This window comes from Frankia sp. AiPa1 (assembly GCF_023243075.1).
Classification (GTDB): Bacteria; Actinomycetota; Actinomycetes; order Frankiales; family Frankiaceae; genus Frankia.
On sequence record NZ_JALKFZ020000004.1, the window covers coordinates 1 to 57671 of the forward strand.

Sequence of the window (57671 nt, forward strand, 5' to 3'; positions counted from 1 at the left end):
GGGGGGGCCGGGGGGGGGGGGCCCCCCCGGGGGCCCCATCGCTTTCCTGGGACCTGAGGCCCGACCTAGCCGACGTAGGCGAGCAGAAAGCCGTCCCAACCCTTGCCACCGACGGTCTGTACGGCGGTGGCGGTCAGGCGGGGCTCCTTGCGGACGAGGTCGAGCAGCTCGCGGGCGCCGTCGGCAGCGGGGTCCGAACCGCCCTCGGCGGCTGCCCGCGCGCCGCCGCCGCGCACCAGGTTGTCGACGACGATGACGCTGCCCGGACGGGTCAGCCGCAGCGCGGCGGTGAGATAGCGGGCGTTGTTCTGCTTGTCCGCGTCCAGGAAGACCAGGTCGAACGGTTCGCCGCCGGCGGCGATGAGGGTGTCCAGCGAATCGGCGGCGGGGCCGAGGAGGATCTCGACGGCGTCGCCGACGCCGGCCCGGTCGACGTTCTCCCGGGCGACCTGAGCGTGCTTCGGTTCGATCTCCAGAGTGACGACGCGGCCGCCGGTGCCGACGCCACGCGCGAGCCAGATCGCCGAGTAGCCGCCGAGCGTACCGATCTCGAGTACGCGGCGCCCGCCGACCATCCGGACGAACAGGGAGAGCAGGCCGCCCTGGCTCGCGGTCACCTCGATCGCGGGGAGACCGGCCGCGTGGCTCGCGGCGCGGGCTGCTCGCAGAGCATCGTCCTCGGTGCCGAGGGCACCTACGAGAAAGTCGTCCACAGCGGTCCAGCGGTCCGCGGCTTCGGTCACGGGATCCCGCCTTTCAGGGTTCGGCCCAGGTTCGGCCCGCGCAGACCCATCGCGGAACGTCTCAGCTGCCCGCGTGCGCTCTGCGCTGCGTGGATGGAGGTGAGGACGGTGGTGCTGGACCGAGGCCGTCGGCACGCGTCCGGACCGCGTCCTCGGGACTCACCGTGAACCAGGCGACCAGCAGCAGCCCGAGCCCGGTGACAACCGGCGCCAGTAGGCCGCCGGACAGCACAGTATAGAAGATCAGGATTGACCCGGAGAGCACGAACGACTGCGAACCGCGCACGAACATGGCCACGATGAAGCTGGCGAACACCACCGTGCCGACGACGCCGTATTCCAGCACGAGTTTCGGTATCAGAGCGTAGTTCAGCGGCAGGCCGGTGCGGCTGAAGAAAGCGGACGCGTCCCGGTCCGCGAATCCGGGACCGGTGCCGAAGGCGACGGTCAGCGGATCCTTGCCGAGCGCCTCCCAGGTCCGCTGGTAGGGCTGCACGAAGCGCAGGCTTCCGCTGGATGTCGACGAGGATGTCTCGGTGGCCCGGGCCGCGAAGATACTCGACGCCGGGGTGAGGCTGATGATCAGAACGATGAGGCCGACGCCGAGCAGCGCACTGAACGCGAACCGGGCGCCCTTGTGCACCGCGAGCAGCACCCCGGCGCAGGCCAGCAGCAGTAGCCCGGTACCGGACACGGTGCTCAGGATCGCCAGGATGAACATCGGCAGCCGCCACCAGTGCCCACCGCGCAGCACGCACACGACGATTCCGAAGCCGAGGAACTGCGAGCAGAACGACGCCTCGAGGCAGACGAAGGCGTTCGACTTGTACAGCGACGACCCGTACTGGACCGGGTACGACGTGTTGAAGCCGTGCATCAGCAGATTCGACGGCACGATGTTGCCCACCACGTCGGTGTACGGCACACCGACGAGCTGTATGGCGAACTGGAACAGAGCCAGCCCGGCCAACACCGTGATCATGATGAGGAAGCGGTCGAGCATCCTCGGGAGCAGGGCGCGGGCGTCCGCCGGTCGCAGCCCGTAGACGAACGGGACGTACGTCGCCAGCAGCAGCAACAGCGAGGTGAAGGACGTGTCGTCCTTCTGCCGCAGGAAGCACGCCAGCGCGGAAAGCGAGCAGCCCGCCATCGCCACGAGGTAGCCGGTCATCCGCCCGTTGTTCCGCGACAGACCGCCCCGGTACACCATGATGGCCAGGCAGACGTAGGTGATCGGCAGGATGATCTGCACCTGTGAGGCGCCGACCGGCAGCGCGATCCGCTGGAAGAAGATCTCGAAGAACATCAGCACGGTCAGCACGGTCAGCGTCGCCTCGTTGGCCGCGCGACCGCTGCCCGCATCCTGGGTCGGGATCACCCACGACCGCGGAATTCTGGTCGTGAGGGTGGTGGTGACCACGAGTCTCCCGTCTCCCGCTTCCGGCCTTTCTGACCGACAGGCGTCCGGGCAGCAAGTCTAACCGGCATCCGTTCGGCGTTCGACGGACGGTCGCGTGCAGGTATTCATGGCCAAATGGTCGTTGAGCTATGACCGTCCGTCGTCATCCGGCGAGCATCATCGAATGTGTTTTCCACAACGCCGGGAACCGGCGGGCGGCCCCCTTCCGTTCGCCGGTGCGGGCTCGCGCGGCTTCGAGCCCGGCCCCGTCATAGGTCGGGCCCGGGGCCCGTGAACTCTGGCGCGTTCACGGGCCCCGGGTCTCCCCTCGGGCTCGGCCCCTCGCCTCGGTGCCTCAGTAGCTCTTCTTCGCCGGTCGCAGGTGCAGCTCGGTGATCTCGGCGGTGGGGGGCAGGCCGAGCAGGTAGGCGACCAGGTCGGCGACATCTCCGGCCTGCACGAGCAGGTCCGGTGCGTACGCTCGGCCCTCCCGGGCGTAGATGGTCTCCTGCCGTGGGGTCGCGGTACGCCCGAGATGGATCGTGGCCACCCGGATGCCAGCCTCGTTGATCTCCTGGCGCAGGCTGTCGGCGAACGCCCGCATGGCGTGCTGCGTCGCGGCGAACTGGCTGGTTCCGGCGCCGGCCCGGAGACCCTGAGTCGAGTTGACGATGATCACATCGGCACCGCTGTCCGCCCCCGCGACCCGAAGCGCCGGCAGTAGCCGCTGCGTGAGCGCGTAGGGCGCGCGTACGTTCGCGGCGTACTGCGCGTCCAGGTCGGCCAGGGAGGCCGCCTCCACCCGGGCGCTGCTGTACGCACCGGCGCAGTGCACCAGATGATCGACCCGGCCATGGTGCTCGACGAGCCGGGCGACCGTGTCCGCGACGGCACCGTCGTCGGTGAGGTCCAGCTGGACCGCCAGCAGGGTGCCTGGGCCGGCCGCCTGCTTGCCGAGGCTCTCGAGCCGCTCCTGGTCCCGACCGAAGGCGTGGACGGTGGCGCCGTCCGCGGCCAGTCGCAGGGCGGTGGCCCGCCCGATGCCGCTGGTCGCGCCGGTCACCACCGCGATGCGTCCGGCGAACGGTACGCTCGTCACGACTGGCCCGGCCGCGCGAAGACCAGCACCGCGTCCGCACGGGGGGGCGCGGTGTCGTAGGTCAGGCAGGTCTGCTCGTCGATTCGGGTGAGATCGGTGCCGCGCAGGTAGTCCCGCATGGTGGTTCCGGTGCACTCGGAGTCGACGTTGGGCGCCCCGACGTGGTTCGTCACGTCGTCGAGGTGCACCGTGCGGAAGTCCATGCTGTACCGGGTCCGTCCGGTGTTGTTCGGTACCGACGAGTGCAGCTGCGCGGCCGAGAAGATGAGCATTCCGCCGGAGGGGGCCACCACCCGGGTCTGCGGGAAGATCTCCACCTCCTCCTCGGGCTTCGGCTGCTTCCGGGTGTCCGATTTAATATGCTGCGCCGCGTTGGCCCGGTTCTTCGCGTTCCATTCGTAGTAGTCGTAGTCGCGCGATCCGTTCGCCACCGGCTGGGAGAAGTACCGCGGGTGGAAGGCGAGACCGTTCTCCGGCACGATGTCGAAGATCGGCATCCACCAGTTGAGTTGGCAGAACGGCGCGGAGTACCAGGTGTCGCGGTGCGGGTGGAAGGCGTAGGCGATCCCGGACGTCAGGTAGTCGTCCGAGGTCGACGTGCGCAGCCGCGGCACGTCGAAGTACGTCTTCGTAAGATCGCAGCCGTGCTCGGCGAGGATCGCCGGCAACAGCTCCTTGCAGGTCGGATGGTGGATGAAACGTGGCTTGAGCTCGGAGAGCAACGCGGCGTAGTCCTCGACCGGCATGTGGTACTGCGCGGTCTCCGGGTCGAGCGAGCCGAACGCCTCACAGATCAGCGCCCGGCTGAACTCGACGAACTCCCGGGTCGCCGGCTTCGGCGCGTAGACGAACAGGTCGCCCTGGTAGAGCTTCGCCCGCCGCTCGTCATCGGACAGCGTGGACTCGACCAGTACCGAACTCATCGGGTTCCCCCTCGGAACGCATCTGACGAACGTGGGTGAGCAGGAGCCGGGCCATGTCGAGTTCGTCCGGCGTGGTGACATGGATGTTGGTGGCCTCCCCGGGGACGACGACGATGCGCCCGCCCGCCGCGGTGACCATCGCCGAGTCCTCGACGGCCTCGGCGGCGTCGGTGTGCACGTCCCGCAGCGCCGCGGCGCGGAAGGCATGCGGGGTCTGCACCAGCCGGTGGGTCTCGCGGACCAGCGATGCCCCGGCGACGAGGCGCGGCGGCCCGCCGTCAGGCTCCGGCCCGCCACCAGGCTCGGGGCGGACCTCCTTGATGACCTCGGTCAGGGGCAGCCCGGGTACGGCCGCGTCGGCACCCGCGCGGACCTCTGCCACCACCCGCCGGTACAACGCGGCGCTCGCCAGCGGATGGGCGGCATCCGTGACCACGATGATCTCGGCATCCGGTGGTACCGCCGCAAGCCCTGCCCGCACGGACTCGGCGCGCGTGGTCCCGCCGGACACCACCCGGACGCCGGGCGGAGCCGTCCAGCTACCACCGTCCCCCGGGAGGACGGCGACGATACCGTCGCTGGCCGATCGGGCTGCGGCGACGGGGTGGGCGATCAGCGGCGCGCCGCCAAGGTCGAAGAACTGCTTGCGCCCGCCGAAACGGGTCCCGCCGCCGGCGGCGAGCACGATCGTCCAGACCGGCCCGGCGGGATCAGGATCAGACACCGCCGACCTCGATCTTGCCGAATGCCTCCCCGGGAACCTCGGCGAGGAGCTCGACGCCGGCAAGGGCCTGCGCGGCCTCGGCGATCGTGTCGAACGGCAGACCCGACCGCTCGGCGATGTCGAGCAGACTGCGCGTGCCGTCGGCGAGGTTGAGCACCCAGAGCAGCGCCATCTCGACAGCCTGCCGGTTCATCGTCGCGCCGATCGCCCGGTACAGGCCGCGGCGGCCCAGCTGCGGCTCTCCGTACGGCGCCGTGTTGCGCCACGTCCGGTCCTGTTCGCAGATCGCGATGATCCGCCGGAGCAGGGTATAGGAGTCGGCGAGCGATCCGGGTGTGACGAAATCAAGGTCGTCGGCGCTGGTGTGGTACTGCGGGTACTCGCCGTGCTGGCCTCGGCCGAACCGGCCGACCGGCAGATCGAAGCCCGGCGAGCAGAACTGCCGCTCGTCGTAGCCGTAGGGGGAGAAGTCGACGATCCGGTATGGCCGATCGCTCTGCGCCAGCGCCACCGCGGCGGCCCGGTCGACGGCCGCATCGCCTCGTCGGCTGCGCTTGTAGGTCGGGTCGCTACCGTCGCCAAGGCCGGTCAGCACCAGGCCGTGACGGATGCGACCGACAGACTCCCGGTTGCGGGCGAGCCAGGTGATCGAACCGATCGTGCCCGGGATGAACAACAGGCGGAAGGTGTGCCGCCGCGGAACCGCGGCCAGGTCCCGGGCGAGCAGGGTCGCCGCGGCGATGCCGGAGCAGTTGTCGTTGGCCATCGCCGGGTGACAGGTGTGCGTGGTGATCAGGAACTCGTCATCCGTCTCACCCGGCAGCACGATCTCACCGTAGGTGAGTGATCCCTCGGTGAATGTGGTGTCGATCTCGACCTCGTACTTACCGTCGGGCAGAGTGGACAGCTGCCGGTCGGTCAGGCAGAAGCCCCAGTTCTCGTTGTAGTACGACGTTCGGTAGGGCACCCAGTCCGGCCGGTCGGGCATGGAGAACAGATGCGGGCGCAGCTCGGCGAGACTCACCCGGGCCCGCATCGGCGTGCTGTATCCGAGCAGATGCAGCGGATTGGTGGCCGCGTCGACGACGGTCTTGCCATCCGGCCCGACCAGCCGAGCCGAGGCGACGTTCCACTCGCGGGGAACCGTCCAGTCCAGAACAGGTGTCCCGCTGGGCACTTCGTGCACGGTGAGCTCACTGCCGGGGGCGCCGTCTGTCTCGCCGAGCGCACGCGCGACGGTGCGCAGCGTCGCGCGCACCCCGTCGCCGGTGATGCTGCGCATCGGTGGGAGCAGGTCGGCGACCAGGTCGTGGAGCCATTTCCCGAGGGCGGGATCGGTCATGGTCGGTGAGTCCACACTCGGTCAGTCAGCCCAGACACGCCACGGTGCGGCGCCGGAGTCCCAGAGCTGGTTCAGCTCGGTCCAGTCCCGGAAAGTGTCCATGCCCATCCAGAACGCGTCGTGGGTGTGCAGGGTGAGCTCGCCGTCGCGGGCGAGGGCCTGCAGCGGGTGACGCTCCAGCAGCAGGGATGGGTCGTCGTCGAGGTACTTGTTGAGGAACTCGCGCTCGAACACGAAGTACCCGCCGCTCACCCAGCCGGTCTGCGGCGGCTTCTCGGCGAACAGGGTGACCTTGTTTCCGTCGGTCTCCAGCTCGCCGTAGCGGCTCGAGGGCCGCACGCCGGTGACGGTCCCGATGCGCCCACTGGCCAGGTGGTCGGCGAGCACCGCTGCGACGTCCACGGCACCGACGCCGTCACCATAGGTGAGCATGAATCGTGGGCCCGTGAGGTACTGCGCAACGCGGCGCAGGCGGGCGCCGGTCCCGGTGAGCAGACCGGTCTCGGCGAACGTGACTTCCCACTTCTCGTCGCCCACGGTGTTGTGGAAGCGAGGGGTGTGGTCGTCCGACAGCGTAAGAGTGAAGTCGGCGACCTGCTCGCGATAGGCCAGGAAGTAGTTCTTGATCAGGTCGCTCTTGTAGCCGAGGCAGAGCACGAACTTCCGAAATCCGTAGTGCTCGTAGGTCTTCATGATGTGCCACAGCGCCGGCTTGCCGCCGATGTCGACCAGCGGCTTGGGTAGCTTCTCGCTTGCCTCACGCAGACGCGTCCCCATACCGCCGCAGAGAATCACGACGGGGATGTCGGCGGGGTCGACGGACTCGGTGCGCTGTGCACTGTCGATGCTCAAGACTGTTGGGTCTCCCGTGCTCGTGCCCCGGTCGGGCCACCCCGGGGCGGATGGGCGCAGGCAGCGAGATGCCCGCGGACAGGGGCGCCCCAGGCAGCCCGCGGAGTCAGGTTGGGGGCAGGTCGGCGGCGGACCACCTGCTTTCGGGCCCCCCGACACTTTCGCCGCAACGGTACCGTACGGGCCTCCACCTCCCGGCCGCGTCCTCCCGCCCCGCGCCGGATCTTCGTCAAGGTGGCAACTGACCCTCGCGGTCCGGCGTCATTCCTGGCGGGACCGCGAGGCGCAGGCACCGGCGGTCGCCGGACGCGTGCCGAGGTAGCGGGAGAGGCGGACGCAGATGCCGATGCGGATATCTGTCGCTGTCCGTGACGAGCCGAGGCCGTCGATATCGCTCTTCGTGTGTTGTTGTTACGGTTCGTCCGTCGCAGCTGGACAGATGAAGTCTCGTGGGCCGGCTACGCCAGGAATTCTCGTAGCGCCAAGGAGCACGATCTGGGGTGGTTCGCGTGCACGAGCGCTTCCGCGCGGATGAGCCCCCCGTGCCGGACGGCCCCCGCTGGCCGGGAGATCGCGACGACGCAGGTCCCAGGCGCGATGGCGGCTACGCCGGTCCCGCGGGACACACCGGGCACCCCCGGCGGGGCACACCTCCGGCCGCGCTGGTGCCGCCCTCGGCGCACGAGGGGCCGCCCGCCCGCAGCCTGTCGGCCGATCGACGACCGTCCTCGGACTGGACGGACGAGGGCATTGCGCAGTTCGACGTCCGGCGGATCACTCCCCGTCAGGGCGAGCAAGCCAGCCGGGACGAGCGGACCGGGCTGGATGAACGGGACCGGCGGCTCGAGCGAGCCCGCCGCGACGACTGGGCTCGTCCCGACAAGGCGGCTCAGCGGGACGGCTGGGAAGTGTGGGACCAGCAGGATCGGCGGGACGAACGAGGCGCAGAGGACACCGGTGTCCTGCGCCGACCCGGGTCGCCCGCCGTTCGCCCAGGCACGGCTCGTGGGGAGATCGGGCAGGACGACGCCGACCTGACTCGCGCGATTCCCCGGGGCCCGAGTACGCCGCCTCATCCGCGCGGAGACGATCCTCGCCGCGCAGCGGCGGGACCCGACCGGCCAGCCCGGTCGGCCGCACCCGCCTGGAATGAACGTGTCCGGTTCCGCTCGGACCGGCCGGCCGGCGCACCTGCCCGTATGCCCACACCACCTCATCCCGACGCGGCTGGCCGTCCGACAGGCAGCCGTCCCACGGGTGGCCGCCATGGCGCCGCCGCGCGAGAGGGCGTCACCCACAGGCCGGTGGGTGCTCGGCCGCCCGGCGAGCGCTCCAGCGCGCGGATGGGCTCCCCGCGCGCCAGAGCAACGGCCTGGATCACCGCGCACTGGGGCGGGGTCAGCCGGGTCCCACACCTGCCGGTCATCGCCGTCGCGGTCGCCATGCTGCTCGTCCTGACCGCGTTCACCGCTCTGCTGCTGGCGCCCTCCGGGCAGGGGGACAGCGGCACCCTGGCCCCGGGGACAGCATCGGCCGCGCCGCCCGGTACCGCGGAGCAGCCGGCTACCACCACGTCCATCCCGGCCTCGACCGTGCCTCGCGCGGCAAGGGCGGCGACCACCGGGCCGTTCCCGACCGGCGTGGCTGCGCACTCACTCGCCCAGGCGAACGCCTGGGCGGACTTCCGTGGGCGACCCAACGACGTGGTCGTTATGTATACCGACCGCAGCAGCTGGAGCGCGATCACCAGTCCCTGGATCGGGCGCGGCACGTCGACCTTCGCCGGGTTCGCGGGAACCTGGGTGATCACTCAGCCGTTGTTCCCCGACTCCGGACCGCAGAGGGGGAACCTCACCGACTGCGCGGCAGGCAGCTACGACTCCTACTGGCGGCAGTTCGGCCGCTGGCTGGTCGCCCAAGGCCGCGGCGACTCGTTCGTCCGGCTCGGCTGGGAGTTCAACGGCCTGTGGTTCGCCTGGGCGGCGACCGACCCGCAGGCCTGGGTGCAGTGCTTCCAGCACGCGTCCGTGGCGGTCAGGTCGACGAGCCCATCGGTCCGCATCGACTGGAACCTCAACGCTCATGGATCGACCACCTCGGTCGAAGCATTCGATCTCTATCCGGGTGACCGGTATGTGGACGTCATCGGGGTCGACAGTTACGACCAGTACCCGTCGAGCCCCACTGCGGCTGCCTTCGACGACCAGTGCAACGGTGACGCCGGCCTGTGTCAGGTAATCACGTTCGCCCGTACCCACAACAAGCTCTTCTCCGTGCCCGAGTGGGGCGTGGTCAGCCGGCAGGGCACCAAGGCGGGGCGGGTGGGCGCCGCAGGTGGGGACAACCCGGTCTACATGCAGAAGATGTACGAGACATTCGTCCAGAACGCGGACATCCTCGCCTATGAGGCGTACTTCTCCGACTCGGCGATGGACAACGTCCGCTCATCCCTCGTGAACCCGGATCTCAATCCGGCGTCCGCCGCCGTCTACCAGCGGCTCTGGGGCTGAGAGCAGACGCTGGTCCGGGCGCGGTACCGCGGTACCGCGGGGTAAGCGCACAGCCGGGCGGGGGGTTCAGTAGGCGCTGCTGCGTCCGGCGTCGTCGTGCAGGCCGCCGACGAACGCCTCGGCGACGCTGACCTGCTCGCGTAGGGAGGACAGTTTCTCCTCGGCAAGCACCACCCAGGTCGTCAGGCGCTCCCGCAGCTGGGCCCGTGCCTCCGTGGCGAGCCCCGGCGCGGCCAGCTCGTCCCGGAGCACCAGCAGCGCGCGCATCTCCTCGAGACTGAAGCCCAGCGGCTTCATCTTCCGGATCAGTAACAGACGTTCGATTGCGTCGCTGTCATAGAGTCGGAACCCACCCACGGTCCGTCCCACCAGCGTGAGTAGACCTGCTTCCTCGTAGTAGCGCACGGTGCGCAGTGAGAGGCCCACCCGCTCGGCGACATCCCCGATCTGATGGACGTCGCCGCGGCTCGCGTCAGATCCCGAAACGTTGCGGCGCGTGGTGGACAACTCGCCCCCAGCCTCGGTGTGGGTGCCGGGCGGCCGGCTGGTCGCCAGGGGAGTCGACTCTACGTCGATCTGTCCCCGGACGTGCCCCTGGGCATCAGGCCAGGGACGGCGGGCCGCAGGCGCGTCGACCGCCGGTGGGCATCCTGTCGTACCCTGCATATGACGTCCCGGCCGACTTTTCGTGTCGCCTGTGGGTGTACGTCACTTTGCTTGTTCTCGAGACGCACGTTCCGAGCTGCACCGTTCTTACGAGGCACCGTTCTTACGAGGCACCGCTCCTGAGAGGCACAGGGACAGACCCATGACCCTTGCGCCGATGCTTGACGCACTGCTCGCCCGGCCGGGTGGCGATCCGGCCCTGAGCCGGGGGATCACCGCGGCAGGCGAGCCGGTTCTCGATCTTGCTGGTCCAGCCGCGCTGCGGCCTTTCGCCGCGGCGGCTCTGGCCGCAGACGCATCCACCGCCGCCGACGGCTCCGTTCGACTCGGTGGGGCCGGGCGACCCGTCCTCGCGGTCGTCGCCACTGGGCGCGAGGCGGAGGATCTCGCCGCCGCGCTGGGTGATCTACTCGGCTCGGACCTGGTCGCGGTGTTCCCGAGCTGGGAGACGCTGCCACACGAGCGGCTGTCCCCGCGGGCTGACACGGTCGGTCAGCGCCTGGCCGTGCTGCGTCGACTGGCGCACCCGGACGGGGGTGCCGGACCGGCGCCGCGGATAGTGGTCGCGCCTGTACGTGCCGTGCTCCAGCCCCAGGCGGCCAGGCTCGGCGACCTCGCGCCCGTTCAGCTTGCCGTCGGCGACACTGCCGACCTCGAGGATGTGGTCACCCGTCTGGTTGGTATCGCCTACCACCGTGTGGAACTGGTCGTGCGGCGTGGCGAGATCGCCGTTCGGGGCGGTATCCTCGACGTGTTCCCGCCGACCGAGGAACATCCACTGCGGGTGGAGTTCTTCGGCGACGAGGTGGAGGACATCCGCCGCTTCGCCGTCGCCGACCAGCGAGCCCTCGTCGATGAACCTGCGCGGGGGGCGCCGCCGTTCGGCCTGTTCGCGCCACCGTGCCGTGAACTGCTGCTTACCGACGAAGTTCGCGCTCGCGCGGCAGCCCTTGCCGGCGAGCATCCCGAGCTGATCGAGATGCTCGACAAGATCGCTGCGGGCATTCCGGTCGATGGCATGGAGGCGCTCGCCCCGGTCCTCGTCGAGCACATGTCACTGCTGCTCGATGAGCTGCCCGCCGGTACCCATGTTCTGGTCTGTGATCCGGAGCGGGTCCGCGCCCGCGCGGGTGAGCTGGTCCGTACCAGCCAGGAGTTCCTCGAGGCGTCCTGGAGCGTTGCCGCGCTCGGTGGCGGTGCGCCGATCGACCTCGGCGCGGCCGCCTACCGAACCCTCGCGCAGGTGCGCGAGCGCGCGGGCGAACTCGGTCTTCCCTGGTGGTCGGTCAGCCCGTTCGCAGCGGCGTCGCCCGGCGACGGTGGCAGCGTTGATGACGCCTTGGACGGGGAACACACGGTCGTCGCGAGTCTTCGGCCGGCTCCGCTGTACCACGGGGACACGGCCTCCGTGATCGCTGATGTCAAGGGCTGGCTCGCCGAGTCATGGCGTGTCCTGATCGTCACTGAGGGGCATGGTCCGGCGCAGCGTCTGGTCGAGATGCTGCGTGAGGCCGATCTGGGTGCCCGGTACGCAGAAGCGGCCGAGCTCGTGGCGGGCGTTGCCGTCGTCACCCGCGGGCAGCTCGGAACCGGTTTCACGAGCGACATCCTGCGCCTCGCGGTCCTGACCGAGAGCGACATCGCCGGAGCGCGTGGAGTCACCACCCGGGACATGCGCCGGATGCCGAGCCGGCGCCGCAAGGGCATCGATCCGCTCGCACTCGCACCTGGTGATTCGGTCGTACACGACGCGCACGGCGTCGGACGCTACGTCGAGATGGTCACCCGCACGGTCGCCGGGGCGAAGCGCGAGTACCTGCTGCTTGAGTACGCTCGTGGCGACCGGCTGTACGTCCCCACCGACCAGCTCGAGCAGATCACGCGCTACGTGGGCGGCGACGCCCCGAGCCTGGACCGCATCGGCGGCGCCGACTGGGGCAAGCGCAAGAGCCGGGCCCGCAAGGCCGTCAAGGAGATCGCCGGCGAGCTGATTCGCCTCTACAGCGCGCGGATGGCCGCACGCGGGCACGCCTTCGCCCCGGACAGCCCGTGGCAGCGCGAACTCGAGGACGCCTTCCCCTTCCGCGAGACCCCCGATCAGCTCGCCGCGATCGACGAGGTCAAGGCGGACATGGAGAAACCGGTCCCGATGGACCGGGTGATCTGCGGTGACGTCGGCTACGGCAAGACGGAGATCGCCGTACGTGCCGCGTTCAAGGCGGTGCAGGACGGAAAACAGGTGGCCGTTCTGGTGCCGACCACGCTGCTGGTCCAACAGCACTTTCAGACTTTCAGCGAGCGCTATGCCGCCTTCCCCGTCAACGTGCGCGCGATGAGCCGGTTCAACTCGGCGGGCGATCAGCGCATCACCCTGGACGGGCTTGCTGGGGGCACTGTCGACGTTGTCATCGGCACCCACCGCCTGCTGGCCGGCGAGACGAAGTTCAAGGATCTCGGCCTGGTGATCGTCGACGAGGAGCAGCGCTTCGGCGTCGAGCACAAGGAGCAGCTGAAGAGGATGCGCACGGCGGTGGACGTGCTCACGATGAGCGCCACCCCCATTCCACGCACCCTGGAGATGTCGATCACCGGCATCCGCGAGCTCTCCACCATCGACACCCCGCCGGAGGATCGCCACCCGGTACTCACCTCGGTGGCCGCCTACGACGCCCGGCAGGTCGCCGCCGCGATCCGCCGGGAGCTGCTCCGCGAGGGGCAGGTGTTCTTCATCCACAACCGGGTGGAGTCGATCGACCGGGCCGCGGCGAGGCTGCGCGAACTCGTCCCCGAGGCTCGCATCGCCACCGCTCACGGCCAGATGCACGAGGATGCTCTCGAACAGGTCATGGTCTCCTTCTGGGAGAAGAAGTTCGACGTGCTGGTCTGTACGACGATCGTCGAGTCGGGCCTGGACATCTCCAACGCGAACACCCTCATCGTGGAGCGGGCGGACGTGTTCGGCCTGTCCCAGCTCCACCAGCTGCGCGGCCGGGTCGGCCGTGGCCGGGACCGCGCCTACGCCTACTTCCTGTTCCCGCCGGACAAGCCGCTGACCGAGACGGCCCATGACCGTCTCGCCACGATCGCTCAGCACAACGACCTCGGCGCCGGCATGGCGGTGGCCATGAAGGACCTGGAGATCCGCGGTGCGGGCAACCTGCTCGGTGGCGAGCAGTCCGGTCACATCGCCTCCGTCGGCTTCGACATGTACGTGCGGATGGTCGGCGAGGCGGTCGCCGAGTACCGCAAGGACAAGACCGAGGAGCCACCGGAGGTCAAGGTCGAGCTCCCGGTGGACGCGAGCCTCCCGCACGATTACGTGCCCAGCGAACGGCTGAGACTGGATGCCTACCGCCGCCTGGCCGGCGCCGTCACTGATGGCGACATCGAGGAGGTGCGTGGGGAGCTCGTCGACCGCTTCGGCCCGGTGCCGGAGCCGGTGGAGAACCTGCTCGCCGTCGCCGGCCTGCGGGTTCTCGCCCGGCGGTTCGGCGTTACCGAGATCACCGTGGCTGGCCGGCTGATCCGCTTCGCGCCGCTGGAGCTGCGCGAGAGCCAGACCCTACGTCTGACCAGGCTGTACAAGGGCGCGACGGTCAAGCCGGCGGTACGCACCGTGCTGGTTCCGACCCCCACGGAAACCGGACGAATCGGCTCGCGTCCACTGCGGGACCGGACGTTGCTGGCCTGGGCCGGCAACCTGCTCGAGGCCGTCGCCGGGGACTCCATCGCCGCAGCGGCGGGGTAGCGGTGTGCTTGACCACACCTGAGCGGATAGCGTCTGGGTTCGTGAAGCTTCCCCGCCTCCTTGCCGGCGTCGGGTTGTCCGTCACCGTCGTGCTCGCCGCATCGGCCTGCACGACGCACGCCGGAGCCGCCGCCCAGGTCGGATCGCATGCGATCGAGACCTCCCAGTTGCGTGGCATCGTCGAGCGCGGCCTCGCTGCCGCCGAGACCGTGCCCGGAACGCAGTCCGGCCAGTCGGCCGCGAGCACACTCGATCCGCCCGAGCTGCAGCGGCGGACGCTGACCTCGCTTGTCCAGCTTCGGCTGATGTCGGACGAGGCCAAGCGCCGCGGCATCACCTTGAGTGACGGAGATATTGCGGCCTACTATCAGGCGTACGCGGTCCTGCAGTTCGGCAGCGTGAGAGCCTTTGAGCAGCGCGCCGCAGCGGCCGGCTTCGCGCAGCAGGACGTCGCGGTCATCGTGCGCTCCGGCGCCTTGCAGTCCGCACTCAGCGACCAGATCTCTCCGAGGGTTCTCGCCACCGACGCGCAGACTCGGGCCCAGTACGACAGCATCGTCAGCCAGGTTGGTCGGGTCCCGCTCACCTATGCACAGGCGAAGCCATACCTGGCCCGGTTCATCGTCGCCGACGAGCGCTCCGCCGCCCTCAAGCCCGTGCTTGACCAAGCCGAGAAGAAGAATCCGATCTCCATCAATCCGCGCTTCGGCCGTTGGGACAGCGATCAGTTCGGCATCGTCGCTGAAGACGGCACGATCGCCACCAGTGTCGCGCCAACCCCGACCGTGGACACAACCCTCCAGTCCTGAGAGAGGGAACGCCCCATGCCGTTGCGGATCACGCTGATCCTCACCAGCCCACGAGTCGCTCCGGGCGTGCTCACCGCGCCGGCCTGGGATCTGGCTCGACGTGTGCCGGTGCTCACAGCGTCCCCCAGGCACCCGCAGCTCGAGTATTTGCGCGAGGCCGGCGCCGCCGTCACGGTCCTGCGCGAGCCGCCGGCTCCCGGCCCTGCCGGTGCCGGCGAGCTCGTCTCCTGGCTGCGTCGCCACGCGGTATCGGACCCCTGTACCGAGGAGGTCGCGTGGCTTGCTGATCCGGCGGCGCCGACCGACCTCGACCGCGAGCTTGCGCGGCTCGCCGGTACCTCGGACGTGGCCGCCGACGGGGATGCCGGCGCGGCGGTTGATCTGGTTGTCGACACGCTCGCTGGTACCGCGGAACTGCCGGGCTCCGCGTTGCTGGACGCGGTCGCAGTGATGGACCGGCTACGTTCGCCTGGCGGCTGCCCGTGGGATGCCGAGCAGACCCACGAGTCTCTCGCTCCTTATTTGATCGAGGAGACCTACGAGGCTTACCAGGCGATCGAGGACGGCGACCTCACCGAGCTTCGCGAGGAGCTCGGTGACGTCCTGATGCAGGTTCTCTTCCACGCCCGTGTCGCCGCTGAGCGCACCGATGAGCCCTGGGACATCGACAGCGTGGCGACCGGACTTGCCGCGAAGTTGATCCGCCGCCATCCGCATGTGTTCGGCGACGTGGTCGTCGACAGCCCGGTTGACGTGGTCACCAACTGGGACGCGATCAAGGCCGAGGAGAAGCGACGGCTCTCGGTGACAGAGGGGGTGGCACTCTCCCAACCGGCGCTCGCCTTGGCCGCCAAGCTGCTCAAGCGAGCAGACAGCATCGGTGTCCCGCTGGACCTCTCCCTCCCCGTTCCGGACGCAACAGTCGTTCCGGATGCAACAGTCGTTCCGCCTGATCAGAGCCTCCTTTCAGATCTCACGGCCTCCTCTGTCCCCCCGGGAGACACTGCACCGGAACCTGCCAGTCCTGGCATCGGCGCTGAGGAACGCCTCGCGGCGATCGCAGCCAGTGCTGTGGCGGCCCTGCGCCGGCCGGATGAGGACGCCGACGACGTCGTCGGAGATCTCCTCTTCGCCGCCGTGGCCTGGGCACGTACCGCGCGGGTAGATCCAGAACAGGCACTGCGCGCGCGTGCACGCAGGTACCGCGACCAGCTCACGACCGCCGAGAGCGCCGCCCGCGCCGACGGGGCACCGCCCGGCGCTCTGCCTGCCGATCGGTGGCGGCAGTTGTGGCGCGTTTCAGCCCGGGCGTGGGCTGCGGAGATGGGGCACGTCGGCCGAGCGAGGGCCCAACCGTAGCATCCGAACCCATGTTCGACAAAATCGAATATACGTGCGCGGTACACCCTGACCGCGCATGTTGACGGGCGTCGCCGGCGGCACACGAGTCGGCGTCTCGCTGACGGATCCGTTGGGCGGCCTGTTCGCGGCAACCCCCGAGGTGTCCTCGGACAGCATCCATACGTGTGACGGGGGGCCGCTGAGCATCGACGACTCGTTGTTCGTCCTCCTTCAAAGCCGGGCCGGCGATTAGCCTCTGTCCATGCCTGCCATCCCACGTAAGGCGCTGGCCGACGTCCGCCAGATCGCGGCACGGCGGACGGCGCCGGCCGTCCTCGAACTTGATCTCACCGCAGATCCGCTTGAGGGCGTTCCGGCCGACCCGGTGACCCTCGCGCTCACACGTCGTCGGAACACTCTGCGAGACATCGTCGAGGCCCTGCGCTTTGCCGCCGAAGATCCCCGAGTATCCGTCGCGGTCGCACACATCTCAGCATGTGGGATGCCGCTGGCCCGCATTCAGGAGATCCGGGCGGCGATCGCCGCGTTCCGGGCGGCCGGCGGGACCGCCATTGCCTATGCCGACACGTTCGGCGAGTTCGGCGGCGGAACCGGGCCGTACTACCTGGCGTGCGCGTTCGACGAGATCTGGCTGGCGCCTTGTGGCGACTGCGGTCTGACCGGGCTTGGCATGGAAACACCCTTTCTGCGCGGCGCGCTGGACCGGCTGGGCGTGACGGTGGAGATGGGGCAGCGCTACGAGTACAAGAACGCGGTGAACACCCTGGTCGAGCGGGACTTCACCCCGGCCCATCTGGAAGCGGTCAGCCGGATCATCGAATCGTCGTCCGAGCAGGTCGTGGCGGGAATCGCGGCGGGGCGTCGAATCTCGGCCGACCGGGTTCGGCGGCTGATCGACCTGGGCCCGCTGACGGGCACGGTCGCGCTGGACACCGGTCTGGTTGATCGGTTGGGCTACCGCGACGAGGTGTACGACGCGGCCCGCGCTCGGGTGAACGTCGGCTCCGGCGCTGGTCGCGGCGAGGGCGCCGAGCCGGTGCTGATGTACGCGGCGACCTATCGGCGTCTTGCCGAGCGGAAGGAGAAGTCGCCGGTGCGGCGCGTCACCGCGCTCGCGTCACGTGGGCCTGGGGCGTTCTTTCTGAAGGAGGAGCGCGAGGAACAGGCGGAGTCTCCGGAGCGGTTCCAGGAGAGCGGGATGGGCTTCGCCGGCGAAGGGGCGGGTCCGGAGGAACGAGGCACGCTGTTGGCGCCTTCCGTCACTCCGCCGCATGGAGATCCGCGTCGGTCCGTCGTCGCGCTTATCCACGGTACTGGGCCGGTCGTGCTTGGATCCGGCGCACCGGGCCCATTGTCAGGGTCGGTGCTTGCCGCCGAGGCGACGACCGCGGCACTGCGGGCCGCAGCCCGAGACGAGGACGTCGTCGCGGCCGTGTTCCGGGTCAGCAGCCCTGGCGGCTCCTACGTTGCGTCGGACTTGATCCGACGGGAAGCCGAACGCTTTCGGGCCAGCGGCCGGCCGCTGATCGTGTCGATGGGGGACGTGGCTGCCTCGGGCGGATACTTCGTCGCCCTGGCCGGTGATGCCATCGTGGCGAATCCGGGCACGTTGACCGGGTCAATCGGTGTGTTCGCCGGCAAGCAGGTAGTGCGCGAACTGCTGGACAAGGTCGGGGTGGGGTTCGGGGCGGTCGCCGAGGGCGAGCATGCACTGATGATGTCCCCGCGTCGCCCCTTCACCGCGGGGGAGCGCGAGAAGCTCGAGGAGTTTCTCGACCGGGTGTACGCCGACTTCATCGACAAGGTCGCCGCCGCCCGGGGACTGAGCCGGGACCGCGTCCACGAGTTGGCCCGCGGCCGAGTGTGGACGGGCGCGGACGCCCACCGGCATGGGCTCATTGACGAGCTCGGTGGCCTTTCCGAGGCGCTCCGCCTGGCCTGGTCCCGCGCGGGTATGCCGGATGGGCAGACACCGCGCGTGCGGCTTGCGCCAAGGCCGTCGGTACTCGACCGGATCCGGGCGCCCAAGTCCAGCGAGGACCGGGGCGCCGCAGCAGTTGGTCTGTCCGCCGGCACGACCGTGGGATCGGCACTCGGATCGTTCGGGTGGGGGTCTTTCGCCCCGCTGGCGGCACGACTTGGCCTGCCGGTGTCCGGTCCACTGACGATGCCGCCGATGGGACGGATCGGCTGAGGAGCGCAGGTTCCGCGCGGGGCACCGCCGAGCGGCGCGCCGGGTCCGGATCGCCGCCGCGCGGGCTGGAGCACGACGGTAGTCTCGGTCCGTGACGATCCGTCCCCCGTCGCATTCGGAGGTCTAGCCGTGCCGTCCATCGAGGCTGTCGGAGCCCGCGAGATTCTTGACTCGCGCGGCAACCCCACCGTGGAGGTCGAGGTCGTCCTGGAGGACGGGACGCTGGCTCGTGCCGCCGTGCCCAGCGGTGCGAGCACCGGCGCCTTCGAAGCGGTCGAGCTGCGTGATGGGGAGGACCGCTACGGCGGCAAAGGCGTGCGCAAGGCGGTGGCCGCCGTCATCGAACGCCTCCAGCCGGAGATCATCGGGCTGGAGGCGACTGAGCAGAGACTGCTTGACCAGCGACTCATCGACCTCGACGGCACCCCGGGCAAGTCGACGTTCGGTGCGAACGCGCTGCTCGGGGTGAGCCTCGCCGTGGCCAAGGCGGCTGCGGCAGCCAGTGACCTGCCGCTGTTCCGCTACCTCGGCGGGCCGAGCGCCCACCTGCTGCCGGTGCCGATGTTGAACATCCTCAATGGCGGTGCGCACGCGGATACCAACGTCGACATTCAGGAGTTCATGATCGCGCCGATCGGTGCGACCACCTTCTCCGAGGCGCTTCGCTGGGGTGCCGAGGTGTACCACGCGCTCAAGAGCGTGCTCAAGGCCCGCGGCCTGGGAACCGGGGTCGGTGACGAAGGTGGCTTCGCGCCGAGCCTGCCCACGAACCGGGAGGCGCTCGACCTGATTGCCGAGGCGGTCGACAAGGTCGGCCTGCGGCTCGGCTCGGATGTGGCGCTCGCGCTCGACGTTGCGTCCACCGAGTTCTTCGCCGACGGCTCGTACACGTTCGAAGGCGCCACCCGCACGGCCGAGCAGCTCAGTGACTACTACGCGGAGCTGGTCGAGGCCTACCCGATCGTGTCCATCGAGGACCCTCTGGCCGAGGACGACTGGTCCGGCTGGATTGCCCTCACCGAGCGGCTCGGCGGCAAGGTACAGCTCGTCGGGGACGACCTGTTCGTCACCAACCCTGAGCGACTGGCCCGTGGCATCGCGTCGAAGGCCGGTAACGCTCTCCTGGTCAAGGTCAACCAGATCGGGACGCTTACCGAGACACTCGACGCGGTCACCCTGGCACATCGCAGCGGATACCGTGCGATGCTGTCGCACCGGTCCGGCGAGACCGAGGACACCACGATCGCCGACCTCGCCGTGGCGGTCGACGCCGGCCAGATCAAGACGGGGGCCCCGGCCCGTACCGAGCGGGTCGCGAAGTACAACCAGCTTCTGCGGATCGAGGAGGAACTGGACGACGCGGCTCGCTACGCCGGCGCCGGCGCCTTCCCTCGGCACGGCCAGCCTGCCTGACGCCGGTGCCGGCACCGCGCGTTGCGCTGACCACGAGGGCGACCCTGCTTGCTGTCGTGATCTGCGTGCTCGTCCTGACCCTCGCCTACCCGCTGCGGCTTTACCTGCGCCAGCAGAGCAAGCTGTCCCAGCTCGCCCGCGCCAATGCGCAGGCACAGACCCAGGTCGACCAGCTGCGTTCGACGGTCAGCCGTTACAACGACCAGAACTGGGCCGATGACGAGGCGCGGCGCCGGCTGCACTACATCAAGCCAGGTGAGCAGGTGTATCTGAGGCCCGCACCAGCGACCTCGCAGCCGACCGACCAGTCCCGGCACAGTGTCGCCCCAGGTGATTCTGCCTGGTATGGCCGGCTGTGGTCGCAGATTGCCGCTCCGTAGCGCCGGGCCGGTCTGGTGGGCCCCGGGGAGCGAACCGATCGAGGATGGGGGTTGTGGCGTGGAGCAGACGGCGGTGTCGGCTCAGGATGCGGAGACTGTCCACCGGCAGTTGGGTCGGCAGCCCCGTGGGCTGGTAGCTGTCGCCCACCGATGTACCTGCGGCCGGCCCGATGTGGTCGAGACCGCTCCGCGACTGCCCGACGGCACCCCGTTCCCCACGCTGTATTACCTCACCTGCCCCCGGGCTACAAGCGCCGTCTCACGGCTGGAGAGCTCCGGGATGATGCGCGAGATGACCGATCGGCTGGCGGTCGACGCGGAGCTCGCCGCTGCGTACACCGCGGCGCACGAGGACTACCTTGACCGTCGCGATGCGCACGAGTTGCTTCCCGGTGCGCCCAGCGCTGGGGGGATGCCCACTCGGGTCAAGTGCCTGCATGTACTCGTCGCGCACAGCCTGGCGGTGGGTCCGGGGGTCAACCCGTTCGGTGACGAGGCGCTTGCCGCGCTTGGGGACTGGGGAGGCCGCGGCCCCTGCGTGGCAGAGGCTCGAGTATCCGAGGAAGGATCGGCATGACGCGTGTCGCCGCGATCGACTGCGGTACGAACTCGATCCGTCTGCTTGTGGCGGAGATCGACGGTACCGGCCTGCACGAGCTGACCCGCCGGATGGAGATCGTGCGGCTTGGGGCAGGTGTCGACCGGACCGGTGAGCTCGCCCCGCAGGCGCTTGAACGCACGCTGGTCGCGTTGCGCGACTATGCCGGCGAGATCGAACGGCTGGGCGCGACCCGGGTGCGAATGGTAGCCACCAGTGCGACCCGGGATGCCCGCAACCGCGGTGTCCTGGTGGCCGGCGTGCGGGAGATCCTCGGAGTCGACCCTGAGGTGATCAGCGGAGACGAGGAGGCGTCGCTGTCCTTCGCCGGCGCCATCGGCGATCTCGTCGGGAAGGCGTCCGTCGCCACCCCGATCCTGCTTGCCGACATCGGGGGAGGGTCTACCGAACTCGTCCTGGGGGGCAGAGCCGGGGTGCTGGCGGCACGTTCGGTGAACGTGGGCTGCGTTCGACTCGCGGAACGGCATCTTCACAACGACCCGCCCACGGCGGCCCAGACAGCCGCGATCGTCGCCGACGCGCGGTCCGCGTTCGATCTGGCCGCGCAGACAGTGCCGATTACCGAGGCCGCAACCCTTGTCGGCGTCGCCGGCACGGTCACCACCGTCGCCGCACTGGCCGCGGACCTGCCGGGCTATGACGCCGAACGCATCCATCTGTCGGTGACGAGCGCCGACCAGGTCGCCGAGGTCACCGAGCGACTACTTGCCATGACCCGCGGTGAGCGGGCCGCCTTGGCAGTCATGCACCCGGGCCGGGTCGATGTCATCGCAGCCGGCGCGCTCGTACTGCGCACACTGGTCGAGCGGACCGGTGCCGCCGCGGTGGTGGCCAGCGAGCGTGACATCCTCGACGGCATCGCACTGGCGCTTGCCGGCGCCTCGTCCACGCCGCTCCCACCAACAGGTTCAGCCAGCCCAGCCAGCCCGGTCGCCACCGGGTGACCTGCGGTCCCGCAGGGCCGGCGGCGGCCGGCGGCGGCTGGCCGGGTGATCCGGCCGGCCCAGACACGCCGGTCGCCGGGTCCGCGCACCAGGTGGCCGCGCTTGCGGCCGGAGCGAGCAGCGCCGGCGAGCTCGACGCGCTGGTGACGGTATGTCGAGCATGCCCGCGTCTGGTCAGCTGGCGGGAGGAGGTCGCTCAGGTGCGCCGGGCGGCCTACGCGGACCAGCCGTACTGGGGTCGTCCCGTCTCGTCATTCGGCCCGCAGGACGCACGGATCCTGATCATTGGCCTTGCGCCCGCGGCTCACGGCGGCAACCGTACCGGGCGAATTTTTACTGGCGACCGCAGCGGTGACTGGTTGTTCGCTTCGCTGTACCGGGTGGGACTGGCCGTGTCGCCGACGTCGACGACCGTGGCGGATGGCCAGCGCCTGCACGCGACCCGGATCGTGGCGGCGGTGCGCTGTGCTCCGCCGTCAAACCGTCCGACCGTCGGCGAACGGGACTCCTGCCGTCCCTGGCTCGTCCGCGACCTGGAGCTTGTGCGATCGAGTCTGCGGGTCGTGGTCGTGCTCGGAGGTTTCGCCTGGACCGCGCTGTGGCCGGCACTGTCCCAGGCGGGATACGACCTCCCGCCACGACGGCCACGATTTGGTCACGATGTACGGGTGACGCTGCCGGGGGATGCGGTGCGGGTCGTTGGCTGTTATCACCCGAGCCAGCAGAACACGTTCACCGGGCGCGTAACCGAGGTGATGCTCGACACGATTTTTGCCACCGCTGCCCGGCTGGCTGAACTCGGCTGAGCCTGATCGCAATCCCGGACAGAATGTGGCCGCCGCCACGGCGGAGGGGCCGATGCTCCGCCGTATTCACGTGTCCTGCGTCACGTAAATTCCTGGGCCGGTTGGCGTGGGTCGCGGTGCGGTCCAGTCGTCGTGGGTACGGTTTTCCCCATGAGCTCCGGGCCCGCGCCGCACATCCTCATCATCGGCGGAGGATACGTAGGCATGTATACCGCCTTGCGGCTGCGGCGGAAGCTGCGGGCCGCGGAGGCGAGCATCACCGTGGTCGAGTTCAACTCCTACATGACCTACCAGCCGTTCCTCCCGGAGGCGGCTGCCGGCAACCTCGAGCCACGGCATGTGGTAGTTCCGCTACGGAAGGTGCTCAAGGGCTGCCGAGTCATTAGCGGATCTGTTCTCTCCGTCACACATGAGAGGCGGACCGCAGTGGTTCGGCCCCCGCTGGGTGATCCGTTCGAGCTGGCGTACGACATTCTGGTGATGTGTCCGGGCTCGGTGGCACGGACACTACCCATCCCGGGCCTTGCCGAGCAGGGCGTCGGCTTCAAAAGCGTTGCCGAGGCGATCTACCTGCGAAACCAGGTCATTGGCCGGCTTGACGCGGCGGTCTCGGCCACCGACCTGGTGGTTCGCCGCCGGGCCCTCACTTTTCTGTTCATCGGCGGCGGTTATGCGGGAATCGAGGCCCTCGCCGAACTGGAAGATATGGCACGCGATGCCTGCTCATTTTATCCTGACCTGAACCCCAGCGAGATGCGCTGGGTTCTGGTCGAAGCATCCGACAGGATTCTTCCCGAGGTTTCCACCGCAATGGGCCTTTATACGGTGAAGCAGCTCGAGCGCCGAGGAATAGAGGTAAAGCTTGGCACCCGGGTGGAAAGTATGGTCGACGGCCGGGTCGTGCTGGACAATGATGAGCGTTTCGACGCCGGCACCGTGGTCTGGACCGCCGGCGTAAAGCCGCACCCCCTGCTGGCCCGGACCGACCTGCCGCTGGACGAGCGCGGCCGGGTGCGAACGACCGCCTTCCTACAGGTCGACGGGGTGTCTGACGCCTGGGCTGCGGGCGACTGTGCCGCGGTGCCCGACCTGACCAGGGGGGAAGGGGAGACGACCGGCCCGTCAGCGCAGCACGCCGTCCGGCAGGCCGCCCGCCTCGGCGAGAATCTGGTCGCCGAGCTGCGGCGGCAGCCCATCCACCCCTACCAGCACAGGTATGCGGGCAGCGTGGCCTCGCTGGGCCTGCACAAGGGCGTTGCCGAGGTGTACGGAGTGCGGCTGCGCGGCTGGCCAGCGTGGCTGATGCATCGGACCTACCATCTCAGCCGGGTCCCGACCGTCAACCGCAAGGTGCGGGTGATGGCCGACTGGACCCTCGCGCTGTTCTTCCGCCGGGAGATCGTCTCGCTGGGCTCTTTCGCTGACCCTCGCGCGGAGTTCCGTAGCGTGGCTACTCCAACACTGTCGTCGGACCAGGCCGCGCATGCTGACTCGACTCAGGCCCCAGCCTCAGGGTCGTCCCCGGCCCGGCCCGCGGGTCCTCCGGTGGCCGGTCCGAGCGGAGTGCCAACCGCGTAGCCGGCGGACGCCGGCGATCAGCCGCAGTTGTCTGTGGAGCGCCATCCCGGCGGTCAGGAATGCCGCTGCCCGCCGGGGTTGGTGGCTGGTGGCCCCGGCAAGTTACGTCCGCCTTAGTGGGCTATTACGACGCTCGATGAGCGTTCCCGCTAACCATCCGGCGTGATCGGCCTATTCGACGGCGGCAGGCTGCCGTGCCGTGATCCGTGAGCATGGCGAATCAGCGGCATCCTCGTCACGATGAGTCACGCTTTCGTCATGGCTGCCGACTCCTGGGCACTTTTTCCGCGTTGTGTCATTCCCAGAACCTACGTAGCGTGGTAGAAATGGCAGCGATGTAGACGAGCCGGTGTATCCCAACTGGTAGAGGAGGCTGTCCTAAAAACAGCTCGAGTGTCGGTTCGACTCCGACCACCGGCACAATTGCCCAGCGCGACGTGCCACCCGCGACGCCGAGCGCCGTGGGTGGACGGCGTTTGCAGCCGGGAACCCGTCTGGCCGTGGGATCGTTGGGTGAGTGACCATCCCGTTCACATCGCTGGAGGATCCGGCTCGATGGCCGATCTACGTTCGTCGAATCCCGCGCTGCGTCCCGGGTCCTTCGCCTCCCCACCCACCCCGACCCCGGAGCAACTGGCCAGCCAATTCCGGCAGCCGACCACGCTTACCATCGACGATGTCGTGGTCCACACCCTCGGCCTGTTCGCGGTGCTGGGTGTCGGCGCCGTCGGCGGATGGCTGATCGGGCGGGACGCCCCCGGTGTGGCGCTGGGCGCCGGGCTCGTCGCACTGGTCATCAGCCTGGTCGTCTCGATGCGCGGGCTGATCCGCCCGCCGCTGGTGATTGCGTTCGCGCTGATCGAAGGGGTTGCGGTCGGCGCGATCTCCCGCTATTACGAGGACGCGTTCGCCCATATCGTCCCGCAGGCGCTGCTAGGCACTGGGCTGATCTTTGTCGCGATGCTGGTTGCCTACCGCAGCCGTCGGCTGCGCGCGACGCCGAGGATGGCCCGCATCGTCACGGGAGTGCTGTTCGGTGTCGTGCTGCTCGGCCTGGCGGACCTGGTCATCCGCGCCGTCAGCGACAGTCACCTGCCGGTGATCAATGATCCATCGCCGCTGGGCGTTCTGTTCAGTGTGCTGGTGCTGGGCGTGGCCAGCCTCCAGTTCATCCTTGACTTCGACGGCATCGAGCGGGCGATCCGCGCGGGCGCTCCTCGGTCCGAGGCCTGGCGTGCTGCGTTCGGCCTGCTCATCGGCTTCGTGTGGGTCTACCTGGAGACGCTGCGTCTGCTCGCCAAACTCCGCCAGTAGGGGGCTGGAAGTCGCCCGCACGACCGATCGGCGGGAAGCGGTGGCCTCTTGAGGGGCTCCCCGCCTCGGCTGCTAGGCGCGGATCGCCCTACGCCGTAGATCGGCCTCGTGGACGAGGGCGGAGGCATAGCTGTGTGGCAGGTTGTGCTCGAGGCGTAGCCAGTTCACCCGCTCGGAAAAGCGGAGCAGGCCCGGACCCTCCGCCAGCCGGCTCAGCCAGATGTTCACTTCGTGGCCAGTCACCTTCGGAATCCGCTCGATCAGATATTGATGGGTCTGAGGGGACCGGGTCTGCGGGGAACGGTGTAGTGACATGCGCGCCTCCAGTCGTGAAACCCGACGTCAACAGCTCATGTCGTAAGCGTGCCCCATACCACGGCGCTCGGCAAGGCCCAGAGTCGCCTCGGTCCGGTATCATGCCCGGATGTCCGTCTCGGTGGGCAGTCTCGCCCGCGAGGTGGTGCTGCTGGTGCAGGTGCTGCGGGGCTGGGCCGGCTCATCCTGGGAGGTTCCCGCCGCCAGCGGGTTGACTCGGGCGCAACGCACCATCCGTCTGGTAGGCGAGCTGGCCGTGCTCGGTGAACGTGCGGGTGTCGGCGCGCCACCTGGCATCAGCCCTCCACGCCTGGCGCCACACGCCCTTCCCGATCAGGTTGCCGTGCTGGCCGAGGAGCTGCTTGCCGTGCTCGACGTCGCGGACCCCACGCATCCCCCGGGTCACCAGATCCTGCTTGACACGCACGCCGCCGTCACCGATGCTCGGGCTGATCTCGACGGTGCTGGTTTCGGCTTCCGGCTGCGCTGAGCGCGGTGGTTGCGGCCGATCCGTGCCGGTCAGCGCCGATCAGCGAGGCCGGTCCGCGATGGAGCGAATCGCGTCGAGGACATGCGCGGCGGCGATCCGCGCACCGTCCAGGGTGAGGTGTACCCCGTCGCGGGAGCGGGCGAGGACCGTGCGGCCGTCGTCGGCGGAAAGGTAGTCGCTGTAGCCGCCTTCTCGCGACAGCCAGTGGCGAAGATCAAGATATGTGGCGCCGGGGACGGAGGCCGCGGCCGCCGCCGCTGCGGCGTCAAGCTGGACGAAGTACCCGTCCAGCCGGTGCGAGCGGGCGGGCGGCAGTCCCAGCCACAGAAGGTGTCGTCGTCCGGCACCGGTCCAGATCCGCATCACCACCTCCACCCGACGTTGGTATTCGGCCACCCATCCCGGTGATCCGGCGGGTACGGCCGTGCCGTCCGGCAGCGCGATGCCCTGCCCGTCATTGCCGCCCATCGTGACGATGACCAGCTCCAGATTCCTCTCGGCGCCCTGGGTGCGGGCCTGGGCCGCCCAGTCGAAGTAGTCGGGGCGGACGAGACCGGTGCCGTATCTCGTCTGCGTGCGCGTCCACAGCGCACCGCCCGCGACGCTCGTGATCGCCGGACCAAGCGCCTCGGTCAGCGAATCGCCAGTGATCAGCGTCCGCAGCGGATTCCCCGCCGTCGAGACCCGCAATGGCGGCACCGGCCGCGGCTGGCGGGGATCGGATCCAGGCGGGAGTTGGCGCGCGGCGCGGGCCAACTCCGAGGTCGTGGCCGAGGTCGTGGCGGAGTGGCCGAACGCCAGACCCAGCCACCTGTCCGGCCGGTCCAGCCGCAGCGGACGGGCGACCCGGGTCAGTGGCCGCGCCGCTCCCAGCACCAGGGTTCGGGTGATTCCAGGACGCATCCCCTCCCCGGTGTGCACCATGGCCGGGGCGCGCAGCACTGCCAGTAGTCCTAGCACGATCAGGACCACCAGTGTCGCCCGTCCCGCCGGTACCACGGGACCGTCCTCGCGGCTCTCAGTCTCCTGGGGCTCAGTCTCCTGGCTCTCAGTCTCCTGGGGCTCGGTCATCCGTCGGCCACCTCTCCCTTGTCGTGGCTGTCGTCGTGAAGCGTCCTGACCGTGTGACTCGTGCCTCGTGCCGGTCAGAACCGGAAGTAGATGAACGGGGACACTGTCTGCTCGCCGACGGCATGGTAGATGATCATGATGGTGGCGGTCAGCATGACGATCTGCGGAGCGACGGTGAGCTGGGCGAAGCCGGATCGCAGCGCGAGCCACCAGCGACGAGGGACGGCCGCAGTCGCGAGCCCGGCGATGATTGCGGTCAGAACCGTCGGAGTGACCAGAGGCGCGGGACCGGGCGCCGTCGCCAGCCGCGCGAACACCTCACCGGCGGTGGCAAGGTCCGGCGCGCGGAAGAACACCCAGGTTGCGCAGACGAAGTGGAACGCCCCCAGTCGAGCGGCCCAGTCCCGCGACCACAAGGTCCGCGACGGGCGGCGGGCCCGCCGACGCCGGTGAGCGCGGCGATCCCGGTAGCCGCGCAGGTGGCGTTCGAGGGCGAGCATGCCGCCGTGCAGAGTGCCCCACAGGATGAAGGTCCAGGACGCGCCGTGCCAGAGACCGCCGAGCATCATCGTGATCATGAGATTGAGGTATGTGCGCCGGCGTCCGGCGCGGCTGCCGCCGAGGGGCAGGTAGACGTGGTCGCGCAGCCAGCGGGACAGGGTCATGTGCCAGCGTCGCCAGAACTCCTGGAGGCTGCGGGCGGCGTAGGGACGGTCGAAGTTGTTGGGGAACCGGAAACCGAGCAGCAGCGCCAGACCAATCGCGATGTCGGAGTAGGCCGAGAAGTCGCAGTAGATCTGGACCGCGTAGCCGTACACCGCCGCGAGTACCTCTGTACCGGAGTGCTGCCCGGGAGCGGCGAAGACCGGGTCGACCAGGCGGGTCGCGAGGACGTCGGCGAGGACCACCTTCTTGGCCAGACCGCCGAGGATCAACAGTGAGGCGCGGTACAGCGGGACCCGCCGAGGGTCGCGCGGCGCGGTGAGCTGCGGGAGGAACTCGCTGGCCCGCACGATCGGACCTGCCACCAGATGGGGGAAGAACGCCTCGTAGACGGCGAAGTCGAGCAGTGGCGCGGGGACGATCGTGCCGCGGTGGACCTCGACGACATAGCTGATCGCCTGGAACGTGAAGAACGAGATACCGATCGGCAGGGCGACCTGCAGCAGGGGCAGCGGAGCGGGCAGTCCCACGTCACGCAGCGCCTGGTCGACGGACAGGGCGAAGAATCCGTAGTACTTGAACCAGCCGAGCAGGCCGAGGTCGCACGCGATCGCGGCGACGAGGATCCGCTTGTCCTGACGACGCTGGAGCCCCCGGGCGGCGGCCTGGTTGAGCAGGGTCGATGCGACGAGCAGCAGAACGAAACGCGCGTCCGCGTAGCCGTAGAAGACATAGGAGGCAGCGAGGATCATCGGCTTCCACGCGTGTGGCCAGGGCATGAGTAGCCAGGACAGAGTCAGGACGAAGGCGAAGAACGCCGCGAACTCGATCGTTGGAAAGATCACCTGTGCTCCGCCAGCCTTACCGAATCGTCATAATGGAGAGTCAAGCAAGCACACAAAGTAATGAACTGCCGGGTCGATTGCCGGACGCCCCGCAGAGGGCGTGGGCGTCTTGGCGGAGAAGGGGTGCGTCTGCGCCACGGGATGGCTACCGTCCGGACCATGGGCATCGTCACGGTCAACGGCCTGGAACTGGCCTACGAGATTCACGGTGACGACGGCGGGTGGCCGTTGTTGATGATCGGCGGGCTCGGGCAACAGCTGGCCGGCTGGCATCCCGACCTGATCGCAGGGCTTGCCCGCCGGGGCTACCGGGTGATCGTCTTTGACAACCGGGACGTGGGCATGTCGACTCACCTCGACGCGCTGGGCCAGCCGGATCTGGGCGCGATCCTGGCCGGCCGGTTCGACCTTTCCCCGTACGGCCTGGTCGAGCTTGCCGACGACGCGCTTGGCCTGCTTGACGTCCTTGGAGTCGACTCGGCGCATCTGCTCGGCCAGTCGATGGGCGGGATGATCGCCCAGGTCGCGGCACTACGCCATCCCGAGCGGGTCCGCAGCCTCACCTCGCTGATGTCGCATCCCGGCGATCACCGGGTGCAACCGATGCCGGAGGCGCTTGGCCTGTTCCTGCGCCCGGCACCGAGCAGCCTCGACGAGGCGCTGCACGCCGCCCAGGAGGCGCAGCAGGTGCTCGGCTCACCGGAGTTTCCGCCGGACGACGCCTGGCTGGCGCAGCGCACCCGGCTCTACTGGGAACGGCGTACCGATCCGAGCGGGACGTTGCGCCAGCTGGCGGCCCTGCTCAGCGCGCCGGACCGGACCGCGGAGCTGGCCTCCCTGCGCACTCCCACGCTCGTCATCCACGGCGGTGCTGATCCACTGGTTCCCGTGCTAGGCGGTCGCCTGACCGCGGCTGCCATCCCCAGCGCCGAACTGCTCGAGATCGACGGGATGGGACACGAGCTACCTCGTCCGGTGTGGGAGCGGATCTTTGACAAGCTCGAGGACGTCGTCGACCGCGGCGAGGCCGGTCGGACCCCGCTGGCAGCCGCGAGCTGACCGGCTGACCGGGGTCCGACGAGTCACGCGCCCGGCTTGATCACCATCAGGGCGGCGACGACCAGCCAGCATGCGGTGCTCACGGCCGCGCCAAAGGCGACGGCACTGATCCGACGTCGCGCCTGGCGGCCCGCCTCGACGTCGGCGATGGCGCGCGACATACCCGGCGCGACGATGCCGAGGCAGCTCGCGCAACCCACAAACCACAAGGCCAGTGAGCCCAGTAGCCAGCCGTCATCGAGTGAACGGACACTGCCGAACGATCCCTGGTGCACGAGACCCACGCCGGTGATCACGATCAGCGCGGATGCCGCCGCCAGCACCCGCACCAGCTGGGTGGCGAGCAGCAGGACCGGCGGCGGACCGGGCGTTGCCCGCAGCAGCACGGGTGCCGTCACGCAGACCAGACTCAGCGGTCCCAGCACGAACACGGCGAGCACGACGTGCAGGGTCAGCAGTAGTCCGAAAGCACCCGGATGCGGCATGTCGCGACGCTATCGATTGACATCGGATGCCGACACACCGGCTCGGGTCCGGCCGGGGTCCTGCGTCACAGCCGGGCGGACTGGTCGTACAGGCGCCGGACCACCGCGCCAAAGTGGGTACCGTACAGGCGGCCGGAGGAGCCGGCGTAGGCGTAGCTGACGACTCCGTCGATCCAGCCGTGGCCGGGGCCGAGCCGGCCGAAGCCGGTGAGGAACGGGCCCCCGCTGGCGCCCGCCGTCATCCGGCAGCGCACTCCCATCGATGGGCCGCCGTATGGGTCGTCGGCGTCGGGACCCGCGCAATAGATCATCTGGTTGCCGTCGAAGGGGCTCAGCCGCGGGTAGCCAAAGATGTACTGCGGGACCGTGGACGGCAGATCGAACGCGATGTTCTGAGCGCCGACGACATCCTGCAGCCGCCGGCCGTTCCGCGGATTGAACGTGACGAAGCCGGCGTCGACATCGAAGTCGCCCTTCTGCGACCAGCCGGAAGTGACGGTCATTCGCCGGGCCGTCCAGATGCCGTAGGGCATGGTGCCGTCCGCGTAGCCGGGCACGAAGGCCACGTTCCCCGCGAACTGGGAGCCCGCACCGCCGTGCAGACAGTGTCCGGCGGTGACGACCAAATTACGCCCGGCGCTGTTGACCACGCTTGCGGAGCAGGCGAAGTCGGAGCCGTCGATCGTGGTGAACAGCCGTCCGGTGGTGGCCGTCACCAGGCCGCCGCCGATGTAGGGGGTGCCGTCGCTGGCGGGCGGGGGCGCGCCTACCGGCCCAGGGCCTGGCTCGGCCGCAAACGGTGACCGAGCCGGTGCGGCATCGGTACTCAGTCCGGAGCTGGAGCGGGAGCCAAAGGCGCGGTTGCGATGTTCAGCGGTCCAGTAGCGTCTGACCTGCGCCTGCTCCGTGTCGGTGATTGCTCCTGTCGCTGTCGGCGCGACCGGAACCCCCGCCGGGTCGGCGGTACCGTCGCCGCTGCGGGGGGCGTTGGTCGGGGTGCTGTCCGCCCTGGAGTCGGCCTGATCCAGTGTGGTCGAGGGGTCGGCGAGCACGGGCGCGGTGGGAAGGGTGGCCGGTGCGAGGGAGACTCCCGCGGTCAGCAGCACCGCGGCGAGCAGCCGGGCGCGAGCTGGTGGATGAGGCCCGGACGCGCGGTGCCGCGGGACTCCGTGACGCCTCGCTACGGCCTGGGCTCTCCGTGACAACACGATCGCGCACGGTAGCAGAATGCGTATGGGTGATGGGCGTGCCGCAGCGCGTGGGTGGGGGCCTGAGCCGGTTCACCCGGTGGGGGTGAAGGACGGTGCTGGGAGCTGCTCGCCGCGAGTTCCGGCGGGACCGCGGGATCAGCGGACGGCGTGCCGGCCACGGGAGCGCAGATAGTCGCGGATGACGTAGTTTCCGAGCGCGTTCGGGTCGGGGGACAGCATCCGTCCGCCGTTTCGCCGGGCCATCTCCTCGACGAACTGCACGAGCCGTGGCTCGTCGTCCAGCATGAACACGTTGATGGTGACCCCGCGTCGAGTCAGCTTGTCAACCTCGGCGAGGGTGAGCTCCAGAGTTTCGGGCATGGGCGGCCAGGAGAACCTAGGGGTGCCGTCCCGTAGCAGATGCGCAGTCGGCTCACCGTCGGTGACGACCATGACGACCGGTTCGGCCTGCGGGTAGCGGCTGAGCAGCCGGCCGGCGATGAGTAGCGCGTGCTGCAGGTTGGTGCCCTGGACCATCTCCGAGTCGAGTCCGGCGAGCTCGACTGGGCGCAGCTCGCGGGCGTAGTCGGAGAAGCCGATGATGTGGATCTTGTCTTGCGGGAAGGACGTGCTGACCAGGGCATGCAGCGCGAGCGCGGTGGACTTCGCGATGCCCCAGGTACCGCGCAGCGCCATCGAGTAGGACAGGTCGACGAGCAGGCAGACCGCCGCCGTGGTGCGCCGCTCGGTCTCGGCCACCTCGAAGTCGGCGACCTCGAGCCGTACGCTGCGCCCAGGGCCGGGCGGCCCGCCTCGCAGGACGGCGTTGCGCACCGTGCGGACGACGTCGATCGGCTGGGTGTCGCCGAACTGCCAGGGACGAGAGGTACCGAGCAGATCACCGGCGGAGCCGGCGTCGGTCAAGCTGTGATCGCCGCGGCCGCGGGCGGAGACCTGGCGGAAGATGCGGGCCAGCGCCGTCTGGCCGATGCGGCGCACCGCCCGCGGGGTCAGTTCGAGGCTGCCTCCCCGCCGGGTGATGAACCCCTGGCGTTCGAGCTCCCGCTCCACCTGCTGGAGGCTGCGCAGGTCGTCAACGGCGGAGCGGCCGAGAGCGCGGGCGACGGCCTCGGGGTCGATGTCCTCCAGGGATGCGCCCGCGTAGTCCTGGCCGAGGGCGGCGCCGAGCTCGTCGAGCTCAGCGAGTTCCTCCAGGGCGCTGGTGGCGTCGCCGAGGCCCAGCGGTTCGTCGCCGGTGAGGCCCTCGCTCATGCGCCGACCACGCCTGCGGGCCCGTCCGCCCCAGTTGAGGTCGGGGCGTGCGGCCCGCAGCGCCTGGCTGAGCCGCGACATCTCGGCGGCGAGGCCGAGATCCTCCATCGCGGTGGCCATCAGGTCGGCGAGCTCGGCGCGCTGCTGCGGGGTGAGCCCGGCCAGTAGCCTGGCCGCGGCGGCCGCCCGGCGGGCGAGGGCGTCGACGAGTTCCTCGAGCGACTCCGGCCCCTCGGGGAAGAAGTCGCCGAATTCGCGCATGAACTGCTCGAACGCCTCGGTGGTGTCCTCGCCGCGGGTGTCGGCCTCGAGCATCGTGTTCAGCGCGCCGATCATCTCGCGGATGCGGGCGAAGTCCTCCGGACGCGCCCCCTCCAACGCCTCCTTCATGCCCTTGAACTGGGCGTCGAGGACCTCCCGACGCAGCAGCTCGGAGATCTGCTCGTAGGTCTCACGGGCCTGCGGGGAACGCCAGTCGTAGTCGGCGAGCGCACGTACGGCCCGGGCGGGATCGGAGGGCAGCGTGTCGAGTTCGGTCTCGCGCAGCCGGGCGGCATCGGACGGATCGGGGAACAGCGCGGCGCGCTCCTGACCGATCGCGGTGTCCAGCAGCCGGCGGACCTCCTGCAGGGTGCCGTCCATCCGCCCGCGAGAACGCGCCTCGCGGCGGCGCCGCTCGATGGCCCGGCGCAGGTCATCCAGGCCGCGCCGGCCGGGCATACCCCTACGCAGCAGGGCTTCGAGGGCCTCGCGGGGGGTACGCCCCTCGAGGATCTGGCGGGACATCTCGTCGAGGGCGGCGGCGGAAGTGAAGGGGGAGGCGAGTGGGTCTGGCCCCCCGTCGAAAGGGCTATAGCGGAACGTGCCGGAGCTCACCGCGGTCCTCCCAGGGAGCGGACGGTTCAGGGTTGCCGTCGGATCACGGACCGCCGTAGACCGTGCGGCCGGGTAGCTCCTCCTTGGCGAGGCGGCGATTGAGGTACAGGCCCTCCATGGCCAGCTCCAGCCCGGCCGCGGCGAGTCCGGGGGATTCGGCGCCGTCCACCCCGAGCCGGCTCAGGATCGCGGCGAGCCCGGGTACCGGACCCATGCGGCGCAGCAGCTCGGCCGCCGGGACGAGTTCACCCGTCTCGACCGGACCGTCGTTCTCGAACCGGTTCTGCAGGCCGGTGAGGTCCGCGCCGGCGAGACGAGACCGGAACGTCTCGGCGACCGCGCGGCGCAGCAGCAGCGCGAGCACCTCGTCCTCGCGCCCCTCCTCCAGCTGGTCGAACTCGACCTTGCCGCGCACCGCGGGGACGATCGACGAGAGATCGACCACCCGGGCGGTGGCCGTCTCCTCGCCGGTCAGTGCCGCCCGCCGCACAGCGGCGGCGGCCACCGTCTCGGCGGCGGCCACGGCGAGCCGGGCCGACACGCCCGACCGTTGGTCGACCTGCGGCGCGTCGCGCACCAGCCGGGTGAACCGGGCGACCACCTCCAGCAGGTGATCGGCGAGTTCCGGTGCCCCCAGCGGCGAGCCGGCCCAGCTGATCGCCGCCTCCTGACGGATCAGGGCAAGCTCGTCGGCCAGCACCAACGGGTAGTGCGTCCGGACCTCGGCGCCGAACCGGTCCTTCAACGGGGTGATGATCCGGCCTCGGTTGGTGTAGTCCTCGGGGTTGGCCGACGCCACCAGCAGCAGGTCCAGCGGGAGACGCAGCAGGTAACCGCGGACCTGGATGTCGCGCTCCTCGAGCACGTTGAGCAGGGACACCTGGATGCGTTCGGCGAGGTCGGGGAGCTCGTTGACGCTGAAGATGCCGCGGTTGGTCCGCGGGACCAGCCCGTAGTGCACTGTCTCGGGGTCACCCAGCGTGCGACCCTCGGCGACCTTGACCGGGTCGACATCACCGATCAGATCACCGACGCTGGTGTCGGGAGTGGCCAGCTTCTCGCCGAACCGCTCGCCGCGGTGCCGCCAGACGACCGCCAGATCGTCCCCGTGGGCGGCGGCCAACTGCCGACATCGGCCGCAGACCGGTGCGTAGGGATGGTCGTTGATCTCACATCCCGCCACGGCCGGCGACCACTCGTCGAGCAGGCTGACCAGCGTTCGGATCAGGCGGGTCTTGCCCTGCCCGCGCTCCCCGAGGAAGACGATGTCGTGGCCAGCCAGGATTGCCCGCTCCACCTGTGGCAGCACGGTCTCGTCGAACCCGACGATGCCGGGGAAACGGGGCTCCTCCCGGCGCATCAGGGTGACGAGGTTGTCCCGCAACTCGGCCCGCACGGAGCGGTACACATGCCCGCTACGGCGCAGTTCACCCAGGGTAGCGACCGACGGCGCCTGGCCCGCGGGCTCGGCAACCGGGGATGTCGTCGTCGGTGGGACGGAATGACGGGGCGGTACCGGCAGATCCTCCACCGCTCGACGGTACGTCGGCCTCGCCCTGCGTGCAGCGGACTCAGCGCCCGTCCGCTGCGGGCGTAGCCGTCGGCCGGCACGCGGCGAGCCCCACCCGGCTCGCCGCACGACCTGCCCGCAGGCGCCGCCGGCCGAGACGTCTCGCAGGTCAGCCCGCGTACGGAGCGATGGAGATGATCTCGACCTTGGCCGAGCGGCCGTTGGGCAGCGTGTAGCTCACAGTCTCGCCGGCCTTGTGTCCGGTGACGGCGCCACCAAGGGGGGAGGCGGGGGAGAAGACGTCGATCGTGGTGCTGTGGTCCTCGCGTGAGCCGATGAGGAACTTCTCGGTCTCCTGGTCGCCGGCGAAGCGGACCTCGACCACCATGCCCGGACCAGCCTCACCCTTGCTGGTCGCCGGTGCATCGCCGACCTGCGCGTCCCGCAGCAGATCCATGAGCTGGCGGATGCGGGCTTCCTGCTTGCCCTGCTCCTCCTTCGCAGCGTGGTAACCGCCGTTCTCGCGCAGGTCACCCTCCTCGCGCGCGGCCTCGATCTTCGTGGCGATCTCCGTGCGCCAGGGGCCGGTGAGGTAGTCGAGCTCGGAGCGGAGCCGGTCGTATGCCTCCTGGGTGAGCCAAGTCTGCTGCGTCACGCGGGTCACGCTCCTCGGTGAACATCAAAAGGGTCATGGTACCAAAATGAATCAAGGAATCCGGGGTGAAGCATGGGGCCTTCCCCGTGGCCTCATGCCCAGCGGATGCGCCCAGACCAGCGGATTCACCTCTTCCGGGTACCCCCGGAAGAGGTCGCTTGCCGTGAGCGCGGCCGTAGGTGTGTGGAGTCACTGCGCGCGCCGCACCCGCCCCGCCCGCAACCCCGTGCCCCGCCCGCACCCCTATGCCCTGCCAGCGGCATGGCCGACCCGACGCCGATGTCGGTGTGCCGGCCGGCGACACGCTGCACCCGTTGCCGTGCGCGGACGGTTGCCGTGCGCGGACGGTGTATTGTGCCACGGCGTTGGGTGACTTTTCCAGATCAAACGTCCGACCAGCCGCACGGGTTCCAGGCCCGGCGACTGCGCCCGGCTCACCTATTCTGCCCGCCGACAGCCCCGTCTCCCGGTAAGCGGGCCCGCCGACCCGATCAGCGAGTCACCCGGGCGGGGGCCTGAGCCAGGCCTGGGGCCGGCCCGCGGCGTCTGCCCCCTCGGGGCGTCAGGCGCGCGTGTCGCGTACATCGCGCTCCGCCTGGGCGCCTCGAATCGGCGAGGACCCGGGACTCGTCAAGCACAATGGTCACATGTCTGCGGTCGACGAGCGGCATGGCCTGCGTCTCATGGCCATCCACGCGCATCCCGATGACGAGTCCAGCAAGGGTGCGGCGACGATGGCGCGCTACGTGAGTGAGGGCGTGGACGTACTCGTCGTCACCTGTACCGGCGGAGAGGAGGGCAGCATTCTCAACCCGGCGATGGACACACCCGGCGTCGCCGAGAACGTCGCCGAGATCCGTCGCCAGGAGATGGAGAACGCCCGGCGCATCCTCGGCGTCCGCCAGGAGTGGCTTGGCTTCCACGATTCCGGCCTGCCCGAGGGCGACCCGCCCCCGCCCCCGCCGCCCGGCCGTTTCGCCACCATCGGGCTGCGGGAGGCGTCACGCCCGCTGGTGCGGCTGATCCGCTCCTTCCGGCCGCAGGTCATCACGACCTACGACGAGTCGGGAGGCTACCCGCATCCCGATCACATCATGACGCATCGGATCAGCGTGGAGGCCTTCGAGGCAGCCGGTGATCCCACGCGGTACCCCGAGGTCGGCCTCGGGCTGGGCCTCGAGGCCTGGCAGCCGCTGAAGCTCTACTACCACCTGACCTTCCACAAGGAACGGATCCTCGCGCTGCACACCGCGATGCTGGCCCGGGGCCTGGAATCGCCGTACGGTGAGCGTCTGTCGGACTGGATCGATCGCGCTGAGGATGCCGGGCGGCTGACCACCAGGGTGCCGTGCGCGGACTGGTTCGAGACGCGCGACCGTGCTCTCATCGCCCACGCCACCCAGATCGACCCGACCGGATGGTGGTTCCGGGTCCCGATGGACGTCCAGCGCGAGGCCTGGCCGACCGAGGACTATCAGTTGGCCCGGTCGCTGATCGAGGTCGGGACGCTCCCCGAGGACGATCTGTTCAACGGGATCTGAACGGACCGTCGGCGTGAACGGGGGGCGTGCCGGCGTCGGCGTAGGGTCGGATGATGAGGCGTCTCGAACGACCGCAGCGTCGTGAACGCTGTGTCCGTGCGGGCGTCCGGGTGAATGTCGTGGTGTGAGGACGTGAGGCGTGAACCAGATCTTCGCCGGTCCCGTGCTGGCCGCGCAGGACCGCAACGCCGGCGGGCTCGGGCTGCTTGTCGTCGTGGCCCTGCTCGCCGTGTCGGTGGGGCTGTTCGTTCTGCTGTCGCGGAGTCTTCGGCGGATGCGCGCGAACGTCGCCAGTGGGACGTTCCTCGGTGTCGACTCGGAGCGAGCGGGTGACGACGCGGTCGATCCGCGCCAGGCCCTGCGGCGGCGCACGTCCATCCTGCGTGGACGAGCGCCGGTGATCGAGGGTGAGATCGTCGCCGATTCCACCAGCAGACCCGGAGGGGCCGGTCCGGCCGGCCTGCCCACGCAGCCGAGCCCGCCAACAGGGCACTGAACGGTCCCGCGGTACCGCGCGGTGTGAAGTACCGCAGATCATGTCGATCGTGAGGAGTCGGCCGGTGCCGAACAAGCTGGCGGACCAGACGTCTCCGTACCTGCTCCAGCATGCGGACAATCCGGTCGACTGGTGGCCGTGGAGCCCGGAGGCCTTCACCGACGCCGAGCGGCGCGGTGTTCCCGTTCTACTGTCGGTTGGATACGCTTCGTGTCATTGGTGTCACGTGATGGCACATGAGTCTTTCGAGGACGCGGACACCGCGGCGTACATGAACGAGCACTTCGTCAACATCAAGGTCGACCGGGAGGAGCGGCCTGACGTCGACGCGGTCTACATGGACGTCACCGTCGCGCTGACCGGGCACGGCGGCTGGCCGATGACGGTGTTCCTCACGCCGCGGGCCGAGCCGTTCTTCGCCGGCACGTACTTCCCGCCGAATCCCCGGCCGGGGATGGGTTCGTTCCTCCAGGTGATGACCGCCGTCACCGAGGCCTGGCAGTCCCGACGCGAGGAGATCGAACAGTCGGGTGCCGACATCGCTCGTCGACTCGCGCAGGCCGCTGCCGGCGGCCCGGCGTCGGGTACCGCCGGGTCGGCCTCTGCCGGCGACCTGACCCCCGAGCTGCTCGACACAGCGGTGGCGGGCCTGTCCGCCCGCTTCGACGCCCGCCACGGCGGGTTCGGGGGAGCACCGAAGTTTCCGCCGTCCATGGTTGCGGAGATGTTGCTGCGCCACGCCGCGCGCACCGACGACGCACGCAGCCTGGAGATGGTCGCCGTGACCTGTGAGCGGATGGCCCGTGGTGGCATCTACGACCAGCTCGCCGGCGGCTTCGCCCGCTACAGCGTCGACGCGACCTGGACCGTGCCGCACTTCGAGAAAATGCTCTATGACAACGCCCAGCTGTTGCGGGTGTATCTGCACCTGTGGCGGGCCACCGGCTCCGCGCTTGCCCGCAGGGTCGTCCAGGAGACCGCCACCTTCCTGTGCACCGACCTGTGCACCGCTCAGGGCGGGTTCGCCTCCGCCCTCGACGCCGATGCGGTGCCCGCCGATGCCGGGACAACCGGGCACGCCCGGCCGCAGGAAGGCGCCAGTTACGCCTGGACCCCAGCCGGCCTGTGTGACGTTCTCGGCGAGGATGACGGCGGCTGGGCCGCCGAGGTCTTCGGGGTCACCGCCGAGGGCACCTTCGAGCACGGCACGTCCGTGCTGCGCCTGCCGGCCGACCCGACCGATCCGGTGGGCGAGCAGCGACTGGCCCGGGTCCGCTCGGCGCTCGCCGCCGCCCGGGCGGCCCGTCCGCAACCGGCCCGTGACGACAAGGTGGTCGCGGCCTGGAACGGCCTGGCCATCGCCGCCTTGGCGGAGGCCGGTGCCCTGCTCGACGAGCCGCAGTGGGTGCGGGCCGCCGTTCGTGCCGCGGAGCTGCTGCGTGACGTGCACCTGGTCGACGGACGGATGCGTCGCACGAGCCGTGATGGCCGGGTAGGGGCGAACGCGGCCGTGCTGGAAGATTACGGAGACGTCGCCGAGGGTCTGCTCACCCTGCATCAGGTGAACGGCGACCCGCAGTGGCTGACGATCGCCGAGCAGCTCCTCGAGGTGGTTCGGGCGCATTTCGGCGCACCTGACGGCGGCTTCTACGACACCGCGGACGACGCGGAGACGTTGCTACGCCGGCCGCGTGACGACTCCGACTCGGCGACGCCGTCGGGCCAGGCGGCCGTAGCCGGGGCACTGCTCACCCACGCGGCGCTGACCGGTTCCGCGGAACACCGCGCCGCCGCCGAGCGGACCCTGGCCCGCTTCGTTCCCCTGCTCTCCCGGGACGCCCGGTTCGCAGGCTGGGCCGGAGCGGTCGCCGAGGCGCTGCTGGCGGGGCCGGCCGAGGTGGCGGTCGTGAACAGCCCTGAGCTGGAACGTCTCGCCCGGCTCGGAACGGCGCCAGGCGCGGTCGTCGTGGCCAGTGGTCCGCTCGTCGCCGGGCGACCGGTGCCGGGGGTGTACGTGTGTCGCGACTTCGTCTGCGGCCGTCCGGTGCACACCGCGGACGAGGTGCGCCGCGAGCTCGGCGTGAAGGTCGCCACCTGAGTCGCGTCGGGCTGTCACCGATCCGCGGGTAAGCGTGTAATCATTCCTGGCGCGCCCGGGTGCCCGCCGGCGCCTCGGCGCGGCTCCGTGGGGTCCGTGGCGTGGGCCAGATGGCTGGTCGTGGCAGGGGTCGGTCGGGACCGCGGACGGAACCGATCGGGGGACGGCGAGGAGACGCGACATGCCCGGTGCGCGCGGACGGGGTCATGGCAGGGTGGGGGACCGTTCCGAGGGCCTGCTCGGACAGGACGCGGCCGACTGGTTCGCCGCACGGATCCCCGCCGGTTGGTTCGCCGGCCCTCCCGAGGTAGCCGTCGACCGGGAGGAGATCACCGTCATCGGTGAACTCATCTCCGTGCCCGACAGCGACGGTCCGGACGGTGGTGATTCGGACGGCGGGACAACGGAGCGCGGCCGGATGGACGTGGAGAGTGTCGCCCGGATCCGGCAGTTCCGGGAGCGTACGCGGGACGAGCGGGTCGCGATCGCCACCGAGGCCGAGCGGCGCTATGGCCGCAAGATTGCCTGGGGGGCGACCAGCGGCCGAGCCAGCGAGCTGTTCACTGTGCTGTCCGTGCCAGTGATGACCCGGCTGCGCCAGCCGGAGCGCCAAGTCCTCGACACGCTGGTGGACTCGGGGGTAGCCCGCAGCCGCAGCGAGGCGTTAGCCTGGTGCGTCCGGCTGGTGGGTGACAACGCCGACATCTGGCTGCGGCAGCTGCGGGAGGCGATGGAACAGGTGGAGAAGATCCGCTCCGAGGGGCCGGGCCGGTAGGCCGGACGGCCCTTGACCGCAGGCCCTCGTGCCGTCGTCAGGGCCGCCCCCCGCCGGGCAGGGGCGATCAGTAGATCGCGAACATGAGGGCGATGTAGTGGCACAGCGCGGCCACGAGCGTGAAGGTGTGGAACACCTCGTGGTAACCGAAGGTCGTCGGGGCGGGGTTCGGTCGCCGGGTGGCGTAGACGACGGCGCCGAGGCTGTAGCAGACTCCGCCAACAAGCAGCAGCACCATGGACGCGATCCCGGCCCGGTGGGCGAGCTGGGGGAGGACGAAGGCGGCCGCCCAGCCGAGTGCGATGTAGAGCGGGATGATCAGGTAGCGCGGCGAATGCAGCCAGAACATGCGGATCGCCACACCCAGTGCAGCGCCGCTCCACACCACCGCGAGCACCACACGCGCCGTCGTCGCCGGCATGACAATGAGGGCAAATGGGGTGTACGTGCCTGCGATGAAAATAAAGATCATTGAATGATCGAGACGTTTCATCCGTGCGCGTGCACGTGACGTCGACCACATCGTGCGGTGGTAGAGCGCGCTCGTGCCGAACAGAGCAGCAATGCTCAGTGCATAAACCGCAACGCCGAGTCGAGCACGGAGCGTGGTGGTCAGGGCGACGGCAAGGACGCCCAGTGTAAGGGCAACGGGGAATGCGCCGGCGTGTAGCCATCCCCGCATGCGTGGTCGCACCAGGTCACGTGGGTGGGCTGCGCGGTCCGCCTGCGGAGCCCCGGAAGGCTGCTGCGTGAGGGAAGCCACGACTAGGACGATAACCCGGGGCTTACATCGGCCACGAGGCGGAGTCGTGCGACGGCGCTAGGTCCGTACCGTTGCGTGATGGATCCGACGCTTCTGTCCGCTCGCTATCGCGCGACTGCGGGCGGAACGCGCGGTACAGTCTAATGATCCTGAACGCGGCCTCGAGTCACCCTGTATCGCGGGTTTTGTCGGCTCGTCAACGTGTAAGTTCAAGCGCTGAAGTGGGCACACCGATACAGGGCGAGAACGCGGCAGGTTTCGACTCGACCGGAGGTGTGAGCTGTGACGACCGCGGCACAGATTCCGGGGCTTGATGCAGCCCCTACGAAGCACGCCAGGCTGGTCGCCTGGGTGCGTGAGATCGCCGAACTCACCCAGCCGGATCGGGTTGAGTGGTGCGACGGCTCGGATGCCGAGTTCGATCGTCTGACCAGCCTCCTGATCGAGAAGGGGACGCTCGTCCGGCTCAACGACGACAAGCGTCCGAACAGCTTTTACGCCGCCTCTGACCCCAGTGACGTCGCCCGGGTCGAGGACCGTACCTACATCTGTTCGGAGACGGCTGACGCCGCGGGGCCGACGAACAACTGGATGGCGCCAGCGGAGATGCGTGCCAAGCTTCGCGGCCTGTTCGCGGGCAGCATGCGGGGCCGCACGATGTACGTGGTCCCCTTCTGCATGGGACCACTCGGCTCGCATATCTCCGCACTTGGCGTCGAAATCACCGACTCGCCCTACGTCGTCATTTCAATGCGCACGATGACCCGTATGGGGGCGCCCGCCCTCGAACAACTCGGCGAGGATGGATTTTTCGTTCCCGCGGTGCATTCCCTAGGCGCTCCGCTTGAGCCCGGCGAATCGGATGTCCCGTGGCCGTGTAACACCACGAAGTACATCAGCCACTTCCCGGAATCGCGGGAGATCTGGTCATTCGGATCGGGTTACGGTGGTAATGCCCTGCTCGGCAAGAAATGCTACGCCCTGCGCATCGCGTCCGTGATGGCCCGCGATGAGGGCTGGCTCGCAGAGCATATGCTGATCCTCAAACTGACCTCGCCCGCGGGCAAGGTCCACTACATTGCCGCGGCCTTTCCGTCGGCCTGCGGGAAGACTAATCTCGCGATGCTCATTCCGAGCCTGCCTGGGTGGAAGGCGGAGACTGTCGGTGACGACATCGCCTGGATGCGCTTCGGTGAGGACGGCCGGCTCTACGCGGTCAACCCGGAGGCGGGCTTCTTCGGCGTTGCCCCCGGCACCGGCGAGCAGACCAACCCCAACGCGATCAAGACGTTGTGGGGCAACACCGTGTTCACCAACGTCGCCCGCACCGACGATGGCGACGTGTGGTGGGAAGGCCTGACGAAGCGGCCGCCGGCGCACCTCACCGACTGGAAGGGCCGGGACTGGACGCCGGAGTCGGCCGACCCCGCCGCCCACCCGAACGCCCGCTTCACCGTGCCTGCCGGCCAGTGCCCGACCATCGCCGACGAGTGGCAGGACCCCAAGGGCGTGCCGATCTCGGCGATCCTGTTCGGCGGCCGCCGTGCCACCGCGGTCCCGCTGGTCACCGAGGCGCCCGACTGGCGGCGTGGGGTGTTCTTCGGCTCGATCGTCGCCTCCGAGACGACGGCCGCGCAGGCAGGCGCGATCGGCAAGCTGCGTCGTGATCCGTTCGCCATGCTGCCGTTCTGCGGCTACAACATGGCCGACTACTTCGCCCACTGGCTCGAGGTCGGCCAGAAGGCCGACGCGGAGAAGCTCCCGAAGATCTACTACGTGAACTGGTTCCGCAAGAGCGCGGAGGGCAAGTTCCTCTGGCCGGGCTTCGGTGACAACAGCCGCGTCCTGGCCTGGATCGTCGGCCGACTCGAGGGCGAGGCCGACGGTGTCCAGACCCCGCTCGGCGTCCTGCCCACGAAGGACGCCCTGCCCAGCGACGGTCTCGACATCTCCGAGGCGGACCTCGACGCTCTGCTCACCCTGGACATTGACGTCTGGAAGCAGGAGGCGAGCCTCATCCCCGAGCACTACCAGTCGTTCGGCGACCGCCTGCCCGCCGCGCTGTGGGCCGAGCACGAGGCCTTGGTCAAGCGCCTGGAGGCGTAGCCAGGCAACCGAGGGCACATGCCCGCGCACCCGGCCGGCACGGCAGTCACAGTCGGTAATGGGGGGAGCGGTCGGTCGGGTGCTTCCGGTCGCCGCTCCGTCCGCTCCGTCCCCGCCCACGGACCATTCGCGTGGTCCATTTCGGAGCCCCCTGGCGGACAGCTCCGACATGTTCAATGCAATACGCCCGGATGAAGGCAAGGTTTTCACGAAACACCCCGGGTCTATCGACGAATTTCCGGCGATCATCGCGGATCGGTCAAGCGGCCCGGAGGGTCAGCCCGAAGGTGCTGTTGGCCAGCGGATATCACCGTCTCGTCGCCGAAGGCCGCAGGTTCCGTCCTTCCCCTGCCGTTCCGTCCGTGTTTCCTTCCGTGCTCGGGACGGACGGCTGTGGTCGGGCTCCCGCGAGCGCCTCGGATGGCCCAGCCTTCTGGGAGCAGCCGGCCAAGGCCGGCCATCCATCGACTCAGGTTGGCCTTACCAAGGTCGGGGATGCCGGTGAATGTGCCGGACGGCCCGAAGGGTTCTCGCTCCTTCGGAGCCCCCGACATGCTCGGTGGACGGCCGATCGTCCCGCTGTCCCGCTGTCCCGCTGTCCCGCTGTCCCGCTGTCCCGCGGAACCGCCTGGGCCGCGGCCGTCTGCCGGGGTGGTCCCGGCTGACGGAGGTGCCTCGCGCGGGGCGCGGGTGCTGTGGGCGGGGATGCTGCTGCCGCAGGTGATGATCCGCGCACTATGCCACCGGGTGGGCGAGAGGCGTGGTCGCGTCGACAAAACGTCTCCGGTTCTTAACACAACGTGTTGCCGGAAGTGGGTCGCCATCGTCCGAGGGGGCGGCTACCGTGGGAGGCCTAGCGTCTAAGCCGAGGTCCGGCCCGGTGCCGGACCTCTCGGGAGGCCCCTCGGTGCCGCATGTGCGACTACACCAGGAGGCCGGTGCCCGGCCCCTGAAGGGGCCGGTCCCGGACTACCTCCGAGTAAGCGGGTGGGCGTGTGCCACGAACGCATGTCGTCGACACAAGCGTGCTGCTTTCTGATCCGGGCGCGCTGCTGCGGTTCGCGGAGCACAATGTCGTGCTCCCCCTCGTCGTCATAGGGGAGCTGGAGGGCAAGAGAAATCATCCGGAACTGGGCTGGTTCGCCCGGGAGGCCCTGCGCCTCCTGGACGACCTGCGCATCCGGCATGGCCGTCTCGACCAGCCGATCCCACTGGCGGGTGGGGGATCGCTTCGGGTAGAACTCAATCACACCGACGCGACCGTGCTTCCACCGGGGTTCCGGGTCGACCTGAACGACTCGAGGATCCTCTGCGTCGCGATGAACCTGGCCGCCGAGGGGCACGAGGTCGTGCTGGTCACAAAGGACCTCCCGCTGCGGGTGAAGGCCTCAGTCCTGGGCCTGCCGGCTGAGGAGTACCAGGCGCTCTCGCCGGTGGATACCGGGTTCTCGGGGATGGCGGAGCTCACCGTCGCCCAGGACGATCTGGACCGGCTCTACTCCCGCGAGTACACGGAGATCCTGGAGGCGGCCGACCTGCCGTGCCACACCGGGCTCGTGCTCACGACCTCGGGTGGCAGCGCCTCGGCGCTTGCCCGGGTGACCGCGGACAAGCAGGTGCGGCTTGTGCGCGGCGACCGGGATGCCTTCGGCCTGCACGGGCGGTCCGCGGAACAGCGCGTCGCGCTCGACCTGCTGCTCGACCCGGACGTCGGCATCGTCTCGCTCGGCGGCCGGGCCGGCACCGGCAAGTCCGCGCTTGCGCTGTGCGCCGGGCTCGAGGCGGTGATGGAGCGGCGGGCGCACCGCAAGGTGGTCGTCTTCCGACCGCTGTATGCGGTCGGCGGGCAGGAGCTCGGCTACCTGCCCGGCAGCGAGAACGAGAAGATGGCTCCCTGGGCCCAGGCCGTGTTCGACACTCTCGGCGCGCTGGTCTCACCGGAGGTGATCGAGGAGGTCGTCGACCGCGGCATGCTCGAGGTCCTCCCGCTGACCCACATCCGCGGACGCTCGCTGCACGACGCGTTCGTGATCGTGGACGAGGCGCAGTCACTCGAGCGTGGCGTCCTGCTCACCGTGCTGTCCCGGCTCGGGCAGGGCTCGCGGGTGGTGCTGACCCACGATGTCGCGCAGCGCGACAACCTGCGGGTCGGGCGGCACGACGGCGTTGCTTCGGTCATCGAGACGCTCAAGGGCCATCCGCTGTTCGCGCACGTCACCCTGACCCGCTCGGAACGCTCCCCGATCGCCGCGCTGGTGACGACGATGCTCGAGGACCTGGTCCTGTAGGTCGGGGTTCGGGGTCGGACGTGGCCAGGGGGAAACCCCCTGCCCGCGGGATCGCCGCAGGCGGCACCATCGGCGGTCCCGCGGGACACCAGACCGGGATCGGCCCCGCGGGAACGTTCGGACGGGGCTGGCGGTTGTCTCAGAAGACCTTCCTCGGAGGTGACACCGCATGATCTTCGGCCGCCACAAGACCACCCTCCCCACGCCGGAGCACGCACTGCCCGGGCGCGACCGTCCCATCCTCGTCGGTGACGTTCGGCACACGGTGCTCGGCACATCGATCATCGGGCCGTTCCCCGCGGGCCTGGAGACGGCCGTGTTCGGGCTTGGCTGCTTCTGGGGAGCCGAGCGGATGTTCTGGAAGGTGCCCGGCGTCTTCACGACCGCGGTCGGCTACGCGGGCGGGTCGACGGCCAACCCCACCTATGAGGAGACCTGCTCGGGTCTCACCGGGCACACTGAGGCGGTGCTCGTCGCCTTCGATCCGGCCAAAGTCAGCTACGAGCAGCTGTTGCGGGTGTTCTGGGAGGGCCACGATCCGACCCAGGGCATGCGCCAGGGCAACGACGTCGGCACCCAGTACCGCTCGGCGATCTACACGACGTCCGACGCGCAGGCGAAGAACGCCGCCGCGAGCCGCGACGCCTTCGCCGAGGTCCTGACCGCCGCCGGGTACGGCCCTGTCACCACCGAGATCGCCCCGGCCGGGCCGTTCTACTACGCCGAGGAGTACCACCAGCAGTACCTCTCGGACGCCAAGAATCCCAACGGCTACTGCGGCCTTGGTGGCACAGGCGTGTCCTGCCCGGTCGGCGTCGCGGTCACGGGGACGTAGCCGGCACGCCCGCGGTCGCGCCGGCGATGGTGTGGACGTCTCGGCCGACGGGGAGCTTCGCGACGCTGTCGACGACGGCGGTCGGCCGGTAGGGGAACCGTTCGATGTCGGTCCGGCTGGTGATGCCGGACAGCACCAGGACGGTGTCCATGCCGGCCTCGAGCCCGGCGACGACATCGGTGTCCATCCGGTCGCCGATGACCACCGTCGTCTCGCTGTGCGCGCTGAGCGTGTTCAGCGCACTGCGCATCATCAGCGGGTTTGGTTTGCCGACGAAGTAGGGTGTGACGCCCGTCGCCTTGGTGATCATCGCGGCGACGGCGCCGGTCGCCGGGAGCAGGCCCTCGACGGACGGTCCGGTCGGGTCCGGGTTGGTCGCGATGAACCGGGCACCATCGCGCACCAGTCGGATGGCGCGGGTGATCGCTTCGAAGCTGTAGGTCCGGGTCTCGCCGAGGACGACATAGTCCGGTGAGCGGTCGCTGAGGACATAGCCAACCTCATGCAGCGCGGTGGTGAGGCCCGCTTCGCCGACCACGTAGGCGGATCCGCCGGGCCGCTGGGTGTGCAGGAACAACGCCGTGGCCAGCGCCGACGTCCATATTCTCGCGGCCGGTATCGACAGGCCCGAGCGGGCCAACCGCGCGGACAGATCCCGGGCAGTGTAGATCGAGTTGTTCGTCAGCACGAGAAAGCCGAGGCCCGCAGCGGTGATGCCGGCGATGAACGCGTCGGCGCCGGCAATGGGATGCTCCTCGTGGACGAGAACGCCGTCCATGTCGATGAGATAGTTCTCGATCGTCCGTTCCGACATGGCCCCTGATTCTGCCCTGCGACCGGCCGTCCGGCGGCATCGGGCGGTCCGAAGGGGTCACAGCACGGCGACGCCTGCGGCCAGCTGTCCGGCCGGCAGAGTGAGGCAGAGCGCCGGGACCACGAGCCACCGGCGCAGGCCCTCGTCGCTGGCATATCGGTGGGCGTGCTCCGGGGCCCGGAACGGCCCGACCACCCCGCGGATCCGCTCGCCGGTCCCGCCGAGCACCACCACCGCCCAGGCCGCGGCCGTGACGTTGCCCGTCGCGTCCGGAAGAGCCGGGGATTCCCACCAGGCTGGCGCCACGTCGATCATGTAGTCCCCCATATTTCTTGCGGTGCCTTCTCGTATTCGCGCTACATCTTCCGGTCGGCCCGCGGTTGCCTCGGCCGCATGCGGCTGGATCTGTTCCCAGTAAGTCGGATTGAACCCACCGGGCGCCGAAACACAGGTCGATTTGACGTGCTATTGATCGGGCTGTCGCAGAACATGGCGTCTGCGGTCGTCGGCGATTGGCGTGTTCACCGGGTATACGTGTGATCGTCGATCGCGGCCCGATCGGAAAATGTGAGCTGTCCGGGCGGGTGCATCGCGGGTGACCCGCCCGGGGTGTCCCCGCGGCGGGGACACCACACCCACCCCGAAGCCCTCTGCACCGAAGGCACGGACGCCCACCCTGGGACACGGATCGCTCACCGGTGCAACGTCGGCGCCGGGCCGTGCGTCTGTCCTGTCGGTTACTTCTCACCACGGGGGGATCCGTGCTCCGCCGCCGTCATCAGTACCGCACCTGGGAGGAACTCTCCCAGCAGGAGCGCCGCCGCGGGCTGGCGATCCTCGCCGTCGTCGGGCTTGGCGCCGTCCTTGCGGTCTACCTGGTCGTGGGCGGTGGTGGTGGGGCACAGGCCGAGGCAGGCGCGCCGACCCCGCCCAGAGTCGCCCTCGCCGGCGCATCGACGGGGACGGCGGGAGCCACGGCATCCAGCGGCGCGACTGCCGCCACCGGAACCGGGGACCAGGCCCGGCTCACCTCCTGGTACGCCGGCACGGCCGAGCTGCGCGGTGAGCTCGTGACGGCGGTGAGCGCGGTTCGGGCGGACATCCAGGCGGCCAACGGCATGGCGCTGGAACCGGCCTGCGTCCAGCTCGGTCAGATCGTCAACCGTATTCCAGGCCTCGGTAGTCCGCCCGGCGGCAGCCCGGCGACTGGCGGCACCGGCGCGGGTGGCGGCACCGGCGCGGGTGGCGACAGCTCGCCCGCGCAGACGTGGAGCGCGGGTACCGCCGCCTACGTCACGGCGGTGACGGCCTGCGGAAAGGTGTTCGACGGGACCCCGCTCCCGCCGCCGGTCCTGTTGCGGCAGACCACCGACGCACTCAACACCGCCGACGGCAGCTGGGCCCGCCTCGCCGCGCAGATCGGCGCGCCAGCCCAGGTGGTCCCGGCGAGCAGCACACCCGCGGCTGGCTGACCTGGCGCGCCCGCCGCCCCCACGAAGAGGCCCGCAGACGGTGTCACCCGCCGTGTGGGCCCCCTTGCGATACCCCGCGTCCCGCGGGTGCGGGGTGCCTCGTTTCGGGACGTCAGGTTCGCTGCGTGTGCCCAGTCAGGCGCAACGCCCGGGTCAGGAGCCGGTGGTCGGGCGGCGGAACAGGACCGCCGTGGGCGCGGATGGGGTCAGCGTGGCCTTCGACGGGGTGAACAGGAACGACTGCTGCGGCAGACCGTTCGGGCCGAGCAGGAACGCCCGCTCGATCGACTCGACCTGCACCCGGGCGCCGAGGTCACGGCCGGCACCCACGACGCGGGTCGCCTCGATGGAGGAGATGTCCTCGGCGACGGTGCCGGCGGGTAGTTCGACGGCGGTCGCGGCCGGATCGTCGCGCCGGATCGCCCAGGTCGGGTAGATCTTCGCCGAGCGGTAGGTCTGGGAACTGCCGGACAGGCGGACGCCGACGGACACACCGACCCAGTTGTCGTCGGTGTTCGGCGGACCCACGGTCGTCTTGCGAATGATCAGGTAGACGTAGTTGCGCGGATCGCTGATCCTCGTCGCGGAGTTCGGCGTCTTGTCGTTGTCGACGCTGCCCTCCCGCGCCACCTCCTGGGCCATCACCCAGTAGGTCCACGGGTTGTTGTCCATTTCCCGTTCGCGGGCGTCCGCGACGGGGTCGAGGGTGTCGGCGGCGGACAGCGCGAAACGCATCCTGCCGTCCGGGTCCGGGCACATGTTGTTGTTGAGTGTGCAGGTGCCGAGTACGGGATGAGCGCCCTCATAGCGTCCGGTGAACAGCACGGTGCCGTGATCCGGGCCCTGGATGACGGCGCTGCCCGGGACCGCGGTACCCGCGGCGTCGATCTCCACCTGATAGGTCCACTCGATGTCGGTGGTGCGGCCCCACTGCGCCATGAGCTCGGGGGCGGAGCTGCCACCGTCCTCGTTGCTCCACACCATCGAGTAGGTCAGCAGCCGGTGCCCGGAGACGGCTGTCGGTGCCTCGGAGTGGAAGGCGAGCAGCGGGGTGTCGTCCACCGCGTTCTGGAACGTTCCGCCGACGAGCGGGTCGATGGGCTGGGCGGTGCCTGCCCCGGTGGTCCCGATTGTCCCGGTAGTGGTCCCGGTGGTGGTGCTGGGGGGCGTGGTCCGGCCGTACACCACCGGCGCGTGGGCGAGGGCCTGGTAGCCGCTGTCCTGCGGGACCACGGTGCGGAAGGAAAGCCCGGTCAGACGGGCCGAGGTGGCGCCTCGGGCGGAGCGGTCCTCGGCGAACGCCACCCGCAGTGTGTGGCCGCCGCCGGCCAGGTGGCCCAGGGCGAGGCTGCGCCGGATCTGAAACGACGCAGGGATGACGATGTCGGTGGTGTAGGTGTTGTCGACGAACAGGGACACCACGGCCGACTCGCTGCCCGGCGAGCCCCAGGACACCCCAGGCGCGGCGGTAGTCACGTCCAGCAGGACCTCGCCATCGGCGTTGGTCCGAAACGGCGTCGACGAGCTCTGGCCGCGATTCACGACGATCTCGGCGGGTGGGTCGGCCGTCTTGTCGTCCGAGCTGCAGGCCACGAGGCCCACCGCCATCGTGGCAGCGGCGACAGCCGCCGTGAACGCCCGCCGCAGACCCCTCGACACCGCGTTTCCCCTCTCGGGGCCGGCGGGCTCGCCACCCACGTGGCCGTCCCACCCCACCTAACCCGACGCTTATCCTGCCCCGGCCCACATCGCTGGCCGGCACCGGTATGGCGCGAATACCGCGGCGGATCCCCGCAGATGTCGGTGAGATGTCCGGCGGTACCGGGCGAAGCCAGGCGCGGGCCGCGAAGTGTCGGGAACGGAGGGCGGCAGGGAAACGGGGGCGTCAGGAAACGGTCACGGGGCGCAGGGGTGCCAGCGTGTTCGGGTGAGACGTCTCTCCGCGGGTGGCCGTTCGGTGTTGGTGTACCTCCATGGCAGTGGCCGGCCGGCCCGCGCACCGGGGCCGGCCGGCCCGGCATCGTCGCACTGGAAGCCTGCCCGGACGTCCCCGGGCAGGGGCCAGTCGGATCGTGGTGACGGGAAACGTGGTGTCCACCACGACGCACCTGGCGCTGCGGTCAAGCCTGTCGCCATTCGTTCAGCGGATACGGTCGTTGCGCGACATGGCACCCGACAGGGACGGCCCCATGGACGGCCGCGGCGGATATCCACGGCCGACCTGTGGACCTGTGGGGCGAGCGGGAGAGGGATTTCGTGCGCAAGTTCGTCATCATGGGAGTGCAGGGCAGTGGCAAGGGAACCCAGGCGGCGATGCTGGCGCGGGACTTCGACCTCGTGCACATAAGCGTCGGAGACGTGTTCCGCTGGAATGTAAAGAACCACACCAAACTTGGCGCCCAGGTGAAACGCACGGTCGCGGCCGGTCACCTCGTTGGTGATGACCTCGTCGAGGCAGTGGTGCGCACGCGACTTGCCGAGCATGACTGGAACTACGGCTTCATTATTGACGGCTTTCCGCGCAACGCCCGGCAGGCCGAGTTCTTTCTGGAAAGCTATGACATCGACGGCGTCATCTATCTGGACCTACCGGACGAGGAGGTCTACCGGCGGGTGCTGGCCCGCCGGCTGTGCTCCCGCTGCGGACTGGACTACAACCTGATCGCCAGCACGCCGGTCATCCCGGACACCTGTGACATGTGCGGAGCGCCGCTGCACGTTCGACCCGACGACAATCCGCAGGCCCTGGCCGTGCGACTGCGCGACTACCACGAGAAGACCGAGCCGGTCATGGAGATCTTCCGGCGTAAGGAGTTCGTCGCCGTCGTGGACGCCCGCCGCGAGCCGAGGGCCGTGCAGACCGAGATCCGCGGACATTTCCATCTGCCGGACCTCTCACCCGCGTCGGTCTGACCGCGCCTCCTGCCGGTCCGGTGGTCAGGACTTGGCGAAGAGGATCGCCACGCCGCCGGTGCCGCCATAGCCGGCGGAGCTGATGCTGCCGCGGACGCCGTGACCGGTGAAACCGATCGTGCGTGCGACACCTCCGATGCCCGCGTCGGATGTGATCGTGTAGCCGGCGGCAGGCAGGGCGCCGCGGTAGAAACTCGTCACCTGGTCGCTGGATACTCCGGTCAGGGTCACCGTCGAGGTCTTGCCTGTGGTGGTTCCGACGCGGACCTTTGCGCTTGGCGGAACTGGGAAATCGGCCGGCACGTTCGTACCGCGCAGGGCGTTCGCACCGGTGGCGGCGTCGATGCGGCCGACGCCGGGGATCGATGCCCCGACCGAGCTGGGCAGTGAGGTCGGAAGTCCCGTGGGCAGGCTCGGCAGGCTGGTCGGCAACGCGGTGGGCAGGCCGACGCTTGCCCCCGGCGTCGCTGGACTACCGCCATCGGATCCGCTTGAACCGCAGCCGCTGGTCAGCGCGGCCAGACCCGCGAGTGCGACGCCGGCGACCACGCTGCCCGCTCGGATACCGGCCGGCCGCAGTGGCCGTCTGAGCCGGTCCGGCCGGGCCGGCCGTGCTGGCTGGGCCGACTTCCCCTCCGCGCCAGTGTCGGTCCGGGTGTTCCGCATGCTGAACCCCTCCGTGTTGATCCCGTGGCCCTGAGCGTGCCCGCCGCCGTGACCATAGTCCGGCTGGGGGGTGTGACAGGAGTCGATGTCGGGAGCCCGTCACATGGTCAGACCGGGCAAAGGGCCAACTCGAGAACGAGGCCGGCCCGAGCGTGGTCACCCGGCGGATGCGGGCGGTGCCAGAGCGCCCCGGGTGACCTGGGGAGATGCCCAGGGCAACCCAAGATGGCGCAAAAGTTCGGATTTGCCGTACTAGTTAGGTTTAGCCATGATGGGGCCAGGGTAACCACTCAACCTGACTGTTGCGTTGACCGCCGGCCCCGTCCGGGGCGGCGGCTTGGCGGGAACGGCCGGACGATGACGTCCGTCATGGCAATGGGCTGGCTACTGGTCCGTGGTGATATAAACCATCATCGACACGTGGAGTGAGGATCTATGTGCAGACTGGCGGATGTCTCCGATGCCGGCGCTCCGCGATGAGCGCCCCGTCTCAGTCCGCTCTCTGAGCATGACGGTCACCAACAACGCGGTGATCAGCGTGGCCCTCGGCTACATCGAGGCGAACCCGGATGAGGTGGACCTTCTTCGGTCTCTCGTCGTACTGGCGCTCCACGGGCCAGCGATTACGGCTCGTAGTACGACTCCGGCTCATGTCACTGCCCGTGCCGCGATCATGTCCTCGGACTGGCGGGTCCTGGAAGTCATGGACGCTCAGTCCTCCACCTGGCATCTGCCGGGTGGACATCTCGACGTCGCCGATGCGTCTCTGCTCGGCGCCGCCCTGGGCCTTGCCGGCCGACGGGCGGGCGTCGACCCGAACCTCGTCATCCCTGACGGCATCGTTCCCGTGGATGTGGACGCGGTGATCGAGCCGGCCGCGCCGACGCTCGGTGAGCCGGAACACGTCCACTACGCCGTGACCTACCTGTTCCACGTCGAGGACCGCGAGCTCGCCGTGGCGGACATCGGTGCACCCGCCGTCCGCTGGACCGATCCCCGGCATCTGCCGGGCCGGCTTGGCGCCAAGCTCACCCGTTCGTCCCACCTATCCCGCCTGGTGCGCTGAGCTCCGTGCGGACCCCGCTCGGCAACGTCGCCGGGCGGTCCCGCGGTGCCGCCGTCCCGCCCCGTTCCTGCCCTGGTCACCGCGACGGCGACCCGCGCCGACTATCTTCTCGAGCTCCCGCTTCTCGAGCTCCCGGACTGACCCATCCATTCCCGGGTCCCGAAGCTTCCGATCGACCGGGCCGCCACCTGCGTCGCGGCCGCCAGAGCCGCAGCCGGGTCTACGTTGATCGGACCGGCGTTGATCGGACCGGCGCTGTCAGGGGAGTGCGCCGATCTTGCGAGTGCCCAGGCGAAGGCGCCGTGCAGCACGTCGCCCGCGCCCAGGGTGTCGACCACGGGGACGGCGGGCGGACGGATCTCACCGGCTCCGCCGCGCGCGTCCGCCCAGCGGATCGCCTCGGCGCCGGCCGTCACCGCGGCGAACGATGGCCCGTGCGCGAGCAGGTACCGCAGTCTGTCGGTCGTGCCGCCCCGGGTGACTGTCGGCGGATGGAACGCCGCGCTGCACACCGCGGCGTCGACGTGGGCGAGTAGCCGCTGCGTCCCGGGTTTCCACGAACCGCCATCGAACACCACCAGCGGCCGTCGTCGCGGATCAGCCCGTGCGCTCAGCGCGGTGAGTACTTCCTCGGCCACCGCCGCCTGATGTCCGTCGACAAGGACGACGGCAGCCTGAGCCAGTAGCCCCAGCGCCGTCCGTCGCGCTCCAGCCGCCGGCCTACCAGGACGCCCGTCCCGCGCGCGGTCCCGTGGGACCCCGGTGCCCGGAACCCCTGATACCTCCGGGACAGTCTCCTGCTGGCCGTGTGCGGACACGACCGCCCGCTGGCCGCCCGGAGTGCTGATCATGATCGAGGAGACGGGCAGGGCCGGCTCGTTCGGGCTGAGGTCCAGATGCTCGACGCCCAGGGTCGCCAGCTCCGAGCGGACCGCCTCGGCGAGCGGGCCGGTACCCACCGCGCTGAGCAGGACCGCCCGGCCGCCAAGGTGAGCGAACGTCACTGCGGCGCCGGTCGCGGGACCGCCCGCCGCCGTCACCAGCGCGTCCGCGACGATCTTCTCGTCCCCGTTGGGTGGGGATCGCACGCGGTAGATCGCGTCGAAGGTACTCAGGCCGACGAACAATCCCAGCGGCCGGCCGTCGCCCACATCGAGATCGACATTCCGCTCGACAGCACCGTTCGTCCGATCATCGGTCATCCGCCCTCGTTTCGTCGCTGGCGGTTTCTTCCACCGCCTGTTGGCCGTTCGCCCGCGCACCATCGTCGCTGGAATCCGATCACTATGCGCGGGACCGGGGCCTCTGCTGCCCAGAGATACCGGTGCGTCACGCTCCTGCCGGCCGGGGGCGTCATGTCCGTGCGCATCCGGAACATCGTGACGGAAACATTCTTGTGCGGGACGGCGGCGTATCTGTCGGTGCGGTAAAAGCTGGAAACCAAGTTGCTCCGTGCTCTTCTTGTTTGTCTTCAGGTTAGTTACACAGATAATGTGTGGCGGCGAATGACGTGTCAGTCGAGTGTGGGTGTACTCCTGATGGCGGCGAGTGTGTGCGGCGGACTGCTGATCTGGCCCACGGATGGCCTCGGATCGGGCGGCGTGCGCCCGGCAGACAAGGCGGCGGTGGCCGCGGCGGCGACGGTGGCGGCGACCGGCGGATCGGTGACCGGGGTGACACCGGCTCTTCCGAGAGCCGCGCTGGAACCGTCACCCCCGGCGTCGCGCGTGGATGCCGCGCGTGGTTCTGGCCGCATGCGGACGATCGTCGACATTGCGGCGACAGGCGCATCGTCGAACGGCCTTGCGGACCGGTTGCGCGCCCACCTTGCCGCACGGCCAGGACATGTCAGCGTCGCGATGTACGACGTGGTGTCCGGCGAGACCGTCGCCGTTACCGATCCGGCAGTTGCCGGCTACGAGATGGCCAGCACCGTGAAGCTCGACATCCTTACCGCGCTGGTACGCAGTGCCGGCCCGTCGGGCACACTCACGGCCCGGCAGCGGGCTCTCGCCCAGAAGATGATCTCAGTGAGTGACAACGGCGCGGCCACTGTCCTGTGGACGGACGCCGGGGGTACCTCGGGCATGAACGCCTTCTTCGCGCTGCTGGGCATGCGGGCCACCCAGGCCGGACCTGGCGACTATTGGGGTCTGACCCGGACGACCGGCGCGGACCAGCTTGCCGTGCTGCGGGCGATCGCGTACCCGGGCCTGCTGACCGCCGCACAACGCTCTGTGATCGCCGGGTTCCTGGGTACGGTGATCCCCGCGCAGCGCTGGGGCCTGACCGGCGGTGTGCCCTCCGGCGTCACGGTCGAGCTGAAAAACGGCTGGCTCCCGCGTACCAGCGGCTGGGTGATCGCCAGCCTGGCCCATGTCCACGGCGCCGGACGTGACTATGTGATGGCGGTCTTCTCCAAGAACGGCCCGAGCATGGCTTCCGGCGTCACCACCGTGCAGGGCGTGTCCGCCCTGGCCTGGGACGCCGCCACTGCCCCATCGGCGGCCACTGCCTCATCGGCCGCCTCCAGATGACCGCACTGGTCCTGGGGGACCAGCCGACCCGGGGTGCCGTACCCGGAGGCTGTGGCGCCGCGCAGCGGCGGTGCCACAGCCGACCAGACGTTCGGATCAGCCGCTGAAGCGGGCAACGGCGCGCATCTTGTTCATCGCGTCGAGCGCCGCGACCTTGTACGACTCCGCCAGCGTCGGGTAGTTGAAAACGCTGTCGACGAGGTAGTCGATCGTGCCGTCGCAGCCCATCACGGTCTGCCCGATGTGGACGAGCTCGGTGGCGCCCGTGCCGAACACATGCACGCCGAGTAGACGTCGATCCTGCGGGCTGACCAGCAGCTTCAGCATTCCGTACGAGTCGCCGAGGATCGCGCCGCGGGCGAGCTCCCGGTAGCGGGCGATCCCCACCTCAAACGGGATGGCCTGCTCGGTCAGCTCGTCCTCGGTGCGCCCGACGTAGGAGATTTCCGGGATGGTGTAGATCCCGATCGGCATGAGCTCGGCGCGCAACGCGTTGACGTCCTCACCGCACGCGGCGTAGGCGGCAAGCCTGCCCTGCTCCATCGACGTCGCGGCCAGAGCCGGGAAGCCGATGACGTCACCGACGGCGTAGATGTGCTCGACCTCCGTGCGAAAGTCGGAGCCGACCTTGATCCGCCCACGGTTGTCCGCGGACAGGCCCGCCGCCGCCAGGTTCAGGATGTCGGTGAGGCCCTGACGGCCGGCGGAGTACATCACCGTGTCCGCCGGAAGCTTCTTGCCGCTCTCCAGCAGGGTGAGCGTGCCGCCGTTGTGCCGCTCCACCGAGACCACCGACTCGCGGAACCGGAACGTCACCGCCAGGTCCCGGAGCTGGTATTTCAGCGCCTCCACGATCTCGACGTCGCAGAAGTCGAGCATGCGGTCGCGCCGCTCGACCACCGTGACCTTCGTCCCGAGCGCGGCGAACATCGAGGCGTACTCAATCCCGATCACACCGGCGCCGACGACGACCATCGAGCGTGGCAGTTTCTCGAGGGCCAGGATCTGGTCGCTGTCCACGACCGTGCGCCCGTCGAAGTCGACCGTGTCCGGCCGCGCGGGCCTGGTGCCGGTCGCGATGATGATCCGCTCGGCGTGAACCCGGCGGTCCTCGATGTCACCCGCCGCCCGCACACTCACTGTGTGTGGGTCGATGAAGCTGGCCAGCCCCGTCAGCAGCGTGACGTGGTTGCGGCTGAGCTGGTTGCGGATGACGTCGATCTCCCGGCTGATGACATGTCTCGTCCGTGCAGACAGGTCACCGACAGTGATGTCGTCCTTGACTCGATAGTTCGAGCCGTACAGCTCGCGCTGCGACATGCCCGTGAGGTAGATAACAGCTTCGCGCAGAGTTTTCGACGGAATCGTGCCAGTGTTGATACTGACCCCGCCGATCATCTCCCGCTTGTCCACGATCGCGACCCGCCGGCCGAGCTTGGCTGCCG

Annotated in this window: 48 protein-coding genes and 1 tRNA gene (1 of these 49 running past the window's edge); 26 read left to right on the plus strand and 23 right to left on the minus strand. The window is 69.6% G+C overall.

Annotated elements, in window-relative coordinates:
- Positions 1-65 precede the first annotated feature (65 nt).
- The 7 genes from MXD95_RS03115 to MXD95_RS03145 all read right to left on the minus strand — a co-directional run bounded on the left by MXD95_RS03115 (position 66) and on the right by MXD95_RS03145 (position 7082).
- Positions 66-743: an O-methyltransferase gene (locus MXD95_RS03115; protein WP_250638982.1), complete on the minus strand. Its 678-nt coding sequence runs from the start codon at positions 741-743 to the stop codon at positions 66-68.
- A gap of 61 nt (positions 744-804) precedes the next feature.
- Positions 805-2163: an O-antigen ligase family protein gene (locus tag MXD95_RS03120; protein WP_250638983.1), complete on the minus strand. Its 1359-nt coding sequence runs from the start codon at positions 2161-2163 to the stop codon at positions 805-807.
- A 334-nt stretch (positions 2164-2497) separates the two neighbouring features.
- Positions 2498-3241 (minus strand): SDR family oxidoreductase, encoded by a 744-nt coding sequence (locus MXD95_RS03125; protein WP_250638984.1) that lies wholly within the window; start codon positions 3239-3241, stop codon positions 2498-2500.
- Positions 3238-4164 carry a phytanoyl-CoA dioxygenase family protein gene (locus MXD95_RS03130; protein ID WP_250638985.1) on the minus strand — a complete coding sequence of 309 codons (927 nt, stop codon included), beginning with the start codon at positions 4162-4164 and terminating at the stop codon, positions 3238-3240. The genes MXD95_RS03125 and MXD95_RS03130 overlap by 4 nt, the downstream gene beginning before the upstream one ends.
- Complete coding sequence (locus tag MXD95_RS03135; RefSeq protein ID WP_250638986.1) at positions 4127-4888, minus strand: IspD/TarI family cytidylyltransferase; 762 nt, start codon at positions 4886-4888, stop codon at positions 4127-4129. The genes MXD95_RS03130 and MXD95_RS03135 overlap by 38 nt, the downstream gene beginning before the upstream one ends.
- Entirely contained in the window at positions 4881-6230 is a 1350-nt protein-coding gene (locus tag MXD95_RS03140) for a DUF4910 domain-containing protein (RefSeq protein WP_250638987.1), read from the minus strand. The genes MXD95_RS03135 and MXD95_RS03140 overlap by 8 nt, the downstream gene beginning before the upstream one ends.
- 21 nt (positions 6231-6251) lie before the next feature.
- On the minus strand, positions 6252-7082 hold the full coding sequence (locus tag MXD95_RS03145) for a sugar phosphate nucleotidyltransferase (protein WP_250638988.1): 831 nt from the start codon (positions 7080-7082) through the stop codon (positions 6252-6254).
- 542 nt (positions 7083-7624) lie between these two features.
- On the opposite strand from MXD95_RS03145, the gene MXD95_RS03150 reads away from it, so the two are divergent.
- The gene (locus MXD95_RS03150; protein WP_250638989.1) at positions 7625-9592 is read left to right on the plus strand and encodes a glycosyl hydrolase; all 1968 of its coding nucleotides are present in this window, start codon (positions 7625-7627) and stop codon (positions 9590-9592) included.
- 66 nt (positions 9593-9658) lie between these two features.
- Here MXD95_RS03150 and MXD95_RS03155 read toward each other — a convergent pair whose 3' ends face one another.
- Complete coding sequence (locus MXD95_RS03155; protein ID WP_250638990.1) at positions 9659-10099, minus strand: MerR family transcriptional regulator; 441 nt, start codon at positions 10097-10099, stop codon at positions 9659-9661.
- Positions 10100-10400: 301 nt separating this feature from the next.
- Between MXD95_RS03155 and mfd the strand changes: the two genes are divergently transcribed.
- From mfd to MXD95_RS03215, 12 genes are all read left to right on the plus strand, one after another.
- The gene (gene mfd / locus MXD95_RS03160) at positions 10401-14006 is read left to right on the plus strand and encodes a transcription-repair coupling factor (RefSeq protein WP_250638991.1); all 3606 of its coding nucleotides are present in this window, start codon (positions 10401-10403) and stop codon (positions 14004-14006) included.
- A gap of 74 nt (positions 14007-14080) precedes the next feature.
- Entirely contained in the window at positions 14081-14815 is a 735-nt protein-coding gene (locus tag MXD95_RS03165) for a SurA N-terminal domain-containing protein (protein ID WP_251077726.1), read from the plus strand.
- 15 nt (positions 14816-14830) lie between these two features.
- On the plus strand, positions 14831-16174 hold the full coding sequence (locus tag MXD95_RS03170) for a nucleoside triphosphate pyrophosphohydrolase (protein ID WP_250638993.1): 1344 nt from the start codon (positions 14831-14833) through the stop codon (positions 16172-16174).
- A 244-nt stretch (positions 16175-16418) separates the two neighbouring features.
- Positions 16419-18371: a signal peptide peptidase SppA gene (sppA, locus tag MXD95_RS03175; protein WP_250638994.1), complete on the plus strand. Its 1953-nt coding sequence runs from the start codon at positions 16419-16421 to the stop codon at positions 18369-18371.
- 129 nt (positions 18372-18500) lie between these two features.
- Complete coding sequence (eno, locus tag MXD95_RS03180; RefSeq protein ID WP_250638995.1) at positions 18501-19784, plus strand: phosphopyruvate hydratase; 1284 nt, start codon at positions 18501-18503, stop codon at positions 19782-19784.
- Between the two features lie 5 nt (positions 19785-19789).
- The gene (locus MXD95_RS03185) at positions 19790-20164 is read left to right on the plus strand and encodes an FtsB family cell division protein (RefSeq protein WP_250638996.1); all 375 of its coding nucleotides are present in this window, start codon (positions 19790-19792) and stop codon (positions 20162-20164) included.
- Between the two features lie 37 nt (positions 20165-20201).
- Positions 20202-20741 carry a DUF501 domain-containing protein gene (locus MXD95_RS03190; RefSeq protein WP_374121955.1) on the plus strand — a complete coding sequence of 180 codons (540 nt, stop codon included), beginning with the start codon at positions 20202-20204 and terminating at the stop codon, positions 20739-20741.
- Complete coding sequence (locus MXD95_RS03195) at positions 20738-21727, plus strand: Ppx/GppA phosphatase family protein (protein ID WP_251077727.1); 990 nt, start codon at positions 20738-20740, stop codon at positions 21725-21727. Before MXD95_RS03190 ends, MXD95_RS03195 begins: the two co-directional genes overlap by 4 nt.
- The gene (locus MXD95_RS03200) at positions 21724-22533 is read left to right on the plus strand and encodes a uracil-DNA glycosylase (RefSeq protein ID WP_250638998.1); all 810 of its coding nucleotides are present in this window, start codon (positions 21724-21726) and stop codon (positions 22531-22533) included. The genes MXD95_RS03195 and MXD95_RS03200 overlap by 4 nt, the downstream gene beginning before the upstream one ends.
- Positions 22534-22737: 204 nt before the next feature.
- On the plus strand, positions 22738-24111 hold the full coding sequence (locus tag MXD95_RS03205) for an NAD(P)/FAD-dependent oxidoreductase (RefSeq protein ID WP_250638999.1): 1374 nt from the start codon (positions 22738-22740) through the stop codon (positions 24109-24111).
- Positions 24112-24456: 345 nt separating this feature from the next.
- Positions 24457-24531: transfer RNA gene (locus MXD95_RS03210), tRNA-Leu, on the plus strand.
- A 135-nt stretch (positions 24532-24666) separates the two neighbouring features.
- Positions 24667-25425, plus strand: coding sequence for a Bax inhibitor-1/YccA family protein (locus MXD95_RS03215; RefSeq protein ID WP_250639000.1), 759 nt, complete (start codon positions 24667-24669; stop codon positions 25423-25425).
- Between the two features lie 72 nt (positions 25426-25497).
- Here the strand turns inward: MXD95_RS03215 and MXD95_RS03220 are convergent, their stop codons facing one another.
- A complete protein-coding gene (locus MXD95_RS03220) occupies positions 25498-25740 on the minus strand; it encodes a DUF4287 domain-containing protein (RefSeq protein WP_250639001.1) in 243 nt (80 codons plus the stop codon).
- 109 nt (positions 25741-25849) lie between these two features.
- Between MXD95_RS03220 and MXD95_RS03225 the strand changes: the two genes are divergently transcribed.
- The gene (locus tag MXD95_RS03225; protein WP_250639002.1) at positions 25850-26230 is read left to right on the plus strand and encodes a hypothetical protein; all 381 of its coding nucleotides are present in this window, start codon (positions 25850-25852) and stop codon (positions 26228-26230) included.
- 39 nt (positions 26231-26269) lie between these two features.
- On the opposite strand, the gene MXD95_RS03230 is transcribed toward MXD95_RS03225, so the two are convergent.
- Together MXD95_RS03230 and MXD95_RS03235 are read right to left on the minus strand one after the other, a co-directional pair.
- Complete coding sequence (locus MXD95_RS03230) at positions 26270-27301, minus strand: DUF459 domain-containing protein (protein WP_250639003.1); 1032 nt, start codon at positions 27299-27301, stop codon at positions 26270-26272.
- 74 nt (positions 27302-27375) lie between these two features.
- Positions 27376-28809 carry an MBOAT family O-acyltransferase gene (locus MXD95_RS03235; protein WP_250639004.1) on the minus strand — a complete coding sequence of 478 codons (1434 nt, stop codon included), beginning with the start codon at positions 28807-28809 and terminating at the stop codon, positions 27376-27378.
- Positions 28810-28968: 159 nt separating this feature from the next.
- Between MXD95_RS03235 and MXD95_RS03240 the strand changes: the two genes are divergently transcribed.
- Positions 28969-29868: an alpha/beta fold hydrolase gene (locus MXD95_RS03240; RefSeq protein ID WP_250639005.1), complete on the plus strand. Its 900-nt coding sequence runs from the start codon at positions 28969-28971 to the stop codon at positions 29866-29868.
- Positions 29869-29891: 23 nt separating this feature from the next.
- On the opposite strand, the gene MXD95_RS03245 is transcribed toward MXD95_RS03240, so the two are convergent.
- The 5 genes from MXD95_RS03245 to greA all read right to left on the minus strand — a co-directional run bounded on the left by MXD95_RS03245 (position 29892) and on the right by greA (position 35856).
- The gene (locus tag MXD95_RS03245; RefSeq protein WP_250639006.1) at positions 29892-30353 is read right to left on the minus strand and encodes a hypothetical protein; all 462 of its coding nucleotides are present in this window, start codon (positions 30351-30353) and stop codon (positions 29892-29894) included.
- A 65-nt stretch (positions 30354-30418) separates the two neighbouring features.
- Entirely contained in the window at positions 30419-31459 is a 1041-nt protein-coding gene (locus tag MXD95_RS03250; protein ID WP_250639007.1) for a trypsin-like serine peptidase, read from the minus strand.
- Between the two features lie 240 nt (positions 31460-31699).
- Positions 31700-33691: a vWA domain-containing protein gene (locus MXD95_RS03255; RefSeq protein ID WP_250639008.1), complete on the minus strand. Its 1992-nt coding sequence runs from the start codon at positions 33689-33691 to the stop codon at positions 31700-31702.
- Between the two features lie 43 nt (positions 33692-33734).
- A complete protein-coding gene (locus tag MXD95_RS03260; RefSeq protein ID WP_374121947.1) occupies positions 33735-35222 on the minus strand; it encodes a magnesium chelatase ATPase subunit I in 1488 nt (495 codons plus the stop codon).
- 148 nt (positions 35223-35370) lie between these two features.
- On the minus strand, positions 35371-35856 hold the full coding sequence (gene greA / locus MXD95_RS03265) for a transcription elongation factor GreA (protein ID WP_250639009.1): 486 nt from the start codon (positions 35854-35856) through the stop codon (positions 35371-35373).
- Positions 35857-36503: 647 nt separating this feature from the next.
- Here greA and mca point away from each other — a divergent pair.
- The 4 genes from mca to abmR all read left to right on the plus strand — a co-directional run bounded on the left by mca (position 36504) and on the right by abmR (position 40766).
- On the plus strand, positions 36504-37397 hold the full coding sequence (gene mca, locus MXD95_RS03270; protein WP_250639010.1) for a mycothiol conjugate amidase Mca: 894 nt from the start codon (positions 36504-36506) through the stop codon (positions 37395-37397).
- A gap of 139 nt (positions 37398-37536) precedes the next feature.
- Positions 37537-37893 (plus strand): hypothetical protein, encoded by a 357-nt coding sequence (locus MXD95_RS03275; protein WP_250639011.1) that lies wholly within the window; start codon positions 37537-37539, stop codon positions 37891-37893.
- A 64-nt stretch (positions 37894-37957) separates the two neighbouring features.
- Entirely contained in the window at positions 37958-39991 is a 2034-nt protein-coding gene (locus tag MXD95_RS03280; protein WP_250639012.1) for a thioredoxin domain-containing protein, read from the plus strand.
- A gap of 181 nt (positions 39992-40172) precedes the next feature.
- Positions 40173-40766, plus strand: a complete 594-nt coding sequence (gene abmR, locus MXD95_RS03285; protein ID WP_250639013.1) for an ATP-binding transcription factor AbmR — start codon at positions 40173-40175, stop codon at positions 40764-40766.
- A 67-nt stretch (positions 40767-40833) separates the two neighbouring features.
- Here abmR and trhA read toward each other — a convergent pair whose 3' ends face one another.
- On the minus strand, positions 40834-41529 hold the full coding sequence (gene trhA / locus MXD95_RS03290) for a PAQR family membrane homeostasis protein TrhA (RefSeq protein WP_250639014.1): 696 nt from the start codon (positions 41527-41529) through the stop codon (positions 40834-40836).
- Positions 41530-41811: 282 nt separating this feature from the next.
- Between trhA and MXD95_RS03295 the strand changes: the two genes are divergently transcribed.
- From MXD95_RS03295 to msrA, 3 genes are all read left to right on the plus strand, one after another.
- The gene (locus tag MXD95_RS03295; protein ID WP_250639015.1) at positions 41812-43635 is read left to right on the plus strand and encodes a phosphoenolpyruvate carboxykinase (GTP); all 1824 of its coding nucleotides are present in this window, start codon (positions 41812-41814) and stop codon (positions 43633-43635) included.
- A gap of 995 nt (positions 43636-44630) precedes the next feature.
- Positions 44631-45923, plus strand: coding sequence for an RNA 5'-3' helicase PhoH2 (gene phoH2 / locus MXD95_RS28800; RefSeq protein WP_250639016.1), 1293 nt, complete (start codon positions 44631-44633; stop codon positions 45921-45923).
- Between the two features lie 169 nt (positions 45924-46092).
- Positions 46093-46758 carry a peptide-methionine (S)-S-oxide reductase MsrA gene (msrA, locus tag MXD95_RS03305; protein ID WP_250639017.1) on the plus strand — a complete coding sequence of 222 codons (666 nt, stop codon included), beginning with the start codon at positions 46093-46095 and terminating at the stop codon, positions 46756-46758.
- Here msrA and MXD95_RS03310 read toward each other — a convergent pair.
- On the minus strand, positions 46745-47572 hold the full coding sequence (locus tag MXD95_RS03310) for an HAD-IIA family hydrolase (RefSeq protein WP_250639018.1): 828 nt from the start codon (positions 47570-47572) through the stop codon (positions 46745-46747). The genes msrA and MXD95_RS03310 overlap by 14 nt on opposite strands.
- A gap of 57 nt (positions 47573-47629) precedes the next feature.
- On the minus strand, positions 47630-47887 hold the full coding sequence (locus MXD95_RS03315) for a hypothetical protein (protein WP_250639019.1): 258 nt from the start codon (positions 47885-47887) through the stop codon (positions 47630-47632).
- 446 nt (positions 47888-48333) lie between these two features.
- Between MXD95_RS03315 and MXD95_RS03320 the strand changes: the two genes are divergently transcribed.
- Complete coding sequence (locus tag MXD95_RS03320; RefSeq protein WP_250639020.1) at positions 48334-49044, plus strand: hypothetical protein; 711 nt, start codon at positions 48334-48336, stop codon at positions 49042-49044.
- Between the two features lie 153 nt (positions 49045-49197).
- Here MXD95_RS03320 and MXD95_RS03325 read toward each other — a convergent pair whose 3' ends face one another.
- Entirely contained in the window at positions 49198-50703 is a 1506-nt protein-coding gene (locus tag MXD95_RS03325) for a hypothetical protein (RefSeq protein ID WP_250639021.1), read from the minus strand.
- Positions 50704-51300: 597 nt separating this feature from the next.
- On the opposite strand from MXD95_RS03325, the gene MXD95_RS03330 reads away from it, so the two are divergent.
- Positions 51301-51957: an adenylate kinase family protein gene (locus MXD95_RS03330; RefSeq protein ID WP_250639022.1), complete on the plus strand. Its 657-nt coding sequence runs from the start codon at positions 51301-51303 to the stop codon at positions 51955-51957.
- A gap of 24 nt (positions 51958-51981) precedes the next feature.
- Here MXD95_RS03330 and MXD95_RS03335 read toward each other — a convergent pair whose 3' ends face one another.
- On the minus strand, positions 51982-52623 hold the full coding sequence (locus tag MXD95_RS03335) for a hypothetical protein (RefSeq protein WP_250639023.1): 642 nt from the start codon (positions 52621-52623) through the stop codon (positions 51982-51984).
- A gap of 508 nt (positions 52624-53131) precedes the next feature.
- On the opposite strand from MXD95_RS03335, the gene MXD95_RS03340 reads away from it, so the two are divergent.
- The gene (locus tag MXD95_RS03340) at positions 53132-53689 is read left to right on the plus strand and encodes an NUDIX hydrolase (protein WP_250639024.1); all 558 of its coding nucleotides are present in this window, start codon (positions 53132-53134) and stop codon (positions 53687-53689) included.
- 101 nt (positions 53690-53790) lie between these two features.
- On the opposite strand, the gene MXD95_RS03345 is transcribed toward MXD95_RS03340, so the two are convergent.
- The gene (locus MXD95_RS03345) at positions 53791-54891 is read right to left on the minus strand and encodes a PfkB family carbohydrate kinase (RefSeq protein WP_250639025.1); all 1101 of its coding nucleotides are present in this window, start codon (positions 54889-54891) and stop codon (positions 53791-53793) included.
- Positions 54892-55227: 336 nt separating this feature from the next.
- On the opposite strand from MXD95_RS03345, the gene MXD95_RS03350 reads away from it, so the two are divergent.
- The gene (locus MXD95_RS03350; protein WP_250639026.1) at positions 55228-56226 is read left to right on the plus strand and encodes a serine hydrolase; all 999 of its coding nucleotides are present in this window, start codon (positions 55228-55230) and stop codon (positions 56224-56226) included.
- 96 nt (positions 56227-56322) lie between these two features.
- Here MXD95_RS03350 and sthA read toward each other — a convergent pair whose 3' ends face one another.
- On the minus strand, positions 56323-57671 hold the 3' portion of the coding sequence (gene sthA, locus MXD95_RS03355) for a Si-specific NAD(P)(+) transhydrogenase (RefSeq protein WP_250639135.1). It continues 61 nt past the right edge of the window; the window shows 1349 of its 1410 coding nt (coding positions 62-1410); its start codon lies beyond the right edge, outside the window — the gene reads right to left on this strand; it ends in the stop codon at positions 56323-56325.

Excerpts from the sequence above, each read along its gene's own strand:
- mca (WP_250639010.1), top strand. The coding sequence starts at position 36,504 with ATGTCTGCGGTCGACGAGCGGCATGGCCTGCGTCTCATGGCCATCCAC.
- MXD95_RS03245 (WP_250639006.1), bottom strand. The coding sequence starts at position 30,353 with ATGCCGCATCCGGGTGCTTTCGGACTACTGCTGACCCTGCACGTCGTG.
- MXD95_RS03170 (WP_250638993.1), top strand. The coding sequence starts at position 14,831 with ATGCCGTTGCGGATCACGCTGATCCTCACCAGCCCACGAGTCGCTCCG.
- MXD95_RS03230 (WP_250639003.1), bottom strand. The coding sequence starts at position 27,301 with ATGACCGAGCCCCAGGAGACTGAGAGCCAGGAGACTGAGCCCCAGGAG.
- MXD95_RS03340 (WP_250639024.1), top strand. The coding sequence starts at position 53,132 with ATGACGGTCACCAACAACGCGGTGATCAGCGTGGCCCTCGGCTACATC.
- sppA (WP_250638994.1), top strand. The coding sequence starts at position 16,419 with ATGCCTGCCATCCCACGTAAGGCGCTGGCCGACGTCCGCCAGATCGCG.
- msrA (WP_250639017.1), top strand. The coding sequence starts at position 46,093 with ATGATCTTCGGCCGCCACAAGACCACCCTCCCCACGCCGGAGCACGCA.
- MXD95_RS03350 (WP_250639026.1), top strand. The coding sequence starts at position 55,228 with ATGGCGGCGAGTGTGTGCGGCGGACTGCTGATCTGGCCCACGGATGGC.
- MXD95_RS03195 (WP_251077727.1), top strand. The coding sequence starts at position 20,738 with ATGACGCGTGTCGCCGCGATCGACTGCGGTACGAACTCGATCCGTCTG.
- MXD95_RS03215 (WP_250639000.1), top strand. The coding sequence starts at position 24,667 with ATGGCCGATCTACGTTCGTCGAATCCCGCGCTGCGTCCCGGGTCCTTC.
- MXD95_RS03345 (WP_250639025.1), bottom strand. The coding sequence starts at position 54,891 with ATGACCGATGATCGGACGAACGGTGCTGTCGAGCGGAATGTCGATCTC.
- MXD95_RS03315 (WP_250639019.1), bottom strand. The coding sequence starts at position 47,887 with ATGATCGACGTGGCGCCAGCCTGGTGGGAATCCCCGGCTCTTCCGGAC.
- MXD95_RS03130 (WP_250638985.1), bottom strand. The coding sequence starts at position 4,164 with ATGAGTTCGGTACTGGTCGAGTCCACGCTGTCCGATGACGAGCGGCGG.
- mfd (WP_250638991.1), top strand. The coding sequence starts at position 10,401 with ATGACCCTTGCGCCGATGCTTGACGCACTGCTCGCCCGGCCGGGTGGC.
- MXD95_RS03310 (WP_250639018.1), bottom strand. The coding sequence starts at position 47,572 with ATGTCGGAACGGACGATCGAGAACTATCTCATCGACATGGACGGCGTT.
- MXD95_RS03335 (WP_250639023.1), bottom strand. The coding sequence starts at position 52,623 with ATGCGGAACACCCGGACCGACACTGGCGCGGAGGGGAAGTCGGCCCAG.
- MXD95_RS03225 (WP_250639002.1), top strand. The coding sequence starts at position 25,850 with ATGTCCGTCTCGGTGGGCAGTCTCGCCCGCGAGGTGGTGCTGCTGGTG.
- abmR (WP_250639013.1), top strand. The coding sequence starts at position 40,173 with ATGCCCGGTGCGCGCGGACGGGGTCATGGCAGGGTGGGGGACCGTTCC.
- MXD95_RS03240 (WP_250639005.1), top strand. The coding sequence starts at position 28,969 with ATGGGCATCGTCACGGTCAACGGCCTGGAACTGGCCTACGAGATTCAC.
- MXD95_RS03140 (WP_250638987.1), bottom strand. The coding sequence starts at position 6,230 with ATGACCGATCCCGCCCTCGGGAAATGGCTCCACGACCTGGTCGCCGAC.
- MXD95_RS03205 (WP_250638999.1), top strand. The coding sequence starts at position 22,738 with ATGTATACCGCCTTGCGGCTGCGGCGGAAGCTGCGGGCCGCGGAGGCG.
- MXD95_RS03220 (WP_250639001.1), bottom strand. The coding sequence starts at position 25,740 with ATGTCACTACACCGTTCCCCGCAGACCCGGTCCCCTCAGACCCATCAA.